Origin of the sequence: Streptomyces cylindrosporus (assembly GCF_022698165.1) — a bacterium.
In the GTDB taxonomy this organism is placed as follows: Bacteria; Actinomycetota; Actinomycetes; order Streptomycetales; family Streptomycetaceae; genus Streptomyces; species Streptomyces cylindrosporus.
Genome location: NZ_JALDAY010000003.1, coordinates 684,104 through 741,360, shown reverse-complemented (window position 1 = coordinate 741,360; position 57,257 = coordinate 684,104). Strand labels below are relative to the sequence as shown.

Below are 57,257 nucleotides of genomic sequence, written 5' to 3'. Positions count from 1 at the left end.
GGTCCAGGGCGGCGAGGAACGCGGCGAGGGTCTTGCCGGAGCCGGTGGGGGCCACGACCAGCACGTCCGAGCCCTGGTTGATGGCATTCCACGCGCCGGCCTGGGCGGCGGTGGGGGCGTCGAACGCGCCCGTGAACCAGCCGCGGGTGGCGGGGGAGAAGCCGGCTAGGGCCCGGTGTGCGGAACTGACCATGTGTCCATCCTGCACCTCGCCACTGACAATGGCCCTGACCTGCGGGTTCGCTGCGACGGCGGCTGCGGGTGGGCGCGGAGCGGGCGGGGTGTGGCGGAGAATGGGGTTATGGCGGGTTCCGGTAGGGAAGTGGCACGGCACTGGCGGTACGCCGAGCTGCCCGGCGTCGATCTGCTGCGGGCCCGGTATGTGCGCAAGGCGTTCGTGCGGCATACGCACGAGCACTTCGTGATCGCCGCGATCGCCCAGGGGGTGGAGGTCTTTCACCATCGCGGGGCCGATCAGTACGCGGGAGCCGGGACGCTGGCCCTGGTCAATCCCGACACCCCGCACACCGGGCGGGCCGGCGTGCCCGAGGGGTGGCGGTACGGCGCTGTCTATCCGTCGCCCGAGCTGGTGGCGGAGATCGCCGCCGAGACCACGACCATTCGAGGAACGCCCGGGTTCGTCAGCCCGGTGCTCGACGACCCGTACAGCGTGGAGCTGGTGCATCAGGTGCTGCGCGCCGCCGACGAGGGCAACGCGCTGGCCGCCGACACACTGCTGCGCGTCGCCGTGACCCGGCTGCTGCGACTGAACGGCGGGTCGCCGGCGCGCCGGGAGGTGCGGACGGCCGGTGCCAAGGTCGCCGCACGCGCGCGTGCCGTGCTGGAGGAGCGGATGGTCGAGCCGCCGACCCTGGAACGGCTCGCGGCCGATCTCGGGGTCAGCGCGTTCTCGTTGCTGCGGGCCTTCCGGGACGCCTACGGCATGCCCCCGCACGCCTGGCTGACGGACGCCCGGGTGCGACGGGCGCTGCGGTTGCTGGACGGCGGTACGTCGCCCGCCGAGGCGGCCGTGGCGGTCGGGTTCACCGATCAGCCACACCTCAACCGGCATTTCGCCCGGATCGTGGGCGTCCCGCCGGGGGCTTATCAGCGGGAGCGCAAGAACGTACAAGACGAGCGGCGGGGCCTGCTCCTACCGTCCGATCCGTGGCAGAACAGACAGCAGTCGCAGACATAGGTGCCGACGGAGAGAAGGCGGACTCCGCCGTCGTACGGGACGCCCTCGGAGTCGGTGTCGCCGTGGGACTCTCCGGATTCGCCTTCGGGGTGACCTCGGCCGGCAGCGGGCTCTCGCTGTTGCAGAGCTGCGCGCTCAGTCTGCTGGTGTTCACCGGGGCGTCCCAGTTCGCGCTGGTGGGGGCGCTCGCGGCCGGGGGGAATCCGCTCACGGCGGCTGCCGGGGCGTTCTTCCTGGGGGTGCGCAACGCCTTCTACGGGCTGCGGCTTTCGCAGGTACTGGCCCTCCCGCGCGTGCTGCGGCCGTTCGCGGCCCAGTGGGTCATCGACGAGACGACCGCGGTGACGTTGGCGCAGCCCTCACGGCGCAGTGCGCGGATCGGATTCGGGGTCACCGGGCTGAGTCTGTACGTGCTGTGGAACCTCACCACGCTGCTCGGTGCCCTGGGTGCCAAGGCCATCGGGGACACGGACGCGTGGGGGCTGGACGCCGCAGGGCCGGCTGTCTTTCTGGCGCTGCTCGCGCCGATGCTGAAGACCCCCGTCGAGCGGGCCGTCGCCGGTCTCGCCGTGGTCCTGGGGCTGGGCCTGCTGCCCGTACTGCCTGCCGGTGTGCCCGTGCTGGTGGCCGCGCTCGCCGCGCCCGCCGTCCTTTTCCTGGAGGGCCGCCGCAGGCAGGCGCCTCGTAACGACGCACTACGTAACGACGCACAAGAGGAAGACCGTTGAACACCTGGATCGCGATCGGTGCGACCGCTCTCGGCTGCTACGCCGTCAAGCTCGCCGGGCTGCTCGTGCCCGCAGGAGCTCTTGAGAAGCCCCTCGTCCGGCGGCTGGCCGCCCTGCTGCCGGTGGCCCTTCTCGCGGCGCTCACGGCACAGCAGACCTTTGCCGACGGGCGCGCCCTGGTGGTCGATGCACGGCTGGCGGGGGTGGCCGCGGCCGCTGTCGTACTGGTGTTGCGCGCGCCCTTTCTGCTCGTCGTGGCGGCGGCCGTGGTGGTGACCGCGGGAGTACGGGCCATGGGCGGGTGACCGGTGGGCCGGGCGTACGGCTCAGCCGATGGGGCGGCCGTGCGCCCTCAGGGTGCGCAGCGCCTCGATCGTCACCTTGGGGCGCGCTTCCAGGGCCGTGCCCGGTGCCCACTGGCGCCACCGGATCGGCCAGCCGCCGTCCTCGCGCTGCGAGGCTGCCAGGTGGTCCAGCGAGCGCGTCATCTCGTCGTCCGTGAACCACGCGCGTGCCAGCGAACTCGGGGTCTTCGCATAGTCGTGCGGGAAATGGTGCTCGCCCGGGGCGTAGCCGGCTGCGACCGGGTAGCTCGCGAGGTCGTCCGGGTCCAGCGCGGCCAGCCGGTGTCCGCGCACCAGACGGCCCAGACGGTCCGCGGCCGCCTCCGCGCGCGGGCGGTCGGGCGCGGAATCCAGGAAGGCCACGGCGGCCTCGATCTCGTAGGGGTGGGACTTCTCCAGGGACTCGATCGCCTGCCAGCAGAAGTCCGTGGCCCGGAACAGCCAGGCGTGCCACACCTCGTTGCGGTGCAGCAGGCCCACCACCGGACCGGTGGCCAACAGTTCGCTCGGCGGGTCGTCCACGACGGGGATGAACGGGGCCGCCGGGTAACCGCGCTGGCTGGGACTGATCGCCGGCAGCGCGCCGTCCGCCGTGGAGGCCGAGGTCAGGTAGCGGCACACGCGTTCCACGCGCTGTCCCCCGCAGCGCCCGATGGCGTCCAGGACGCGCAGTGCGTGCCCGGTGTGCAGGGGCTGGCTCACCGGGCCGCGCAGATCGGGCTCAAGGGCGTGGCCGTACCCACCGTCCTCGTTGCGGTAGGCGTCCAGCGCGGTCTCCACCGGGTCCGCGCTCCCGTTCAGGAAGTGATGCGCGAAGAGGCGCTGTTCCAGCACGCGCGCGGTGAGCCAGACGAAGTGCTCGGCGCGGAAGAGCGGGGAGCGCGCCGGGGGCGTGGCGGGGAGTGGGGAAGCTCCTGTTTCGGACATGCGACAGACCGTAGGGCGGAAAGCGGTCTCGGCAAGCGGTCCTGGCTCAGGCCCACCCTCAGGGGCGGGATACTGGAGTCATGCGGTTGACGGTCTTCTGGGAGCGGATGGCGGATCACTTCGGTCCGGGATACGCCGACACCTTCGCGCGCGATCACGTGATGACGGAGCTCGGCGGGCACACGGTGCACGAGGCGCTGGACGCGGGCTGGGAGGCCAAGGACGTGTGGCGCGTGGTGTGCACGGTCATGAACGTTCCGGGGGAGAAGCGCTGATCCGCCGGGAAGATCGCAGGACGACAGCTGAATGTCAGACCCGTACGCGAGACTTGATCCGTGGCACCCACTGACGAGACCGGGGAGACGACCCGGCAGGCATCTCCGTTCGGCACGACGCCGCCCGACCGGCCCCCGGCCGACGGCGCCGCCGCGTCGGGCGGCGGCATGCCGCGCTGGCTGCCGCGTGCCGTGGTGCTGGTGCTCGCGCTCTACGCCGCCTTCCAGCTGGGCACCTGGGCCTTCCACCAGCTGACCGGCCTGCTGATCAACATCCTCATCGCGTTCTTCCTGGCCCTCGCCGTCGAGCCCGCGGTGAGCTGGATGGCCGCGCGCGGCATGCGCCGGGGCCTGGCCACCGGTCTCGTCTTCCTCGCCGTGATGATCGTGGCGGCGGGCTTCGTCACCCTGCTCGGCTCCATGCTCGCGGGCCAGATCGTCAAGATCGTGGAGGATTTCCCGGACTACCTCGACTCCGTCATCAACTGGATCAACACGCACTTCAACACGGATCTGAAGCGGGTGGACGTCCAGGAGGGCCTGCTCAAGTCCGACTGGCTGCGCAACTACGTGCAGCACAGCGCCACGGGCGTCCTGGACGTGTCCGCCCAGGTCCTCGGTGGCCTCTTCCAGCTGCTGACCATCGCGCTGTTCTCGTTCTACTTCGCCGCCGACGGCCCGCGGCTGCGCCGTGCGCTCTGCTCCGTGCTGCCGCCCGCGCGACAGGCCGAGGTGCTGCGCGCATGGGAGATCGCCGTCAACAAGACCGGCGGTTACCTCTACTCCCGCGGTCTGATGGCGCTCATCTCCGGCATAGCGCACTACATCCTGCTGCAGATCCTGGGCGTGCCCTACGCGCCCGTGCTCGGCGTCTGGGTGGGGCTGGTCTCGCAGTTCATCCCGACGATCGGCACGTATCTCGCGGGCGCGCTGCCGATGCTGATCGCGTTCACCGTCGATCCCTGGTACGCGCTGTGGGTGCTGATCTTCGTCGTGGTCTACCAGCAGTTCGAGAACTACATGCTGCAACCCAAGCTGACCGCGAAGACCGTCGACATCCACCCCGCTGTCGCCTTCGGCTCGGTCATCGCCGGCACCGCGCTCCTGGGCGCCGTCGGCGCACTGATCGCCATCCCGGCGGTCGCCACGCTCCAGGCGTTCCTGGGGGCGTACGTGAAGCGGTACGCGGTCACCGACGACCCCCGTGTGCACGGACACCGGGGGCGGGGGACGGGGCCCGGCCTCGTCACGCGCGCGAGACGGCTGTGGGAACGACGGCCCGGGGCGGCACCGGGCGATACGGCACCGGTCGATGCGGGGGAGCCCGGGGAGAGCCGCTCGGGTGGGGGAGGCTCCTCCTCTGACGGGGAAGGCCCCTCGGACAAGGAAGGCCCCTCGGGCGGAGAAGGCTCCTCCTCCTGAGGCGTGCGATTCGATACGGCGGCGGGGCGAGTCGGTACGGCGCGGGGAGGGTCGGTACGGCGCGGGAAGGGCCGGTACCGGTACCGCGGCGGGGGCGGGCAGGCCGACAGGACACGGACCGGCGCGACACGGGCGGCCGGTTCAATACGTGAGCACCGCCCACACCCCGGCGCCGATGACGGCCACCACATAGCAGGTGGTCGCCGCCGCCACGATCCGCCGCCGGACGGCCTCGCTCCAGGGCGTGCGGGACAGCAGCCAGGCCAGTGCGGGCAGCACCAGGACCGCGTGCAGGCTGACGCCGTGCAGCGGCTTGAGCGGGGCCGTCGAGTGGTACGCCGCCTCCTGGTGACCGGTGCGGGCGAGCACGACACCGCGCGCGATCATCGCGGCGCCGGAGGCGAGCGCGACGAGCAGGATCGCGAACCCGGAGCGCACCGCGAGTGACATGCCGGCCGGGCCCGCGGGCGGATTCCGGAACGAGGCCAGTGCGAACACGGTGAGCAGCACCACCAGGACACCGCCGCCCACCGCCAGCGTCATCGACACCCCGGTGTCGAAGGGCGTCTCCATGTCGAGGTGCGAGGGCACCCGGCGCCACGCCTGAAGGGTGATGCCGCCGACCTCCACCACACAGTCGGCGGCGAATACGGCGAGCAGCACGGTGCGCAGGCGCGGGCCGACGCGCAGATACGACGTCACCCAGGTGATGGCGATCAGCGTCGCCCCGAAGGACAGCCCGAACGTCACGGGTTTGCGCCACGACACGGGGCCGTCCCAGGGGCCGCCGTCGACGGCGAACACCACCAGGTGCGCGAGGCCGGACAGGATCAGGAGGAGGCCGGTCGCGTGACAGAGGCGCTCCACCGGGCGGGCCTCGGCCCACCAGGTCACCGGGACCGGTGCCCCGCTGTTGTCCCGGCTGCTCGCCCGGCCGCTCTTCTCGATCTGCATGCCCAACAGGCTCGCGAGAGCGGCCGCTCAAGTCGTCGTCCGGACGAAGACACCCGCCGTACGCCACCGGAAGCAGCCCGGCTGTCGGAGCGCCGACATAGTCTCGGGAGTGCCGCGTGGTGCGCTTGACACGAAAATCGAACATCCATTCTTATGGAGGCTCCGGCGAGGCTCTCCATGGGTGATTCGGCAGGTTTTTGACGGAGAAGTACCCGAGTTATCCACAGGCCGGACGGGCGTCGGGGCGCATTGTCAGTGGCAGGCGTTAGCGTCTTTGACGTGAAGCGATCGACTCAAGCAAATCGGGTGGAACCCATGGCAGGAACCGACCGCGAGAAGGCCCTCGATGCCGCACTCGCACAGATTGAACGGCAATTCGGCAAGGGCGCGGTCATGCGCATGGGCGAGCGGTCGAAGGAGCCCATCGAGGTCATCCCGACCGGGTCGACCGCGCTCGACGTGGCGCTCGGCGTCGGCGGCCTGCCGCGCGGCCGCGTCGTCGAGATCTACGGCCCTGAGTCGTCCGGTAAGACGACCCTGACCCTGCACGCGGTGGCGAACGCGCAGAAGGCCGGCGGCCAGGTCGCCTTCGTGGACGCGGAGCACGCCCTCGACCCCGAGTACGCGCGCAAGCTCGGCGTCGACATCGACAACCTGATCCTCTCCCAGCCGGACAACGGCGAGCAGGCCCTGGAGATCGTGGACATGCTGGTCCGCTCCGGCGCCCTCGACCTCATCGTCATCGACTCCGTCGCCGCGCTCGTCCCGCGCGCGGAGATCGAGGGCGAGATGGGTGACAGCCACGTCGGTCTGCAGGCCCGTCTGATGAGCCAGGCGCTGCGGAAGATCACCAGTGCGCTCAACCAGTCCAAGACCACGGCGATCTTCATCAACCAGCTGCGCGAGAAGATCGGCGTGATGTTCGGCTCCCCGGAGACCACGACCGGTGGCCGGGCGCTGAAGTTCTACGCCTCGGTGCGTATCGACATCCGCCGCATCGAGACCCTGAAGGACGGCACGGAGGCGGTCGGCAACCGCACCCGCGTGAAGGTCGTCAAGAACAAGGTCGCGCCGCCCTTCAAGCAGGCCGAGTTCGACATCCTCTACGGCCAGGGCATCAGCCGCGAGGGCGGCCTGATCGACATGGGCGTGGAGCACGGCTTCGTCCGCAAGGCCGGCGCCTGGTACACGTACGAGGGCGACCAGCTGGGTCAGGGCAAGGAGAACGCGCGCAACTTCCTGAAGGACAACCCCGACCTGGCCAACGAGATCGAGAAGAAGATCAAGGAGAAGCTGGGCGTGGGCGTGCGGCCCGAGGAGCCGACCGCGGAGCCCGGTGCCGACGCCGCGGCCGTCACCGCTCCCGCGGACGACGCCGCGAAGGTGCCGGCTCCGGCGGCTGCCAAGGCGGCGAAGGCCAAGGCTCCGGCTGCCAAGAGCTGATCCGTGACACGACGAACCGACTGGGCCGAGTACGCCTACCCGGACGTTCCGCGGGAGCGGGACGGGGTGGGCGACGGGGGATCTGCCGGGTCGGACGGCGATGCGCACGGGGCCGCGGGGCACGGCGCGGACGGGGGATACGACCGCTCCGGGGCGTACGGCGCGGGGGGCTCGCGCGGTCGGTGGTCCGAGGACGGGGCGGCCGTTGGCGGGGAGTGGCCTGACGGCGACGCGGGGGACGACTCCGGTTCGCGGGGGCGAGGTTCGCGTCGGCGCGGTGGCGCGGGGCGTGACGGTGGTTTCCATGGCGCGGGCGGCTCCCGGCGGGGGCGGCAGCGGCGTCGTGGAGAGGCCGCCGACGAAGACGGGGGCTTCTCCTCCTCGTCGAGGGCCGAGCAGGAGGAGCCTCCGGGGGACCCGGTCGAGCGGGCGCGGGCGATCTGTCTGCGCCTGCTCACCGGGACCCCGCGGACGCGCAAGCAACTGGCCGACGCCCTGCGCAAGCGGGAGATCCCGGACGACGCCGCGGAGGAGGTGCTGTCCCGGTTCGAGGAGGTCGGGCTGATCAACGACAGCGCCTTCGCGGACGCCTGGGTGGAGTCCCGGCACCATGGCCGGGGGCTCGCCCGGCGGGCGCTCGCGCAGGAGTTGCGGACCAAGGGGGTCGACTCGACGCTGATCGACGCGGCCGTCTCCCAGCTGGACTCCGAGCAGGAGGAACAGACGGCACGCGAACTCGTCGCCCGCAAGCTGCGTGCCACGCGGGGCCTCGACCGGGACAAGCGACTGCGCCGCCTCGCGGGGATGCTGGCGCGCAAGGGCTACCCCGAGGGCATGGCCCTGCGAGTGGTTCGGCAGGCGCTGGAGGAGGAGGGCGAGGACACGGAGTTTCTTGGGGACGAGGGGGTCTGAGGCAGGGGCCTTGGGGAGGCCGGGGCGACCCCGGCGGGACGAGGGGGCTGAGGCGGGAGGCTGGGGGCGGCTGGGGATGATCCGCCGGAGGGCGGCGGGGCGTCGGGGCGACGGGTCCGGATCCCGGGGGTCCATAGGGGCGCACGCCGGTTCTCTGAGGCAATGAGCGCCGGGAGCGAAGGATTTCCGGAACTGGTGGGCCGTCGGAGCCGGCGCGCTGCGAACTCGCGGGTTTTCGGAGTCGACGCGCTGCGGGCTGGGCTCGCGGGCTACCGGAGGCGCTGCGCTGCGGGCTCGCGGGCTATCGGAAACGGCTGGCTCTGAGCCGGCGGGTGCGTCGGCGGCCTTCAGGGCGGCGTATGAGCCGGCGCCGGCGTGAGTTGGCGCACGGCCAGGGCCGACTGTTGTCAGCCGGAGTGGCTCAGGTGAGGCGTTGCCGATCGGCGAGGCGTTGGCGGTTGGCGGGGCTTCGCGGGTAGGCGGGGCTTTGCCGGTCGGCGGGGTTTTGCCGGCGAGGAGGCTGAGGCGCCGGGGCGCTCGGGTGTGCCGACGTTAAAGCCTTTCGCGTCGGTGGAGCCTTCCTGGATGCGCATCCTTACTTTGCGTTCCCGGAAGGGTGAGCCCGCCCCGGTCGTGGGTACTGTCTGCTGCCGTCGCGGAGCCGCCCGGCCCACTGCGGGCCCGCGCCGCGCAGCCACGCACCGGCCGGCTGCGACCGCATTCATGCCCCGCCGCTCCTCCCCATGCCTCTCCATGCCTCCCCGCTCCTCTCCGCTCCCGCCCTCGCCCTTCCGCACGCCGAAAGGCTCCCTGCCGTGTCCGACTCCGCCCAGCCCCGAAGAACGGCGTCCCGAAGGCCGCGGATCGGGAGACCGGCCCATCCCCTGGCCGCTGCCTCCGCAATGGCCACCACCATGGCCCTCCTGCTGAGCGGCTGCGGGTTGATGGCCGCCGACGACGACAAAGGGGCGACGGTCCAGGGCACCATCACCATCGGGTTCGTCAACGGCGGCACCACCGAGTTCCACACCTGTCTGCAGAAGGCCGTCGAAGATGTGGGGCACAGCAATTTCGCGCGGATCCGTACGGCCGAATCCCGTCAGGACGCCGCGACCGAGCTGTCCAACATCGAGGACATGATCGCCCGCAAGGTCGACGCGCTGATCGTGCAGACGGTCAACGCGCAGGCGCTGAAGGCGGACGTCGCCAAGGCTCGCAGCGCGGGCATCCCGATCTTCTTCACCTCGGTCGCACCGGACGACACCTCCCACATCCTGGGGGCGGTCGTCGTCGACCTGAAGAAGGTGGGGCGGCTGGACGCCGGCTGGATCCAGAAGGACGCGGCGGGCAGGCACGTACAGGTCGGTGTCGTCGCCGGTGCCCCCGGCGCCGCCTCCGACCTGCTGGTCGGCGGATTCACCACCGCGCTGCCCGGCAACGCACAGGTCGTGGCGAACCAGCCCGGCATGTTCGACCCCGCCAAGGCACGCACCGTCGCCGCGAACATGATCGAGGCCCACCCCGACCTGGACTACGCGTTCGTCGCCAACGAGGAGATGGCCTTCTCCGTACGCAAGGCCTTCGACGCGGCCGGCGCCAAGGACGTGAAGATCGTGACCGTCAACGGCACGGACGAGGGCCTGGCCGCCCTCAAGGACGGCCGTTTCTCGGCCACCGTCTCCAACTCGGCCGCGGACACCGGTGAGTTGGCGGTGACGAACGCCATCGATCTGCTGCGCGGCCGTAAGGCGGAGAAGATCGCGAAGACACCGGCCGAGCTGATCACCAAGGCCAACGCGGACACCGCCCCGCTGTACTGCCAGGCCGACGGCTACTGAGCCGGGGCCTCCGGCAGGAGCGGGAGCCCCGCTGCCTTCCACGCCTGAAAACCGCCGACCAGGTCGGTGGCCCGGTGCAGTCCCAACTGGTGGAGCGAGGCAGCCGCGAGGCTCGACGCGTAACCCTCGTTGCAGATCACCACGATGCGCAGGTCATGGCTCGTGGCCTCGGCCGCGCGATGGCTGCCCCGCGGATCGAGCCGCCACTCCAGTTCGTTGCGCTCGACGACGAGGGCGCCGGGGATCAGGCCGTCCCGTTCGCGCAGGGCCGCGTACCGGATGTCCACCAGCAAGGCCTCCCCGGCGAGGGCGGCTTCGTAGGCCTCCTTCGGCTCGACGCGCGCGTACCCCGCGCGCACCCGCTCCAGCAACTCGTCGATACCGACGGGCCGTTCACCCACGTCACCCACCCGGCCGCGCTCTGGTCCCGCCCCGCTCACTGCCAGTCCTCCGGCCGCTCCACCTGCTCCAGCCGCAGCACCTGTCCCACCCGGCTGTAGCGGCGGATCTGCGGCAGCGGCGGGTAGTACGCGTGGACCGACACCGCGTGTTCGTCGGTCGACTCGTTCAGGACCTCGTGGACATGGTGGCGGCCGAAGGCACGGCCCTTGCCGGCCGGCAGCCGGCGCTCCCGGTCCACCCCGTCCGTGAGTTCGAGGGTCTTCCAGCCGTCGGCGGGCAGCCGGGCGGCGAGCGAGTACTCCTTCAGCTCACCGGCGGCCGTGACGAAGGCGCCGACGGACTCGGCGTGGTCGTGCCAGCCGGTGCCCGTACCGGGCGGCCAGCCGATCAGCCAGGCCTCGCTGCCGCCGGGGCCCTCCAGGCGAACCCATGTGCGGCCCTCCGGGTCCAGCGGGAGCGAGGCGATGAGTTCGGCGTCGGCGGCGGTACGTCGTACGAAGTCGAGAAGTTCCGCCTGCGTCGGCGGCGCGGAAGCGGTCGTGGGCGCGGGGGCGGGAGCAGAGGCAGAGGGGGAGACAGACACGTGGCACCGTCCTGATGGGCGTTCGCGGAGGGCGCGCGGCAGCGAAGGGCGGCGCGCTGGAAAGGGGGATGCGAATTCAGCAGGACGGACGACACACGCAGCCCGCATAGCGGACGAGGTCCATATGGACCCTCCGCCACAGGCGCACACAGGTGTCGGTCACGATCCGGAGTACACCATGGAGGCCGGGACCGGTCAACTCACCGTCACTATGTGGACCACACAGTGACGGTGAGTACGGCATGCAGCGGTACGACGACGTCCACGCGCCGCTCGGCATCGGCGCGCTCCGGCCCCGCCGCTACCGCGCCCCCGCCCCACTCTCCGCCCTCGCCGGCCCGCCCAGCGCCGCCTCCGCCGCCGAGTACAGGTCCGCCGGTCGTACACCGCCCAGCGCCGCCACCAGGTGGCCGTCCGGGCGGGCCAGGAGGACCGTGTGGGCCGCCGCACCCGGGTAGCTCTCGGCGACCAGGAGTTCCGCGGGGTGCGGCAGTGCCGCCACCGCGGCCGCCAGGCGGGGCATGACGCCCGCCGTCACCCAGTGCTTGCGGTCCCACACGCCCGTGCCCGGGGCGACCAGCACGACCAGCAGCGCGCCTCGGCCCAGGCGGTCGCGCAGTCGTACGACGGAGCCGTCCTCCGCGGTCACCCGCACGTCGGCGATCGGCGCGCCCGGCGCCGTGTCCACCGGCACCTCGCCCTCGAGGTGCCGGGGCGCGAGCGGCGAGGCGGCGTACGCCGTCGGCCCGCCGAGCGCCCCGCGCCCCAGGTGACCGTCCGCGAGCAGCGCGTCATGGCCCCGGCTCGCCCCGGGCACGTACGCGCGCAGCCCTCCGCCGCCGCGCAGCAGCGGCAGCACCTGGTCGGCGGCGCGCAGCCGCGCGGAGACCGCGCCGCGCCGCTCCGCCTGGTAGCTGTCGAGCAGCGCCTCGTGCGGCCCGTGGTGCCAGGCCAGCGCCAGCTTCCAGGCGAGGTTGTCGGCGTCCCGCAGCCCCTCGTCCAGCCCCTGCGTACCGAGCACGCCGAGCAGGTGCGCCGCGTCCCCGGCGAGGAAGACCCGGCCGGACCGCCACCGGCGGGCGAGTCGGTGGTGGACCGTGTGGACTCCGGTGTCGAGGAGTTCGTACGACGGTGTGGAGCCCCCGGTCCAGCCGGACAGGGTCTCCCGGATGCGGGCAAGGAGCAGCTCGGGTGTGACCAGGTCCTTGCCCGGCGGCAGCAGCCAGTCGAGGCGCCACACCCCGTCCGGGAGCGGGCGTCCGGTGACCTCCCCGGCCGAAGGTCCGGACTTCCGCCACGGCGGCATCCGATGGAGCAACGCCTGACCGTCCCACGGAAGTTCCGCGCGCAGCGCCGCCACGGCGTGTCGCTCGACCGCCGTACGGCCGGGGAAGCGGATGTCCTGCAGTTTGCGGACCGTGGAGCGCGGGCCGTCGCAGCCGGCCAGGTAACTTCCGCGCCACCACGTTCCCTTGGGGCCGCGGGTGTGGGCGGTGACGCCGGAGGGCTCCTGCTCGATGGTGTCGACGCGGCTGTCGACGGCGACCTTGGCGAGCCGCTCGCCGGCCAGCGCCTCGCGCAGGGCGCCGGTCAGGACGTGCTGGGCGATGTGCAGGGGAGCGGGCTCGGCGGCGTCGTCGAAGGTGACCTCGCGCATCACCTGCTTGCGCCGCAACGACCGCCATCCGGCCCAGCGCGTACCGGCCTGCTCCACGTCCAGACCCGTCAGCCGGGCCATCAGATCGGCGGTGTCCTCGCGCAGCACGACCGTGCGCGCCGGGCGCGGTTCGTCCTTGCCGGGACCCTCGTCGAGCACGACGGAGGGGACCTCCTGACGCGCCAGCGACAGGGCGAGCGTGAGCCCCACGGGCCCCGCTCCGACGATGATCACCGGGTCCACGGCGCGGCGCCCCCTGCCCGCGACGGTGTCCTGACGGACGCATGTGAACAGGAAGTTGGAGCAGGGTGCACGATCACAGAACGTATGCAACCCATTGCCGGTGCTTGCGTCAAGTGACGGAGGCAGTGGCGATCATGCCACTGCCTCCGGGGGCCGGTCGTCTTTTCTGATCTGCCGTCAGTTCGCCTTCTGCAGGTCCTCGTGGTCGCCCGGAGCGGCCAGTTCGGCGACCGCGTCGGCGCCCAGCACCGCGCCGGTCGACTTCTTGCCGCGGCGCAGCCGGCCCTCCAGCCAGCTCGCGAAGCTGGTGAGCGAGAAGTTGACGGCGATGAAGATCACGGCGACCACCGTGAAGCTGGCGATGGTGTTGCCGTAGTAGCCGATCATCGTGTTCGCCGACGAGAGCAGCTCGGGGAAGGTGAGGACCGCGCCGCCCAGGGCGGTGTCCTTCACGATCACGACGAGCTGGCTGACGATGGCCGGGAGCATCGCGGTGACCGACTGCGGCAGCAGGACGAGCCGCATGACCTGGTTCTTGCGCAGACCGATCGCCACCGCGGCCTCGGCCTGACCCTTCGGCAGGGCCAGGATGCCGGCCCGGACGATCTCCGCGAGGACGGCCGCGTTGTAGAGCACGAGGCCGGTGACGACGGCGTACAGCGGGCGGTCGTCCGAGCTGATGTTCGTGTACTTCGCGTACAGGGCGACACCGAAGATCATCAGGACCAGCACGGGGATGGCCCGGAAGAACTCGACGACGACCGAGGCCGGGACCCGGATCCAGACGTGGTCGGAGAGCCGCGCGATGCCGAGGACCGCGCCGAGCGGCAGCGCGATGACCATGGCCAGCGCCGCGGCCTTCAGCGTGTTCTGCAGACCCGGCCAGATGTACGTGGACCAGGCCTCGGTGCCGGTGAAGAACGGCTTCCAGAGGCTCCACTCCAGCTGGCCCTTGTCGTCGAGGCTGGTGTACACCCACCACACCAGCGCCGCGAGGGCGGCCACGAAGACGGCCGTGAAGAGGACGTTGCGCCGCTTGGCGCGGGGCCCCTGGGCGTCGTAGAGAAGGGAACTCATCGCTTCACCGCCACCTTCTTGCCCACCCAGCCGAGGATCAGGCCGGTCGGCAGCGTCAGGATCACGAAGCCCAGGGCGAAGACCGCGGAGATGGGGATGAGCTGGGCCTCGTTCTCGACCATCGTCTTCATGAGGGTCGCCGCCTCGGCGACACCGATGGCGGCGGCCACCGTGGTGTTCTTGGTGAGGGCGATCAGTACGTTCGTCAGCGGGCCGACGGACGAACGGAACGCCTGTGGCAGGACCACGAGGCGCAGTACCTGGGAGAAGCTGAGGCCGATCGCGCGCGCCGCCTCCGCCTGTCCGACCGGCACCGTGTTGATGCCCGAGCGCAGCGCCTCGCACACGAACGCCGAGGTGTAGGCGACCAGGCCGAGCACGGCGAGCCGGAAGTTGATCGTGTCGATGACCGACGAGCCGAGGCTGATGCCCAGGGTGTTGTTGAGGCCCAGTGACGTGAACAGGATGATCACGGTGAGCGGAATGTTCCGCACGATGTTCACGTAGACGGTTCCGAAACCGCGCATCAGTGGCACCGGGCCGACCCGCATGGCGGCCAGCAGCGTGCCCCAGACCAGGGAGCCGACGGCGGCGAGCAGCGTCAGCTGCACCGTCGTCCAGAAGGCCCCCAGTACGTCGTAACCTTCAAGAAAGTCGAACACGATCTCCCGCGCTTCCGCGTGTAGGGATGCCCCCGGTGCGCCGCCCGGGAGGCGGCGCACCGGTCAGGCGTTGCCTCAGCTCTTGATGTCGCCGATCTTCGGCGCGGGCTCGTTCTTGTAGCCGGCCGGACCGAAGTTCTTGTCCACGGCCTTCTGCCACGAACCGTCCGAGACCATCGCCTCCAGGGCGGTGTTGATCTTCGCCTTGAGGTCGCTGCCCTTCTTGACGCCGATGCCGTAGTTCTCGTTGGTCATCTTGAAGCCGCCGAGCTTGAACTTGCCCTTGTACTGGGTCTGCGAGGCGTAGCCGGCGAGGATCGAGTCGTCCGTGGTGAGCGCGTCGATGGCGCCGTTCTGCACACCGGTCAGACACGCCGAGTACGTCGGGTACTGCTGCAGCTGGGCCTTGGGCGCCAGCTTGTCCTTGACGTTCTGCGCCGAGGTCGAACCGGTCACCGAGCACAGCTTCTTGCTGTTGAGGTCCGACGGCGACTTGATGGAGTTGTCGTTCGCGCGGATCAGCACGTCCTGGTGGGCCAGCAGGTACGGGCCGGCGAAGTCGACCTTCTGCTGGCGCTCCGGGGTGATCGAGTACGAGGCGGCGATGAAGTCGACGTCACCGCGCTGCAGCATGGTCTCGCGGTCGGCGCTCTTCGACTCCTTCCACTCGATCTGGTCCGCGCTGTAGCCGAGCTTCTTGGCGACATAGGTGGCGACGTCGACGTCGAAGCCGGAGTAGCCGTTCGGCGTCTTCTGGCCGATGCCGGGCTGGTCGAACTTGATGCCGACGGTGATCTTCTTGCCGCCGCCGGAGGAGGAACCGCTGTCCTTGTCGTTGTCGCTGGACCCGCACGCCGTGGCGGCCACGGCGAGGGCGAGCACGGCGGCCGAGGCGGCGGTGACCTTGCGGAGCTTCATGTTGGACATCCTTTGGCTGGTGAAGAGACGAGGGCCGTCGGTGGTGGGGGCTGGGCGGATCGTCAGTGGTGCAGGATCTTCGACAGGAAGTCCTTGGCACGGTCGCTGCGCGGGTTGCTGAAGAACTGGTCCGGCGCGGCCTCTTCGACGATCCGGCCGTCCGCCATGAACACCACGCGGTTCGCAGCCGATCGTGCGAAGCCCATCTCATGAGTGACGACGATCATGGTCATGCCGTCCCGGGCGAGCTGCTGCATGACCTCCAGGACCTCGTTGATCATCTCCGGGTCGAGGGCCGACGTCGGCTCGTCGAAGAGCATGACCTTGGGATCCATGGCCAGGGCGCGCGCGATGGCGACGCGCTGCTGCTGGCCGCCGGAGAGCTGTGCTGGGTACTTGTCGGCCTGCGTGGCCACGCCGACCCGGTCGAGCAGGGCACGCGCCTTCTCCTCGGCCTGCTTCCTGTCGGCCTTGCGGACCTTGATCTGCCCCAGCATCACGTTCTCGAGCACGGTCTTGTGCGCGAAGAGGTTGAAGGACTGGAAGACCATCCCGACGTCCGCCCGCAGCCGCGCCAGCTCCTTGCCCTCCTGGGGCAGCGGCCTGCCGTCGATCGCGATCGTGCCGGAGTCGACGGTCTCCAGGCGGTTGATGGTGCGGCACAGGGTGGACTTGCCGGACCCGGAGGGCCCGATGACCACGACGACCTCGCCGCGCGCGATCGTCAGGTCGATGTCCTGGAGTACGTGCAACGCGCCGAAGTGCTTGTTGACGCTCTTCAGGACGACCAGTTCTCCGGCCTCGGGTACCGCGTCTTCCTTGGCCACCGATACTTCGGTCATCGCTATCGGGCTCCGTCCTCCTCGGTTTCGGAGGACAGTAGTGAGCGCCCGCGACCAGCGTCATTACATCTGAGGGAGATCTGAGCATCACGATCCGATAGCAATCGGACACGTGTCGTAGCACTTGCGAGCGGGCCGCGTATCGGCCGCATAACGGTAGCGACGCGCGGCCGGAACCCGCTTGACTGCGTCCTCGTCCATCAGCGTGACTGCCATGATGCACACGCGCGCGTGGACGCGTTTCCACCGACGCCGATCGTACGGCCGATGAACCGAAGGGAGCCCGGATGAGACTGCTGCTCGTCGAGGACGACAACCATGTCGCCGCCGCTCTCTCGGCGGTTCTGGCACGTCACGGCTTCGACGTCACGCACGCGCGCAGCGGCGAGGAGGCACTCCAGGCGCTCGTCCCCGAGGGCGACGGCTTCGGTGTCGTCCTGCTCGACCTGGGCCTGCCCGACCAGGACGGCTACGAGGTCTGCGGCAAGATCCGCAAGCGCACCAGCACCCCGGTGATCATGGTCACCGCGCGCTCCGACGTCCGCTCCCGCATCCACGGCCTCAACCTCGGCGCCGACGACTACGTGGTGAAGCCGTACGACACCGGGGAACTGCTCGCCCGGATCCACGCCGTCAGCCGGCGCACCGTCCACGAGGACGCCGCGCACGGCGAGGACAGCTCGCTGCGGCTCGGCCCCGTGCTCATCGAACTGCCCACCCGGCAGGTCACCGTGGACGGTTCGGTAATCCAACTGACCCGCAAGGAGTTCGATCTGCTCGCCCTGCTCGCGCAGCGACCCGGGGTCGTCTTCCGGCGTGAGCAGATCATCAGCGAGGTGTGGCGCACCAGCTGGGAAGGGACCGGACGCACCCTGGAGGTGCACGTCGCGTCCCTGCGCGCCAAGCTGCGCATGCCGGCCCTGATCGAGACCGTACGCGGCGTCGGCTACCGGCTCGTCGCCCCCGCCTCGTAGCGTGCACGGGTGCGTACCCGACTCCTCCCGCTGCTGATCGTCCTGATGGCGGCCGTGCTGCTCGCCCTCGGCATCCCCCTCGCCGTGAGCGTCGCGGCGGCCCAGCAGCAGAAGGTCGTCGTCGACCGGATCGACGACACGGCGCGCTTCGCGGCCCTCGCCCAGTTCGTCACCGACGCCTGCAGCTCCACGCGCACCTCCACCGACGAACGCCTGGAGACCCTCAGCAGCGAACTCACCAGCTACTACGGCGTCTACGGCATCCGCGCGGGAGTGTTCTGCCGTACCGACATCCCCATGGCCAAGGCGCCGTCGACCTTCTTCCTGCCGAGCTCGGGCGAGGTGCGCGAGGCGTTCGACGAGGCGAAGCTCAGCCGCCGCAGCCACGACCCCAAGCAGGTGTGGCCCTGGCAGCGCAACCGCCTCGTCGTCGCCTCGCCGGTGATCCGGGACGGCGACGTCGTCGCCGTCGTCGTCACCGACTCGCCCACCGGGCCCATGCGTTCACGGATCCTGCACGGCTGGCTGATCGTCGGCCTCGGCGAGATCGCCGCGATGCTGCTCGCCGTCGGCGCCGCGCTCCGGCTCACCGGCTGGGTGCTCAGGCCCGTACGGGTCCTCGACGCGACCACGCACGCCATCGCCAGCGGGCGGCTGAAGTCCCGGGTCGCGGCCGCGGGCGGGCCGCCGGAACTCAGACGGCTGGCCCGGGCGTTCAACGAGATGGCGGACAACGTCGAGGACGTGCTGGAGCAGCAGCGCGCCTTCGTCGCCGACGCCTCGCACCAGCTGCGCAACCCCCTGTCGGCGCTGCTGCTGCGCATCGAACTGCTCGCGCTCGAACTGCCGGAGGACAATGAGGAGATCGCATCGGTCCGCACCGAGGGCAAGCGCCTCGCCGAGGTCCTGGACGACCTGCTCGACCTGGCCCTGGCCGAGCACACCGAGGCCGACCTCAGGATCACCGACATCGGCGCGCTGACCGCCGAGCGCGTGGCCGCCTGGACGCCGACCGCCGAGGCCAAGGGCGTACGGCTGCTGGGCGACTGCCCGCCGACCACCGCCTGGGCCGACCCGGTCACCCTCTCCAGCGCCCTGGACGCGGTGATCGACAACGCGGTCAAGTTCACGCCGAAGGACGAGTGCGTGCGGGTCACGGTGGCGGCCGACGGCGCCACCTCGACGGTCGTGGTGAGCGACAACGGCCCCGGCCTCACCGACGAGGAACTCGCCCGCGTCGGCGACCGTTTCTGGCGCAGCGGCCGCCACCAGAACATCAAGGGCTCCGGCCTGGGCCTGTCCATCACCCGCACCCTGCTCGCCGCGGGCGGCGGTTCCATCTCGTACGGTCATCACGAGCCGCACGGGCTGACGGTGACGGTGTCGGTGCCGAGGTCGCCGGCGCCGTAGCGCCGTCTCCTACGGCTTGACGGAGCGGTAGTAGCGCCGAGCGCCCTCGTGCAGGGCCAGCGGGTCGGTGTAGATCGCGGTGCGCAGGTCGACGAGCTGGGCGGAGTGGACGTGGGCGCCGATCTCGTCGCGGCTCTTGATCACGGCACGGGTCACCCACTCGGTGAGCCGGGGGTCGATGTCCGTGCGGGTCATCAGGAGGTTGGCCACCGCGATGGTGGGCACGGCGACGCCGTTCTGGATGCTGGGGTAGGCCGACTCCGGCATGTTGGTCGCCCGGTAGTAGCGGGTTGCCCCGCCCTGGGCGTGCAGCTTGGCGACGAGATCGGCGCCGATCGGCACGAACCGGAAGGTGAAGGAGTCCGCGAGGTTCTGGATGCCCTCCGTCGGCAGCCCGCCCGACCAGAAGAAGGCGTCGATCTTGCCCTCTTTGAGATGTCCAGGCCCGACGTCGATGCCGTCGGCCCTGGGAGTGATGTCCTTCTGCGCGTCGATTCCGGCTGCCTTCAGCACCCGCTCGGCCATCAGCCGCACACCGGAGCGCACCGGCCCTATCGCCACCCGCTTGCCCCGCAGGTCCGCGACCGACTTGATGTCCGAGTCGCGCGGGACGATCAGCTGCAGGTAGTCGTCGTAGAGTCGCGCGACACCGCGCAGCCGGTCGGCGCCCGGATGGTTCGCGGCGAGCTCGTACGTCTCCACCGCGTCCGCGGCGGCGATCGTGAAGTCGGTCCCGTCGGTCGCCAGGCGCTTGACGTTCTCCTGCGAACCGTCGCTGGTCAGCAGCTTGACCGACAGGTCGGGCATGTCCTTGCGGAACGCCTTGCGCAGCCGCTCGCCGTAGTCCTGGTACACCCCGGCCTTCGTCCCCGTGCTGAAGCGGATCGTCCCGCTCGGCGGAGCCTCGCCCAGCGGCAGCAGCCACCACACGAGCAGCCCGAGAACGACGAGACCGGCGGCCGCGCCCTGCAGGGCCCGGCGCCTGCCGATCCGGGCGAACACACTGGACATGCGGGCGATCCTGCCAGCCGGGACGCGGTGCTGACCAGGGCAGGCGTCACAGGAACGGGGACGGGACTGTCAGTGGTGATCGATACAGTCGCCGTATGAGCTCATCGCCCGCCGACCTGGTCCGTCAGTTCCACCTTGCCTTCGGGCTCGACGCCCGCACCACCCCCACCGAGGTCTCGCCCCGGCTGGCCGCCCACCGCGGTGAGCTGCTCGCCGAGGAGGCCGCGGAGGTCGCCGAGGTCTCCGTCACCGGCCCGCTCGACCGGCTCGCGCACGAACTGGCCGACGTGGTCTACGTGGCGTACGGCACGGCCCTGGTCCACGGCATAGACCTCGACGCCGTCATCGCGGAGATCCACCGCTCGAACATGACCAAGCTGGGCCCCGACGGCACCGTCGCCCGCCGCGAGGACGGCAAGGTGCTCAAGGGGGAGCACTACGAGGCGCCGGACGTGTCGGGGGTGCTGCGCCGCCAGGGCTGGGTCCCCGGCGGCGCATGAGCCCTACGGCCTGCCCGCCAGCTTCCACTCGCGGTGCAACGCGCCCAGCGGGACGTCCCGTCGCAACACCGGAGTGCCGAAGACCGACAGCTGGAGGCGGAGCGTGCCGGTGAGGTCGACGCCGCCGTAGACCGCCCAGGTCGCGGTGGCGGCCGGGAAGCCGGCCGAGGCCTCGCCGCGGATGTACGGGGCGAGGTCGGCGACGACGCCCACCGCGCCGTACAGACCGACGGAGGCCTCCGCGCCGAGGGCCGCCTTGACGTTCCCGGCGGTCGTCAGGGACGTACGGACCGGGGTGCTCGTCATGTCCGACGAGCTCACCGGCGTCCAGCCCTGGGCCGGGCCGAAGGTGCCGCCCGCCTTGAAGCCGCCCTTGACGTCCTGCGCGACGTCGACCGTGACGCTCCCGTCGCCGCTGATCTGGAAGTAGCAGGTCAGGTCGAGGTTGACGACGACGGGCACCGGGCCGACCTGCAGCACGGGGTCGGCGTGCAGTTTGGCGAACGGGATGCGGACCGGGGTGCCGGTGGAGGCGGCGGCGCGGCCCTTCAGGGACCAGCCCGAGGTCCAGTCGCCGGAGACGCCCAGGTAGGCGGAGGCGGGCGAGGCTCCGGCGCCCTCACCGCCGTACCTGAAGTCGACCTGCGGGGCGACCTGCACATAACCGGATACGGAGGCCTTGGCCGACACGGGCGTGCCGGCCGTGGTCGGCACCTCGGCCTTGACGTCCAGCCGCAGACTGCCGAGCGGCACAGCGGCCCCCTCCGGGCCCACATGGACGTCACCGGTCTTCGACCAGGAGACGCTCACGTCCGGCAGCAGCTTGTCGACGTCGAAGGCGGCGGGGTCGACCGGCACGGCGCCCTTCGCCGTGCTGTCGCCGAGCACGGAGTCGAGGGCGGCGGGCTCGGTCTGCACCTCCGTGCCCTCGCGGGTCTCGCCGAGCACCTCGGTGACCCTGGCCAGCAGGCCGTGCGGGGCGCCGGGCGCCGGGGCACTGGCGATCACGTCACCGACGGCGGCGGGGTCCGGGGTGGGGTCGGCGCCGGGGGAGGGCGACGAACTCGGCGCCTTCTTGGGGGAGATGACGGCGCGTCGGGTCTTGCTGTCGTACGAGCGGACGCTGAGCGTCGTGCTGTGGGCCGCCCGGGCGCCGGCACCGCTTCCCGGGTGGGCGGCGGCCGTGGCTGCTCCGGCTGGGGCGGCCGCGACGGCCCGTGAGCTGTCCGGGGTGGTGCTCGTGTCGGCGTCGCGGGCCTTGGCGCTCGCTCGGCCGGTGGTGTGGTCGGTGGCCTGCGGCGGAGGGGACGAGCAGCCCGCGGCGAGGAAGAGTGCGGCGATGGCCAGAGCAGGCATGAGGGCATGCGAAAGCCGCTTGCGTCTGCGCAAGGTCGGTCCTGAGGGTGGGGGGTGACAGGGAAGTACCCGCGAGTCCTACCGGCGGGTAACTGTGCATGAGCATGCCAGTACTCACCCACCGGAACTTCATAGTCCGCCCACATCTCGATGTGACCTGAGCCACTCTCAGTGTCAGTCCCCGACCGGCGCCCCCGCCTTCGCCGCCTCCGGTGACGTACTCGCCCGTGGCTCGCGCCGCTCCGCGAACCAGCGGGCCAGCGGCTCCGTGTAGCGCGCCGTGAGCGGGCCGAGGACGACCAGGATGAGGACGTACGCCGTGGCCAGCGGCCCGAGCGACGGTTCGATGCCGGCGCTCACCGCCAGTCCCGCGATGACGATCGAGAACTCGCCGCGCGCCACCAGCGCCCCGCCCGCGCGCCAGCGGCCCTTCACGGAGATGCCGGCCCGGCGCGCCGCCCAGTAGCCCGTGGCGATCTTCGTGACGGCCGTGACCACCGCCAGCGCGAGGGCGGGCAGCAGTACCGGCGGGATGCTCGCCGGGTCGGTGTGCAGCCCGAAGAAGACGAAGAACACCGCGGCGAAGAGATCGCGCAGCGGGCTCAACAGGGTGTGCGCGCCCTCCGCGACCTCGCCGGACAGCGCGATGCCGACCAGGAACGCGCCGACCGCGGCCGACACCTGGAGCTGCTGCGCGACGCCCGCGACCAGGATCGTCAGGCCCAGCACGACGAGCAGCAGCTTCTCCGGGTCGTCGTTGGAGACGAACCGCGAGATGACGCGCCCGTAGCGGACGGCCACGAACAGGACCAGTCCGGCCGCGCCCAGCGCCACCGCCAGCGTCACGCTCCCCGCCAGCAGCCCGGCCCCGGCCACCAGCGCGGTCACGATCGGCAGGTACACCGCCATCGCCAGGTCCTCCAGGACCAGCACGCTGAGGATCACCGGCGTCTCCCGGTTGCCGACCCGGCCCAGGTCGCCGAGGACCTTCGCGATGACGCCGGACGACGAGATCCAGGTGACGCCCGCCAGCACCACGGCCGCCACCGGACCCCAGCCCAGCAGCAGCGCCGCCAAGGCGCCCGGCAGGGCGTTGAGCGCGCAGTCGACCAGTCCGGAGGGGTAGTGCGCCTTGAGGTTGGTGACCAGGTCCCCTGCGGTGTACTCCAGGCCGAGCATCAGCAGCAGCAGGATGACGCCGATCTCGGCACCGATGGAGACGAACTCCTCGCTCGCCCCGAGCGGCAGCAGCCCGCCCTCGCCGAAGGCCAGCCCGGCGAGCAGATAGAGCGGGATCGGCGACAGCCGGAAGCGCCCGGCGAACCGGCCGAGCAGGCCGAGGCCGAGGAGGATGGAACCGAACTCGATCAACAGGACCGCGGAGTGCACGAATTCACTCCCGCCCGAGTATCGCCGCGGCGGCGTCGACGCCCTCGCGCGTGCCGACGACGATCAGGATGTCGCCGCCCGCCAGCCGGAAGTCGGGCGCCGGGGACGGAATCGCCTCCGCCCGGCGCAGCACCGCCACCACGGAGGCGCCGGTCTCGGTGCGCATCCGGGTCTCGCCGAGCACCCGGCCGTTGAAGCGCGAGGCGGCGGCCACCTCGATCCGCTCGGCGACCAGTCCCAGGTCGGAGGCGTAGAGCAGGCTCGCGCTGTGGTGGGACGGCTTCAGCGCGTCGATCAGCGCGCCCGCCTCGGAGCCGGTCAGCCGCAGCGACTGGGCGCAGGAGTCGGGGTCGTCGGCGCGGTACACGTTCACCGTGCGGGCGCCGTCCCGGTGCGCCACCACGGACAGCTGGCGCCCGTCCCGGGTCACCAGGTCGTACTGGACTCCGATGCCCGGCAGCGGTGTCGCCCTCAGACGTGGCGCAGACACGTTTCTCCCCTTTGTTCCGTTGGTGGGCCGTGATCACCCTCGGCCGCAACGCATGCTGCCATCCGCCCGTACGGTGGCGACATGGGTGACAGCACGGATATACGCGGCCGGGAGCGGACGGAGAGGGTGACCGAAGCGGTGGCGAAAGCCCAGGCCGCGAAGGAGAAGAGGATGGGGAGGAGAACCGTGTCGCTGTTCTGGCGGATCTTCTCCCTCAACGCCTTCGGCCTGGTGCTGGCCGCCGCCCTGCTGCTCGGCCCGGTCACCGTCTCCACGCCCGTGCTGCCCGCCGAGGCCCTGGTCGTCGTCGCGGGCCTCGCCGCGCTCCTGGCCGGCAACGCGGTCGTGCTGCGCGTCGGACTCGCCCCGCTGCGCCGCCTAGGCAGCGCCATGACCACGGCCGACCTGCTGCGCCCCGGCGCCCGCGCGGTCGTCGCCGGCCCCGCGGAGGCGGCCGAGCTGATCACGACGTACAACACGATGCTCGACCGTTTGGAAAGCGAACGCACTGCCGGAGCGGCCCGGGCGCTGTCCGCGCAGGAGCGTGAACGGCGCCGCATCGCGCGGGAGTTGCACGACGAGGTCGGCCAGACCCTGACCGCGGTCCTGCTCCAGCTCAAGCGCGTCGCCGACCGCGCCCCCGACGAGCTGCGCGAAGAGGTCACCCAGGCCCAGGAGGCCACCCGGGCCGGTCTCGACGAGATCCGCCGCATCGCGCGCCGGCTGCGCCCCGGCGTACTGGAGGAGCTCGGCCTGGCCAGCGCGGTGCGTTCGCTGGCGGCCGAGTTCACCACGCGCGGGCTGACGGTACGGCACCACGTCCCGGGCGATCTGCCCCCGCTGACCGAGGAGTCGGAACTGGTGGTCTACCGCGTCGCCCAGGAGGGCCTCACCAACACGGCCCGCCACGCGGGCGCAGACCGCGCGGAGATCAGCCTCGCCCGGGTCGCCGGCGGCGTCGAACTCCTCGTCAGGGACAACGGCAGGGGCCTCGGTACGGCCCCGGAGGGCGCCGGGATACGGGGGATGCGCGAACGGGCCCTGCTGGTCGGAGCCGAGCTCTCGCTGCTGCCGGGCCCCGAGGACGGCACGGACGTACGCCTGCGCGTACCGCTAGCCGCGGGGGCACGGCAGTGATCCGCATCCTTCTCGCCGACGACCACGCGCTCGTACGCCGCGGGGTCCGCCTCATCCTGGACGGCGAACCGGACCTCACGGTCGTCGCCGAGGCCGGGGACGGCGCGGAGGCGGTCGAGCTGGCACGCGCGCGTGAAGTCGATCTCGCCGTCCTGGACATCGCCATGCCCCGCCAGACCGGCCTCCAAGCGGCCCGCGAACTTTCCCGGCGGCTGCCCGGCCTGCGCACGCTGGTGCTGACCATGTACGACAACGAGCAGTACTTCTTCGAGGCCCTGAAGGCCGGGGCCAGCGGTTATGTCCTCAAGTCGGTCGCCGACCGCGACCTGGTGGAGGCGTGCCGGGCGGCGATGCGCGACGAGCCCTTCGTGTATCCGGGCGCCGAGCGCGCCCTGGTGCGCTCGTATCTGGAGCGGCTGCGCCGGGGCGACGACCTGCCGGCCCGGGCGGTCACCGAGCGCGAGGAGGAGATCCTCAAGCTGGTGGCCGAGGGCCACACCTCCAAGGAGATCGCCGACCTGCTCTTCATCAGCGCGAAGACGGTCGAGCGCCACCGCGCCAACCTGCTCCACAAGCTCGGCATGCGCGACCGCCTGGAGCTCACCCGCTACGCGATCCGTGCCGGTCTGATCGAACCCTGAGACCCCTGGCGGCCGCGGGGGAGGGGGTGTCGGTGGGACCGCCTACCCTTGACGCATGACCAGCAGCAGCGACCGGAGCCCGGCAGTGGACGTTCAGTCACCCAAGACCTACGAAGTGCGCACTTACGGGTGCCAGATGAACGTCCACGACTCCGAGCGATTGTCCGGACTGCTGGAGGACGCCGGTTACGTGCGCGCCCCCGAGGGCTCCGACGGCGACGCCGACGTCGTGGTCTTCAACACCTGCGCGGTGCGGGAGAACGCCGACAACCGGCTGTACGGCAACCTCGGCCGCCTCGCGCCCCGCAAGGCCTCGCGGCCGGGCATGCAGATCGCGGTCGGCGGCTGCCTCGCGCAGAAGGACCGCGACACCATCGTGAAGAAGGCGCCCTGGGTGGACGTCGTCTTCGGCACGCACAACATCGGCAAGCTCCCGGTGCTGCTGGAACGCGCGCGCGTGCAGGAGGAGGCGCAGGTCGAGATCGCCGAGTCGCTGGAGGCGTTCCCGTCCACCCTGCCGACCCGCCGCGAGAGCGCGTACGCCGCGTGGGTGTCGATCTCCGTCGGCTGCAACAACACCTGCACGTTCTGCATCGTCCCGGCCCTGCGCGGCAAGGAGAAGGACCGCCGCACCGGCGACATCCTGGCCGAGATCGAGGCCCTGGTCGCCGAGGGCGTCTCCGAGATCACCCTGCTCGGGCAGAACGTCAACGCGTACGGCTCCGACATCGGCGACCGCGAGGCCTTCAGCAAGCTGCTGCGGGCCTGCGGCACGATCGAGGGCCTGGAGCGCGTCCGCTTCACCTCCCCGCACCCGCGCGACTTCACGGACGACGTGATCGCGGCGATGGCGGAGACGCCGAACGTGATGCCGCAGCTGCACATGCCCCTGCAGTCCGGTTCGGACACGGTCCTGAAGGCGATGCGCCGCTCGTACCGGCAGGAGCGCTACCTCGGGATCATCGAGAAGGTCCGCGCCGCCATCCCGCACGCCGCGATCACCACCGACATCATCGTGGGCTTCCCCGGCGAGACCGAGGAGGACTTCGAGCAGACCCTGCACGTGGTCCGCGAGGCCCGCTTCGCCCAGGCCTTCACCTTCCAGTACTCCAAGCGCCCCGGAACCCCGGCCGCCACCATGGAGAACCAGATCCCCAAGGAGGTCGTCCAGGCGCGTTACGAGCGTCTTGTCGCCCTTCAGGAGGAGATCTCCTGGGAGGAGAACAAGAAGCAGGTCGGCCGCACCCTGGAGCTGATGGTCGCCGAGGGCGAGGGCCGCAAGGACGGCGCCACCCACCGCCTCTCCGGCCGCGCCCCCGACAACCGCCTGGTCCACTTCACCAAGCCCGACGAGGAGGTCCGCCCCGGCGACGTCGTCACGGTCGAGATCACCTACGCTGCCCCGCACCACCTCCTCGCGGAGGGTCCGGCCCTCGACGTGCGCCGCACGCGCGCGGGCGACGCCTGGGAGAAGCGCAACGCGGCGGAGGCCGCGAAGCCGGCGGGCGTCATGCTGGGCCTGCCGAAGATCGGCGTACCGGAGCCGCTGCCGGCGGCGACGGGAGGCTGCGCGGCGCACTGAGCGCCCGGGGCGCCCCGCACACTGAACTCCCGGGGCGCCCCGCACACTGAACGCCCTGGGCGCCCTCGACGGGGCCCGCGCCCGCCTCTACGGGGACGCGTACGACGCGCGCATCGAGGGCGCGACGACCACGTACCGGGTGATCCACCGCCTCGCCGGACCGGCCTGGAGCACCCGTCCGGAGCCCTGGCCGTGGGCGTGGAACCAGACGGGCCTCAACGCGGGCACGCCGGGAAGTAGGCTGCCGATCATGCTTGTCGCCGCCGCCGTCTGCCCCTGCCCACCCCTGCTCGTGCCCGCGGTCGCCGCGGGCGCCGCGCGCGAGCTGGACGCCGCGCATGCCGCCTGTACGGACGCGCTCGGCGTGCTTGCCGCCGCCCGCCCCGACCTGCTCGTGGTGCTCGGCCCCGCCGAGCAGAGCGGCCGCGGCACGCATCCGCAGGGCACGCGGGGCTCCTTCCGCGGCTTCGGCGTGGACCTGGACGTACGGCTGGGCCCGGGGGAGGGCCCGGCGTCCGGGCGCGAGCTTCCGCCGTCCCTCGCCGTCGCCGCGTGGCTGCTGGAGCGCACCGGCTGGTCCGACGCCCCGATCGAGGGACTCGGCGTGGGGGAACCTCTCGCCGCCGAGCGGTGTATTGAAGTCGGAAGGGAAATCGCCGCCCGGGCCGAGCGGGTGGCGCTGCTGGTGATGGGCGACGCCAGCGCCTGCCGCACGCTCAAGGCCCCCGGCTACCTCGACGAGCGCGCGGCACCCTTCGACGCGGAGGTCGCGCGTGCGCTGGGGACGGCGGACGTGGCGGCCCTCAAGGCGCTGGACACCGAGCTGGCGTACCAGCTGAAGGCCTCGGGCCGGGCCCCCTGGCAGGTCCTCGCGGGCGCGGCGGAGGGCGCGGACCTGGCCGGCGCGCTGCTGTACGAGGACGCGCCGTACGGGGTCGGGTACGTGGTCGCGACCTGGTCGTAGGGCCGACGCGCACGACCCCCTCGTACCGCCCGGAGACACGACCCCTTCGTACCGCCCGGAGAACCACTCGCGCCCGCGCGGGCGCGGAAAAGCGGAAAAAACGGCGGACGGCCGGGAGGCGGTGCTCCGCGGCCGTCCGTCGATGTGCCGTGCCGTTGCCGCTCAGGAAGCCGGCGGCGTCGGAGTGTCCGGCGGCACCGTGCCGCCGCCCGTGTCCGTGCCGCTCTTGTGCGCGAGCCGGTCCATGGCTCCCTTGGCCTTGCCGGTCCCGGTCTGGATCTTGTCGCTGTACTTGCCCTTGGTCTTCTCGTCCACGACCTTCGCGGCCCTGTCCAGACCGTGCGAGATCTTGTCCCCGTGCTGCTGCGCGAGGCCGGAGACCTTGTCCTTGGCCGGGGAGAGCTTGGCCTTCAAATTGTTCAGGAGACCCATGGTCCACCTTCCTGTAGCCCGGGCCCGCTCAGCTCCCGGGGGTACCCGCGCACGGCGCGGTCATGTGCGGGCGCCCTCGCCGGCCTCGCTGTCGGCCGCCTCCTCGGCGGACTGCTGCTTGGGGATCTCGACGCCGTCGCCGGACACGGTCCCGGCGGCCTCGTCCGCCGCCGTCTCGGCCTCGGTCCGCTCCTCGGCGGTGCTGCCCTCGGCCGCGGCCGACCCCTTCGCCTCTGCCGCCTCCTCCGCCACGGGCTCGGCCGTCGGTGTGCCGGCCCGCTCCTCGGCGGTTGACGCCTCCTCCGTAGCCTTCGACCTCCGGAGAAGTCGTGCCAAAACGCCCATATCCACTCCATACGTTACTCGTGCGGGCGAAATCCCGCGTCGTCCGGTGCGCCCATTTGCGTCGACCGGGTCGCCGCCTCCCGAAAACCGGCGGCGCGAACCTCGCAACGGGCAACGACCCCGCTCACGCCCCGTCACGTAACTCGTTCGAGGAGAGGCTCCGGGGTTTGCGAGACTGGTGCGGTGAGCAGCGCACCCCCCGCCCCCCGAGTCATCGCCGTCGTCGGACCGACCGCGGCCGGAAAGTCCGATCTGGGCGTCTTCCTCGCCCAGCGGCTGGGCGGCGAGGTCGTCAACGCCGACTCCATGCAGCTCTACCGAGGGATGGACATCGGCACCGCCAAGCTGACGCCCGAGGAGCGCGGCGGCGTCCCGCACCACCTCCTGGACATCTGGGACGTCACGGTCACGGCGTCCGTCGCCGAGTACCAGCGGCTCGCCCGGGAGCGCATCGACGCCCTGCTGGCCGAGGGCCGCTGGCCGGTCCTGGTCGGCGGCTCCGGGCTCTACGTCCGCGGGGCCGTCGACAACCTGGAGTTCCCCGGCACGGACCCCGAGGTCAGGGCCCGCCTGGAGGAGGAACTCACGCTGCGCGGCTCCGGCGCCCTGCACGCCCGCCTGGCCGCCGCGGACCCCGAGGCCGCGACCGCGATCCTGCCCAGCAACGGCCGCCGTATCGTCCGGGCCCTCGAAGTGATCGAGATCACCGGCAAGCCCTTCACCGCCAACCTCCCCGGCCACGACTCGGTCTACGACACCGTCCAGATCGGCGTCGACGTGGCCCGCCCCGAGCTCGACGAGCGCATCGCGCGCCGGGTCGACCGGATGTGGGACGCGGGGCTCGTGGACGAGGTGCGCGCGCTGGAGGCGCGGGGCCTGCGCGAGGGGGTCACGGCCTCGCGTGCGCTGGGCTACCAGCAGGTGCTCGCGGCGCTCTCCGGCGAGTGCACGCTCGAAGAGGCGCGCGCCGAGACCGTACGCGCCACCAAGCGCTTCGCGCGCCGCCAGGATTCATGGTTCAGGCGCGATCCCCGGGTGCACTGGCTGAGTGGGGCTGCGGCGGATCTCACAGAACTTCCGCACCTCGCGCTGGCGTTGGTGGAACGACCGGTTACAGCCTGATCACGTCATGGCATCGGGACGCTCAGGCCGTCATCCGGCCCTCCGGCGCCGTGCCATCATCGTGCTTCGATCGACCAAGTGGAGTCCTAGTTGGGAGGGCGCGTGGCGATGGAGGCCGGCCCTCGCGACACCGCACAAGGCACCGAGCCCCTCACTGCCGAGAGCGGTGAATCGGAGCAGGACGACGACCGTCTGAGCCCCGACGGGCCCGACGACACGCAGGGCGGGGTGACCGAGGACGGTCCCGAGCCTGAGGAGATGTTCGCGAGCGGGCCCGAGGTCGAGGTCGAGCTGCGCCCGCAGCGCCGACTGCGCATCTGGCAGCTCGCCCCCATCGTCGCCCTGGCCGCGGTCGGCTCCCTGATGTTCGCCTTCCCGCTCGCCTTCGACTTCGGCGACAGCGGCGCGGTCATCGCCATGCTGGGCCTCCTGATCTGCTCCTGCGCGGCGGGCTGGGGAATGATGGCCGCGCGCCGGGTGGGTTACACGTGGCCCGGGCTGCCCCAGAGGGGTTCCGGGTGCAGGCCGGACTGGCGGGTCGTCCTGGCGTACGTCGTCGTAGTGGCCGCGGTGGTCGTGCTGGCGGTGTGGCGCGTGGCCAGGCTGCGCTGAGGCCGTTCCTGCCTGTCAGCCGCTCTTGCCTCTCAGGGGCGCGGGGTCGGTCATCTACCATCGAGGAATGACCCGCATCGCCTTCCTCAAGGGCCACGGGACCGAGAACGACTTCGTCATCGTCCCGGACCCCGAGAACGCCATCGACCTGTCCCCGGCCGCCGTCGCCGCCCTGTGCGACCGCCGGGCGGGCATCGGCGGTGACGGCCTGCTCCACGTCGTGAAGTCGGCCGCCCACCCGGAGGCCGCGCACATGGCGCCCGAGGCGGAGTGGTTCATGGACTACCGCAACGGCGACGGCTCGATCGCGGAGATGTGCGGCAACGGCGTGCGCGTGTTCGCGCGCTACCTCCAGCGCGCCGGTCACGCCACCGAGGGCGACCTCGCCGTGGCCACGCGCGGGGGCGTGAAGACCGTGCACATCGCCAAGGAGGGCGACGTCACCGTCGGCATGGGCACGGCACGGCTGCCCGAAGGCGACGTCACGGTGAGCGTCGGCGAGCGCAGCTGGCCCGCGCTGAACGTGAACATGGGCAACCCGCACGCCGTCGCCTTCGTGGACGACCTGGCGCACGCGGGCGACCTGTACGCGGCCCCGCCCTTCAGCCCCGCCTCCGCCTACCCGGACGGCGTGAACGTCGAGTTCGTGGTCGACCGCGGCCCCCGGCACGTCGCCCTGCGTGTGTACGAGCGCGGCGCCGGCGAGACCCGCTCGTGCGGCACGGGCGCGTGCGCGGTCGCCGTGGCCACCGCCCGCCGCGACGGCCTCGACCCGGCCGCCACCGGAACGCCGGTGACGTACACGGTCGACCTGCCCGGCGGCACCCTGCTGATCACCGAAGATCCCGACGGCGAGATCGAGATGACCGGCCCCGCGGTGATCGTCGCCGAGGGTGAGATCGACGCCGAGTGGCTGGAAAGCGTCGCCCGCTGAGCGGGGTCGCGGCTGGGGATCGCAGGCGCGTGTGCTTGATGGTGCAGGCGTCAACTACCGGGGTCTCGGCCCTGGGTTCGAAACCACGGCCACTGTCATGTCACGTGGCGCGAAACCGTAAACCTACAAACCTTCGCTCGAATGGGTGATCCGTTTCACGCTCGGCGAGAGGCGGTCGGACGCACGTGATGGGCTCGGTAGCATCAAGCACCGGCCCGGACGGGGGACCGTTGCCGCCCCCTGAGCCGTGTCCGCCCTGGGGCACCCCGTCCGCCGGTCCAGCAGCCGGAGGTGCCCATGAGTGCGGAGGCCACTAATCCCGCGACCCCAGGTCCGGTGACAGGCCCGGCGGCGCGCTGGCGGGCCCGGATCGACCTGCGCCGTCTCGGGCGAGCCGCCCTGCTCGGCCCCGCCACCCGCGACCGGCTGCCCGACGCCATCGGCCATGTCGTCGACGCCCATCGCGCCCACCATCCCCAGGCCGACCTCGAACCCCTGCGCCGCGCCTACGTCCTGGCCGAGTCCTCGCACCGCGGCCAGATGCGCAAGAGCGGTGAGCCGTACATCACGCATCCCCTCGCCGTGACCCTGATCCTCGCCGAACTCGGCGCCGAGACAACGACCCTGACGGCCTCTCTGCTCCACGACACCGTCGAGGACACCGATGTGACCCTCGATCAGGTGCGCGAGCAGTTCGGCGAGGAGGTCCGGTATCTCGTCGACGGCGTCACCAAGTTGGAGAAGGTCGACTACGGCGCCGCGGCCGAGCCCGAGACCTTCCGCAAGATGCTCAAGGCCACCGGCAGCGACGTACGCGTGATGTCGATCAAACTCGCCGACCGGCTGCACAACATGCGCACCCTCGGCGTCATGCGCCCCGAGAAGCAGGCGCGCATCGCCAAGGTCACCCGGGACGTCCTCATCCCGCTCGCCGAACGGCTCGGCGTCCAGGCGCTCAAGACCGAGCTGGAGGACCTGGTCTTCGCGATCCTCCACCCCGAGGAGTACGAGCACACGCGCGAGTTGATCGTCGACAACGCCTCCCGCGCGGACGACCCGCTCGCCGAGATCGCCGACGAGGTGCGCGGGCATCTGCGGGGCGCCGACATCCAGGCCGAAGTGGTCATCCGGCCACGGCACTTCGTCTCCGTCCACCGCGTGGCCCGCAAGCGCGGCGAACTACGCGGCGCCGACTTCGGCCGCCTGCTGGTGCTGGTGAACGAGGACGCGGACTGTTACGGCGTCCTCGGCGAACTGCACACCTGTATGACGCCGGTCGTCTCGGAGTTCAAGGACTTCATCGCCGTACCGAAGTTCAACCTGTACCAGTCGCTGCACACCGCGGTCGCCCGCGAGGACGGCCAGGTCGCCGAAGTCCTCATCCGCACGCACCAGATGCACAAGGTCGCCGAGGCCGGCGTCATCGCCCTCGGCAACCCGTACGCCCCCGCGGCCGACGACCCGGCCGACGGCGAGCGCGTCGACCCCACCAAGCCCGGCTGGCTCTCCCGTCTGCTCGACTGGCAGGAGGGCGCGCCCGACCCCGACACCTTCTGGTCCACCCTCCGCGAGGACCTCGCCCAGGACCGCGAGATCACCGTCTTCCGCCCCGACGGCGGCACGCTCGGCCTGCCCGAGGGCGCCACGTGCGTCGACGCCGCGTACGCGCAGTACGGCGAGGACGCGCACGCGTGCATCGGCGCCCGCGTCAACGGCCGCCTGGCGACGCTGAGCACGGTTCTGCGGGACGGTGACACGGTCCAGCTCCTCATGGGCCAGGACCCCGCCTCCGAGCCCTCCAGGGAGTGGCTGGAGCACGCCCACACTGCCGCGGCCCGCATTGCCATCCAGCGGTGGCTGACGGCCCATCCCACGCACGCCGATACGCAGGACGGCGACGGGGAGGGCGTGCGGGAGCCGGCAGCGCGCGAGGGCGTGCGTGGGGGCGCGCTGGAGCGCGGGCGGACCTTGGGCGCGCAAGAACGGCAGCCTGCGGGCGGCGGCCAGCCGGTTGCGGCGGGGCCGGAGGCGCTCGAAGAGGCGATCACCGGGCGCCCCGCAGCGGACGCGTTCCCGCCCGCGCCCGACGAGTCCTCGCCGTCCGCTCCGTTCCGGCCCAGCCCGGAGACTCCGATCACCACCCCGCGCCCGGCCACCCCCGCCGTCACCGTCGACCAGCCCGGCGCGACCGTACGCCTCGCCGGCTGTTGCACGCCCGTGCCGCCCGACGAGGTGACCGGCTTCGCCGTCCGCGGTGGTGTGGTCACCGTGCACCGGGTCGAGTGCGCCGCGGTGGGGCGTATGAAGAACGGGGGGCGCGCGGAGGTCGGCGTGCGCTGGGGGGACACCACCGAGTGCCGGGTCACCCTGCTCGCCGAATCGTTCGTCCGCCCCCACCTGCTGGCGGACCTCACGGAGGCCATGGCCGTGGAAGGCGCCGAGATCGTCTCCGCGACGGTCGAGCCCCCGACCCAGCAACGCGTCCGCCACACCTACACGGTCCAACTCCCGGACGCCAGCCACCTGCCCGCCCTGATGCGTGCGATGCGCAATGTGCCGGGGGTGTACGACGTTAGCCGGGCGCAGACGCCTGGGGCGTGAGGGGTGGGTTGTGAACGGCGGTTGTGAACTGCGGGGCGTGGACGGCGGGGTGCGGTGGGGTGCGTGCGGTGGGGCGTGGACGGCGGGGTGCGCGCGGTGGAGCGTGAACCGGCGGGGTGAGTGCGTGGGGCGCGTGAAGTCGTGAAGTGGGGCGCGTGAGGTGGGGGAGGGGCGTGCGGGCTGCGGGGAGGAGCGTGGGCGTGGGACGTTTTGTGGGCGCGGGGTGTCGTAAGGCGCGCGGGGGTGATACGGGGCGCGCGGCGCGCGGTACGCGCCGGGCGTGTACGGCTGGGGCGCGCCGACGGGGTGTATTGCGCGCCCGCGTGAGCAGCTTGGAGTGCGCCGGTGCCGTATGGCTCGCGCCCGCGCGAAGCGGCGAGCGCGCGCTGGCGTACCTGGGGTCACGCCCGAGTGAAGCGGCACGCGCACGCCGGTGGCTGTCGATTCGCGCCCGCGTGAGCGGTGTGTCACGCGCTGGTTGAACCCGTTTCGCGCCCGCGTGAGTGGCGTACCGCACGCCGGCTGGACCTATTTCGCGCCCGCGCGAGCGGCACGCCCCCCCGCCGGCTGAACGCGTTTCACGCCCGCGCGAGTGGCATAACACGCGCCCGCCGGACCATCCCGCGCCCGCACGAATCGCTACGCGCCCGCGTGCCCCCTGACCCACGCGCCCCGCCCGACCTACCCGTTCGAGTGGGCCGATCGCGCGTCGTCGTCTTCACGCGCGCGTGCGCTGATAGCCGTGATGCATGCTGCTCACCCCTCGCATCACTCCCGGCATCGCGGGCTCCCGCATCCCGGCCCCGGCTCCCCGTATCGGCGCTGGCGCCGGGCGCCCCCGTCGGCTCAAGGCCACCGCGCTGCTCGCCTCCGCCGTCTCCGTCTGCCTCCTCGCCGCGAGCGCCCCGGCGGCCCCCCTGGGCGTCGGCGACCGCCTCTTCCCGTACCTCGGCAACCCCGGGTACGACGTGGCGTCGTACGACCTCTCCTTCACCTATCCCGGGAGCAACAGCAAGCCCCTCCAGGCGGTCACCACGATCGACGCCTGGACCACGGCCGACCTGGACCGCATCAACCTCGACTTCGCGCACGGCAAGGTCGAGTCGGTCGAGGTCGACGGGGAGCCCGCCTCGTACACCAGTGCCGGTGAGGACCTGGTGGTGACACCCGAGGACCCGTTGCCGGAGGGCAGCTGGACGCGGATCACCGTGCGGCACACCAGCGACCCCGTGTCGGCCGAGGGACAGGACGGCGGCTGGGTGCGCACCGCGGACGGCCTCGCTATGGCCAACCAGGCCGATGCCGCGCACCTGGTCTTCCCGTGCAACGACCATCCGTCCGACAAGGCGATGTTCACGATCAGGATCAAGGCGCCCAACGGCTACACCGCCGTCGCGAACGGTCTGCCCACCGGCGTCGACCGGGTCGGCAGGTCGACGACATGGACGTACCGCACCCAGCACCCCATGGCCACCGAGCTCGCCCAGGTCTCCATCGGCCGTTCCAGCGTGCTGCACCGCGAGGGCCCCCACGGCCTGCCCGTGCGCGACGTCGTGCCCACCAAGGACCGCAAGGTGCTCGAACCGTGGCTCGCCAAGACCCCCGACCAGATCGCCTGGATGGAGAGCAAGGTCGGCGCGTACCCCTTCGAGACGTACGGCCTGCTCATGGCGGAGGCCTCCACCGGATTCGAACTCGAGACACAGACGCTCTCTCTCTTCGAGAGAGAGCTGTTCACCCAGCCCGCCTACCCCAAGTGGTACGTCGAGTCGATCATGGTGCACGAGCTGTCCCACCAGTGGTTCGGCGACAGCGTCAGCCCCCGCACCTGGTCCGACCTGTGGCTCAACGAAGGACACGCCACCTGGTACGAGGAGCTCTACGCGCAGGAGAAGGGCGGCCACCCCATGGAGACGCGGATGAAGGCCGCGTACGACGCCTCCGACCGGTGGCGGGCGGCCGGGGGACCCCCCGCCGCTCCCAAGGCCCCCGCGCCAGGCCAGAAGATCAGCATCTTCCGGCCGAACGTCTACGACGGCGCCGCCCTCGCCCTCTACGCCCTGCGCCAGGAGATCGGCCGCGAGCACTTCGAGCGCCTGGAACGCGCGTGGGTGAACATGCATCGCGACGGCACGGCCACGACCGCGGACTTCGAGCACCTCGCCTCGGAGATCTCCGGACGCGACCTGAGCGGCTTCTTCAAGGCGTGGCTGTACGGCGAGAAGACCCCGCCGATGCCCGGCCACCCCGACTGGAAGTCGGCCGATCCGGGCAGGAAGGCCGTGAAATAAGGCGGTGACGAGACGGGCCGTACCGTGCGACCATCTTCAGGTCGGCGCGGCACGGGACACGGGAATCTCCCGGGGTACTCGTGCGTTGTGCTTCATGACCGCCGTTTCGGAATCCCCATCGACGTAAGGACCCAATGACCTCCTCTTCATCCCCTTCCCAGGACACGCAGCGCTTCGCGCACTCATACGCCGAAGGTCTTCGGGCCGATGCCCTGATGGAAGAGGACGTCGCCTGGAGCCACGAGATCGACGGAGAGCGGGACGGCGACCAGTTCGACCGCTCCGAGCGCGCGGCTCTGCGCCGCGTGGCCGGCCTTTCCACCGAGCTCGAGGACGTCACCGAGGTCGAGTACCGCCAGCTCCGCCTGGAGCGGGTCGTCCTCGTCGGCGTCTGGACCACGGGGACCGTGCAGGACGCGGAGAACTCCCTCGCGGAGCTCGCCGCCCTCGCGGAGACCGCCGGTGCGCTCGTGCTCGACGGCGTGATCCAGCGTCGCGACAAGCCCGACGCGGCCACCTACATCGGCTCCGGCAAGGCGTACGAACTGCGGGACATCGTCCTGGAGACCGGCGCCGACACCGTGATCTGCGACGGTGAGCTCAGCCCGGGCCAGCTCATCCACCTCGAAGACGTCGTCAAGGTCAAGGTCATCGACCGTACGGCCCTGATCCTCGACATCTTCGCCCAGCACGCCAAGTCCCGGGAGGGCAAGGCGCAGGTCGCGCTCGCGCAGATGCAGTACATGCTGCCGAGGCTGCGCGGCTGGGGTCAGTCGCTGTCCCGTCAGATGGGCGGCGGCAAGGGCGGCGGCCTCGCCACCCGTGGTCCCGGTGAGACCAAGATCGAGACCGACCGGCGTCGGATCCGCGAGAAGATGGCGAAGATGCGCCGGGAGATCGCGGAGATGAAGACCGGCCGCGAGATCAAGCGCCAGGAGCGCAAGCGCCACAAGGTGCCGTCCGTCGCCATCGCGGGCTACACCAATGCGGGCAAGTCCTCCCTGCTCAACCGGCTCACGGGCGCCGGCGTCCTGGTCGAGAACGCCCTGTTCGCGACCCTGGACCCGACCGTCCGCCGGGCCGAGACCCCGAGCGGCCGCCTGTACACCCTGGCCGACACGGTCGGCTTTGTGCGGCACCTCCCGCACCACCTGGTCGAGGCGTTCCGCTCCACCATGGAGGAGGTCGGCGAGTCCGACCTGATCCTGCACGTGGTGGACGGCTCGCATCCGAACCCGGAGGAGCAGCTGGCCGCCGTACGCGAGGTGATCAGGGACGTCGGCGCCACCGACGTACCCGAGATCGTCGTGATCAACAAGGCGGACGCGGCGGACCCGCTGACGCTCCAGCGGCTGATGCGCATCGAGAAGCGTTCGATCGCCGTCTCGGCGCGCACCGGCCAGGGCATCACGGAACTGCTCGCACTGATCGACAACGAACTGCCGCGGCCGTCCGTCGAGATCGAGGCGCTGGTGCCGTACACGCACGGCAAGCTGGTCGCGCGTGCGCACGACGAGGGCGAGGTGATCTCCGAGGAGCACACCCCGGAGGGCACGCTGCTCAAGGTGCGGGTGCACGAGGAGCTGGCGGCGGACCTCGCGCCGTACGTGCCGGCGCCGGTGGCCTGAGCCGCCGTACGACATGCCGAAGGCCCGCTCCCCGCCTGCCGCGGGGAGCGGGCCTTCGGCATGCCGCCGTCACCTGCCGCCGTACGTCCTGCTCATGTTCTGGTAGATCTCCTCGGCCGTGGCGCCCAGTTGCGGGCCGGCGAGCCAGGTGCGGGTCACCGGGCCGATCGAGGTGTTCGAGACCAGCTCGGTCCTGCCGTTGACCACGAGAAACCAGCCGCCGCCGGACGTGCCGCCGGTCATGGTGCAGCCGATGCGGTACATCGTCGGCAGGGACGCGCCGAGCGAGAGCCGCCCCGGCCGGTCGATGCACTTGAACATCTCCAGACCGTTGTACGGCGGCGCCGCCGGGTAGCCCCAGGCGCCCATCCTGGCGATCCCGGTCGCGGACGGCGCGGAGAAGTCGACGTCCAGGGCGCCGGCGCCGCCCGTCTCGGAGCTGCCCTGGATCCACTGGTTCGGACACCCAGTCCGCCCACCAGGTGCCGAAGGGCGCGACCTCCGAGGAGTTTGCGCTGCTCAGCTCCGACTCGGACTTGCCGAGGTCGTTGTAGGCCGGCACGAAGGCGATGTTGCGGTACCAGCCGTCGCCCCGGTCGGCGTGCACGCAGTGACCGGCCGTCCACACGAGGTTGGACCTACCCGGGTGGTTGACATCCTTGACGACCGTGCCCGAGCAGACCATCGAGCCCTCGGGGAGTCGAAGCACACCTTGCCGACGGGGGCCGCGGAGTCGTGGTACGGGGTCTTCTCGGGCGTGGCCCTGACCGGCGTCGGCTCGGGATCGCTGACGCCCAGGTCGGCGGCCGCGTCCTGCGTGGTGACGGTCTTGTCGGCCTCCTTCGCGGACTGCATCCGGTCCGGCTTCCACAGGCCCTCGATGACGGGTTGACGAAGTCCTCGGCCGCGCTGAGCCACTTGTCGCGGTCCCAGTCCTTCCAGCCGCCCTTCGTCCACTTGTCGACATCGATGCCGTGCTCCTTGAGCCAGCTCGCGATGTCCGAGGGGAGCGTGAAGTCGCTGGTGCTGGTGCTGGTGCTGGTGCCGGTGGTCCGGGAGGCGGTGGCGCCTGGCTTGTCGCCCGCGCTGTCGTCCGAGACGTCGCACCCGCGGTGGCGGTCAGGCGGTCAGCGCCAGGGCGGTGACGAGAGCGGTGGCGGCGAGTGCGGCGCGCCCGAGCGGCGCGCGGTCCTTGCCGTCCTGAGGGCGGGTCCGCACGGAGCCTCCTCGTCCGCGACACCCCACGGTGCCAGGGGAGTTGAGGGCGAGCAGGAACGGGGCGCCGAAGATCTCCGCGCGGCGCCCGCCCCCGCCTGTGGTCAGCGGCCGGTCACTGACCGGCGAACTTCTTGCTCACCGAGTCGTACACGCCCTTGGCCACGTCGCCGAGCCGTGGACCGGCCAGCCAGCCCGAGGACACCGGGCCGATCGAGGTGTTGGACACCAGCGCCGGCTTCCCGTCCGAGCCCGCCGCGACCCAGCCGCCGCCGGACGAGCCGCCGGTCATGGTGCAGCCGATGCGGTACATCGTCGGGTCCGAGGCGTTGATCGACAGCCGTCCCGGCCGGTCCGTGCACTGGTAGAGCAACTGGCCGTCGAAGGGCTTGGCGGCAGGGTAGCCGGTGGCGGTGATGCTGGGAACCTTCGGCACGGCAGGCGCGTTGAAATCGACAGGCAGTGCCGAACCGACCGTCTCCTCCAGTGACTTGCCGTTGCCGCCCTTCTCCGGCGTCACATGGATGACGGCGTAGTCGTACGAGGCACCGTCACCGCCCGTCTCGCCGCCCTGCTCGATCCACTGCTGGGAGGTCTGCGCCCAGTCACCCCACCAGACACCGTACGGAGCGACCTCGTCCCTAGAGGCGTTCTGCAACTGCCCTGCGCTCTTCCCGGAGTTGTTGTACGACGGCACGAACGCGATGTTGCGGTACCAGCCGCCGTTCTTGCCGGCGTGCACACAATGCCCGGCCGTCCACACGAGGTTGGACTTGCCCGGATGTGCGGGGTCCTCCACGACCGTCGCCGAGCAGACCATCGTGCCCTCGGGGGAGTCGAAGAACACCTTGCCGGCCGTCGCCGCGTTGGCGTGGTACGTAGCCGCCACGGCCTTCGCGTCCACCGGTGCCGGCTCCGGGTCGGTCACGCCCTGGTCACCGGAGAGGTCGTTGTCGTCGACGCCCTTGTCGGGATCGTTGGCGTCCCGCATCCGGTCCGGGTCCCACAGGCCCTTGATGATCGGGTTGATGAACTCGTCGGCCTCGCGCAGCCAGTCGTCCTTGTCCCAGTTCTTCCAGGCGCCGTGCTTCCACTTGTCGATGTCGATCCCGTGCTCTTTGAGCCGGTTCTTGATGTCGTCCGGAATCTTGATCTTGCCGTCACCGCTGCCTGTGTCGGCCGCGGAGGCGGAGGCCTGGCCGTCCGCCTTGTCGTCGCCGGACCCGCAGGCGGTGGCGGTGAGGGCGAGCACGGAGGCGAGGGCAACGGCGGTCAGTACGGGGGAGATTCTGCGGCGCCCACCCCTGTCTCGCCGGACGTGGAACGACGGCCGTGTGGATCGCATGGTCTGAACTCCCCCTGAGGTGAACGAACTGGGCCTTCCCTGGAACGGCATCACACACTATGCGCTCGCTGTGGGGGACTCCCGACGGAACGGCAACGGTTCCGTCACGGCAAGGATCTTGAAGCAACCCGTAACCCGGTCGGCGGAGCGCGGTTGGTAGCGGTGGGGGCTCTGCTGTCCGTGGGCGGTCCCCTGTGCCTGTGTGGGCGGAAGGACGGGGAGCCGTGACCGAGTCTGCGTGTGGGGGGAGTGCGTCCGGGGGAGCGGTGGGAGGCGAGGGGCTCGACGGGGGCTTCGGGTCCGACGGGTGCGGCGGTGGGGGACCGGCCGTTGGTGAGGTGGCGGGCGGTTCGGCCGTCGGCGGGGTGCCCGTGGTGGCGCGGGGCGCGCACGAGGGGATCCTGCGACGCCAGAAGGCGCGCGAGTCGGCGGCGCGCACCTACGCGCGTGCCCTGCCGATCGTCCCGGTGCGAGCGCGCGGACTGACCATCGAGGGCGCCGACGGCCGCCGCTACCTCGACTGCCTCTCCGGCGCCGGAACGCTCGCCCTCGGCCACAACCACCCCGTCGTCCTGGAGGCGATCCGCAAGGTCCTGGACAGCGGTGCTCCCCTGCACGTCCTCGACCTGGCGACACCCGTCAAGGACGCCTTCATCACCGAGCTGTTCCACACCCTGCCGTCCGGACTCGCCGACCACGCGCGCGTGCAGTTCTGCGGACCGGCGGGAACCGATGCGGTGGAGGCCGCGTTGAAACTGGTACGGGCCGCGACGGGACGCACCGGCCTCCTGGCCTTCACCGGCGCCTACCACGGCATGACGGCCGGAGCCCTGGCCGCGTCCGGCGACGCCACGGACGTACGGGTCGCCCGCCTGCCCTATCCGCAGGACTACCGCTGCCCCTTCGGCGTCGGCGGCCCGCGCGGCGCCGAACTCGCCGCCCGCTGGACCGAGTCCGTCCTCGACGATCCCAAGTCGGGCGTGCCGCACCCCGCGGGGATGATCCTCGAACCCGTGCAGGGAGAGGGCGGAGTGATCCCCGCGCCGGACGTCTGGATGCGGCGGATGCGGGAGATCACGGCTGCCCGTTCCATCCCCCTCATCGCCGACGAGGTCCAGACGGGCGTCGGCCGCACCGGCGCCTTCTGGGCCGTGGAGCACAGCGGCATCACCCCGGACGTGATGGTCCTCTCCAAGGCCATCGGCGGCAGCCTCCCGCTCGCGGTGGTGGTCTACCGCGACGACCTCGACGTCTGGGAACCCGGCGCCCACGCGGGCACGTTCCGAGGCAACCAACTCGCCATGGCCGCGGGCACGGCGACCCTCTCCTACGTCCGTGAGAACCGCCTGGCCGAACGGGCGGCGACCCTCGGCTCCCGCATGTTGGCCCAACTCCGGCAGCTGGCGAGGGAGTTGCCGTGCATCGGCGACGTGCGGGGACGGGGACTGATGCTCGGGTTGGAATTGGTGGACACCGAAACGGCCCCGGCCCCCGCGCCCGCCCGAATCGTCGGCGCCGGCCCACCAGACGGCGAACCGAGCGAGGCGGACGCACCGCCCGCCACCGCTCGTGCCCCGCACCCGGCCGATCCCGAACTGGCCGCCGCCGTCCAACGGGAGTGCCTGCGCCGCGGCCTGATCGTCGAACTGGGGGGCCGTGACACCAGCGTCGTACGCCTCCTCCCTCCCCTGACGATCACCGACGAACAGGCGACGGCAGTGCTCGACCGCCTGGCCGACGCGGTGGAGACGGCGGCGCGCGCTTACGTCGACCGACGCCCCCGCCGAAGCCGACCCCACGTGCCCGATCCCGGGCATCGACGGGATTCCCACCGTGCCGAGTACGTGACTCAGCACCACGACTGACGCACACGAAGGCGTACGCCGGGTCGCTGTCGGCGCCCGTACCGCCGCCGTCCGACCGAACCTCCAGGTTCGTCACCGCAGGATCCAGAACCACCGCCGAGGACCACCGTGAACACCACCCCCGCATCCGACAGCTCCGTGGACGCCGCAGACCGAGCCCTCGCCGACGCACCGCGTTCCGACCGGGCATCTGCGGAGGAGAGGGTCCCGGATCAGCGCAGGGTGCCGGTGCAGGAGCGAAGCGCCGAGCAGCACACCCCTTCCGGCACCGAGTATTTGCGCCGCACCGCCCCCGACCTCCTCACGCACCCAGACCCGAACGTCGCCGCCGAGGCCGCCGCCGTCGAGAACCTGTTGCGCTGCTGGGTCCGTGAGACCGGCCTCGGTGCCCCGAGCGACGGCATGCTCCGCATCCCCCTCCCTTCCAGCGGTACGGCCCTGCTCGTCCCTGTCCACTACTGGTCCCCGACGGGATGGCACCGCTTCGGCCTCCCGCACCTCGCCAACGCGCCCGCGCAATCCCCACCGGCCGACGCGGTCACCGTCGCCGCACTGCTGGCGCGGGAGACGCTGCCCAGGGGCGAGCCGGCCGACCGCGCGACCACACCTGCCGAGGGAATGACGGACACCCCGCCGCCGTCCACGCCCCTCACGCCGTCACCGTCCACGCCTCTCACGCCGTCGCCATCCACGCCCCTCACACCCGCCACCGACCTGGTCGCCCGCGTCGCCGACTCCCTTCGCCGTACCGGCACCTTCATCCGCGAGCGGCGCGAGCGCCCCGCCGACGGCCCCGACCGCTTCCTCGCCGCCGAACAGGCACTCCTGCTCGGCCACCCGCTGCACCCCACCCCGAAGAGCCGAGAAGGACTCTCCGAAGCCGAAGGGCAGCTGTACTCACCCGAGTTGCGAGGCTCCTTCCCCCTGCACTGGCTGGCTGTCGCCCCCTCCCTCCTCGCCACCGACTCCGCCTGGACCGAGCGCGGCCGTCAGGTCCCCGGACCCCGAATCACCGCACAGCTCGCCGAAGCGGACGACGGGCCGCTCGCCCTTCCCGACGGCTACGCGGCCCTCCCGCTTCACCCCTGGCAGATGCGCGACATCCGCCGGCGCACCGAGACCGCGCCCCTCTTCGACGCCGGACTGCTCCGTGACCTCGGCCCCCACGGCTCTCCGTGGCACCCCACCTCCTCCGTACGCACCGTCCACCGAACCGGCTCCCCCGCGATGCTCAAGCTGTCCCTGGGCCTGCGCATCACCAACTCCCATCGCGAAAACCTCCGCAAGGAACTGCACCGAGGCGTCGAGGTCCACCGCCTGCTGCGCACCGGTCTCTCCCAGCAGTGGCAGGCCGCGCACCCGGGGTTCGACATCGTCCGTGACCCTGCCTGGCTCGCCGTCGACACACCGGACGGCGAACCCGTGCCCGGAGTCGACCTGATGATCCGCCACAACCCCTTCGGCCCCGAGGACGATGTCTCCTGCATTGCCGGACTCGTCTCGCCCCGACCGCAGGCCCAGGCCGGCACCTCGTCGGCTTCGGACCGCCGTACCGATGCGGGCACCTCGGCCTCGGGCCGCCGGACGGAGCCGACCCCCGGAGCCGGGCGCTCGCGGCTCGCCGCAGTCGTCACTCGCCTCGCCGCCCGGACCGGCCGCCCTTGTGGTGCGGTCGCTGCCGAGTGGTTCCTGCGCTACCTGGAGCACATCGTCCGGCCCGTGCTGTGGCTGGACGCCGAAGCGGGTATCGCGCTGGAGGCCCACCAGCAGAACACGCTGCTTCTACTGGACGCCGACGGCTGGCCCATGGGCGGCCGCTACCGCGACAACCAGGGCTACTACTTCCGCGAGTCCCGCCGCACGGAACTCGACGCCCGGCTGCCCGGCATCGGCGAGCACAGCGACACCTTCGTCTCCGACGAGGTCACCGACGAGCGCTTCGCGTACTACCTCGCGATCAACAACGTTCTCGGCCTCATCGGTGCGTTCGGCTCGCAACGGCTGGCCGACGAACGGCTGCTGCTCGCCGCCTTCCGCCGCTTCCTCGGCGACGTCGCCTCCGGCCCCGCCCGCCTGCGTACCTCACTACCGGCGCACCTGCTCGACTCACCCGTCCTGCGCTGCAAGGCCAACTTGCTGACCCGGCTGAACGGCCTCGACGAACTCGTCGGCCCGGTCGACACCCAGTCCGTCTACGTCACCATCGCCAACCCCCTCCAGCTCTGACAACCCCGCCGACCATCGCCCGTCTGCCTCATCGCTGAGCACCACCTGCCCTGTCCCTGACCACTGTCTGTCCGTCCCTGAGCACCATCCGCCTCGTCTTCGAACACCGCCTGCTTCATCCCTGAGCACCAACTCCCTTCATTCCTGAGGAACATGCCCCACCCCGTCTTCTGAGAGGAGCGTCGTCGTGCCTTCCACCGACGCCGGCGCAGACGCAGCCGCCGCGCCCACCCCCAGCACCGGCATCGGCGCCGAGACAGGCCTCCGTACCGCCGCGAGCGACACCGGCGCGGGCACGGACAGCGAGGACACGCTGGACCTGCGTCTGCCCGACGAGCTGATCGCCCTCTTCGCGCAGGAGGCCGAAGGCGACGGGGGCCGGAGCCGGAGTGAAGGCCAGGCTCGTCAGGCTCCGCCCGATGCCGACGCCTTCTCCGAGTCCAGTGCCTTCTCCGATTCCAGCGCCTTCTCGGATGCCAACGCCCTCGCCGCTGCCGACGACGGCCTTCTCGACCACGTCTCCGGCTGGGGGCCCGTCATCACCACCATCGGCGAGTTCCATCTCACCCCCGTACACATCGACCGGGACCTGCCCCTGATCACCCGCTGGATGAACGACCCCGCCGTCGCGGAATTCTGGGAGCTGGCCGGTTCCCAGACCGTGACCGAGGGGCACCTGCGGGCCCAGCTCGCCGGGGACGGACGCAGCGTTCCGTGCCTCGGTGTGCTGGAGGGCACGCCGATGAGCTACTGGGAGATCTACCGGGCGGACCTCGACCCACTGGCCCGCCACTATCCCGCTCGACCTCATGACACCGGTATCCACCTCCTGATCGGATCCGTCGCCGACCGTGGGCGAGGCCTGGGCAGCACGCTGCTGCGGGCTGTCGCCGACCTCGCGCTCGACAAACGTCCTGCCTGCGCACGCGTCATCGCGGAACCGGACCTTCGCAACACCCCCTCCATCGCCGCCTTCCTGAGCGCCGGCTTCCGGTTCTCGGCCGAGGTCGACCTGCCCGCCAAGCGAGCCGCCCTCATGGTCCGAGACCGGTCCCTGCGCGATCTGTTGTGACGCCATGCCACCGCGTCATCACTTTTGGTACACCGCTCGCGCCGACCCGGTTCCCACTCCCACCGACCCGATTTCCGCCCGCCACGCCGCGACCCCGAACCAACCCCGAAGCGACCCGGGCGGTCCCGGCACCGACCGGGCCCGAGCCGACCGCGGCCGGGCCCGGGCCCGAGCCGACCACGCCAATCCCCGCTCACCCCCACCCCGACCAAGGAACACCCGATCTTGATCCCACCCCTCGCCCCCGCCTTGATCACCCGTTTGTCAGTGCCGGGTCGTAGGGTGGTCGCCCTATGACGAAGCCCTCACTCCCCGAACTCCTGCATGCTGCCGTCACTGCTGTCGGCGGCACGGAGCGCCCCGGCCAGGTGACCATGGCCGAAGCCGTCGCGGAGGCGATCGACGGCGGCTCCCATCTGCTGGTCCAGGCTGGCACCGGCACCGGTAAGTCGTTGGGCTACCTCGTGCCCGCGCTCGCGCACGGGGAGCGTGTGGTCGTGGCGACCGCCACGCTCGCCCTGCAGCGTCAGCTCGTCGAGCGCGACCTGCCGCGCACGGTCGATGCCCTGCATCCGCTGCTGCGCCGCCGCCCGGAGTTCGCGATGCTCAAGGGGAGATCGAACTACCTGTGCCTGCACCGCCTCCACGAGGGCGTTCCGCAGGACGAGGAGGAGGGCCTCTTCGACCAGTTCGAGGCGGCCGCACCCACCAGCAAACTCGGCCAGGACCTGCTGCGCCTGCGGGACTGGTCGGACGACACCGAGTCGGGCGACCGCGACGACCTGACTCCCGGCGTCTCCGACCGTGCCTGGGCCCAGGTGTCGGTCTCGTCCCGCGAGTGCCTGGGCGCGTCGAAGTGCGCGTACGGCGCCGAATGCTTCGCGGAGATGGCCCGCGAGCGGGCCAAGCTGGCCGAGGTCGTCGTCACCAACCACGCGCTGCTCGCGATCGACGCCATCGAGGGCGCCCCGGTCCTGCCGCAGCACGAGGTGCTGATCGTCGACGAGGCGCACGAGCTGGTCTCGAGGGTGACGGGCGTCGCCACCGGCGAGCTCACCCCCGGCCAGGTAAACCGAGCGGTGCGTCGCGCCGCGAAGCTGGTCAACGAGAAGGCCGCCGACCAGCTCCAGACTGCCGCCGAGGGCTTCGAGCGGCTCATGGAACTGGCCCTGCCAGGCCGATTGGAGGAGATCCCGGAGGACCTCGGCTACGCGCTCATGGCACTGCGCGACGCCTGCCGTACGGTGATCTCCGCGATCGGCGCGACCCGCGACAAGTCCGTCCAGGACGAGGACGCGGTGCGCAAGCAGGCGCTGGCGTCGGTGGAGTCGGTGCACGACGTGGCGGAGCGGGTCACCAACGGCTCCGAGTGGGACGTCGTCTGGTACGAACGGCACGACCGCTTCGGAGCCTCCCTGCGGGTCGCCCCCATGTCGGTGTCGGGTCTCCTGAGGGAGAAGCTCTTCGCCGACCGCTCGGTCGTCCTGACCTCCGCGACACTCAAGCTCGGCGGCGACTTCAACGGCGTGGGTGCCTCACTGGGCCTCGCGCCCGAGGGCACGGAGGGCGAGGACCTCCCGAGTTGGAAGGGCGTCGACGTGGGCTCGCCCTTCGACTACCCCAAGCAGGGCATCCTGTACGTCGCCAAGCACCTGTCGCGCCCCGCGCGGGACGGCGACCGCGCGGACATGCTGGACGAGCTGACGGAGCTGATCCAGGCGGCCGGCGGCCGTACGCTCGGCCTCTTCTCGTCCATGCGGGGCGCCCAGCTGGCCGCCGAGGAACTGCGCACCCGTATCCCGGAGTTCCCGATCCTGCTGCAGGGCGAGGAGACCCTCGGCGAACTGATCAAGAACTTCGCGGCCGACCCGAGGACCTGCCTGTTCGGCACGCTGTCGCTCTGGCAGGGCGTCGACGTCCCCGGCGCTAGCTGCCAGCTGGTGGTCATGGACAAGATCCCGTTCCCGCGTCCCGACGACCCGCTGATGAGCGCCCGCCAGAAGGCGGTTGAGGACGCGGGGGGCAACGGCTTCATGGCGGTCGCCGCCACGCACGCCGCGCTCCTCATGGCCCAGGGCGCCGGCCGCCTCGTAAGGGCGTCGGGGGACCGCGGTGTGGTCGCCGTACTGGATCAGCGGCTGGCGACGGCGCGGTACGGCAGCTATCTGAAGGCGTCGCTGCCGGACTTCTGGTACACCACGGACCGTAACCAGGTCCGGAAGTCGCTCGCGGCGATCGACGCGGCGGCGAAGGCCGCGGAAGCGGCGGCCGCGGTGGAGAGCGCCGAAGCGGCGGAGGCGGAGGCAGAGGCCGAATGATCGGGGGTTAGCCTGTCGCGGCGCCGCGACAGGCTAACCCCCGATCCCGGACCGGCCGGCAGCGGGGTCCGGACAGCACAGGGCCCCGGAACCGGCGCAGGGGTCCCGGGGCCCGGTCATGGGGCGGTACCCACGAGGAACCGCCCGGCCGCAGCCGTCACACGCGCCGCAGTACGGCCACCACCTTGCCGAGGATCGTCGCGTCGTCGCCCGGGATCGGCTCGTAGGCCGCGTTGTGCGGCAGGAGCCAGACGTGGCCGTCCTCGCGCTTGAAGCGCTTGACGGTGGCCTCGCCGTCGAGCATCGCGGCGACGATGTCGCCGTTCTCGGCGACGGGCTGGCGGCGGACGGTGACCCAGTCGCCGTCGCAGATCGCGGCCTCGATCATGGAGTCGCCGACGACCTTCAGGACGAACAGCTCGCCGTCACCGACCAGTTGCCGGGGGAGGGGGAAGACGTCCTCGACCGACTCCTCGGCGAGGATCGGGCCACCGGCGGCGATCCGGCCGACCAGCGGGACGTACGACGCGGCGGGCTTGCCGGCGGTGTCGGTGGGCTGCACGGTGGCGCCCTGGTCGGAGCCGCGCACCTCGTACGCGCGCGGGCGGTGCGGGTCGCGGCGCAGGAAGCCCTTGCGCTCCAGTGCCATCAGCTGGTGCGCGACCGAGGAGGTGCTGGACAGGCCGACCGCCTGGCCGATCTCCCGCATCGACGGCGGGTAGCCGCGCCGCTGCACCGAGTCCCGGATGACCTCGATCACCCGGCGCTGCCGGTCGGTCAGTCCGGAGCTGTCCGCCCGGATGCCTGGAGGTCGGCCCGGCAGGGAGCGCTTGTGCCCCTCCGGATTCACGGCTTCGTTCATCGCATGCACCGGCTCGAGTCGGCCCTGGGAGCGGTCCTGGGCAGTGATGGTGGCACTGTCTGCGGTGGTGGTCACGTCGGCCCCTCTCGATGGTCTCCCTGCTGGACAACGGTAGTTGCTTTCGAAAGGTTGCGCCAAACACACGTTCGAGTGAAAAACCGTGGATCGCCTGACTTGATCACGTGTCTGGGTGTATGGCTAACGCGGCACCTGGCGGACAAAAGGGCCCATTGTTGTACTCTTCACCGCCGGGGTGCTGACCTCGTGGGTTGTCGCCCCAGTCTGCCATCCGGCATCCCGTCAACCGGGAACCGGCCTCCATCTGCGCTGGAGTCGCACGCCCCCTCCTTGCGGCACCCACGGTATCTCCGCATGTGCCGTAACGGTACGGCTGTGCGTGTGCGCGTTCCGTGCGCCCTCGCGGTCGCGTGGCACATGCCAATACGCGCGCTACGCACGCGTACGGCGTGTCTCTATGGGCCAATCCCTACATGTAGTGCTTGGATTGCAGCAGCAGCCCAGAAGTTGTGGTCCCCCGGGTCTCCGGACCCCTGGCCATCGCCTATGCTTGGGGCTGCTTCGAGGGGTCCGTGGGGCTCAACGAGGCTATTGAGTCTGCTGTGAGGAGGGTTGGGAGTTCATGCACTGCCCCTTCTGCAGGCACCCCGACAGCCGCGTCGTCGACAGTCGTACGACCGACGACGGCACGTCGATCCGCAGGCGCCGCCAGTGTCCGGACTGCTCCCGTCGTTTCACGACCGTGGAGACGTGTTCGCTCATGGTGGTCAAGCGGTCCGGAGTCACCGAGCCTTTCAGTCGTACCAAGGTCATCAATGGCGTGCGCAAGGCATGCCAGGGGCGGCCTGTCACCGAGGACGCACTCGCCCAACTCGGCCAGCGGGTCGAGGAGGCGGTGCGGGCCACCGGAAGCGCCGAGCTGACCACCCACGACGTGGGGCTGGCCATACTCGGCCCGTTGCAGGAGCTCGACCTCGTCGCGTATCTGCGATTCGCCTCCGTCTACCGGGCGTTCGACTCGCTCGAGGACTTCGAGGCCGCGATCGCGGAACTCAGGGAGGAGACGCGACGCGCCGCCGCGGACGACGAAGACCGCCCGGACGCTGTCGTGGGGAGCCAGGAAGACGACGCGGGGTCCGGAGAGGCCGTCCAGGTCCCCGAACCCGCGCACGCCGCCGACTGATCGGCGGGTCGGAGACCGGGCGGAGAGCCCGGATCCGGCCGTACGGCGGCGATCCGAAGACCTGTCGGGGGCAGCGTGAGGGTGCCTCCGACACAAGACAGAACACCGTGCCTCGGGAACATCGTGGCACTTCAGGGCGTTTTAGCCCGTACAGGGAGGCGGCATGACAGAGACGGCGAGCGGTCCGGCACGGAGTTCCCGCGCCAAGGGCACCAAGGCGGCAGCGAACAAGGGCCTGCGTATCGAGCGCATCCACACCACCCCCGGCGTGCACCCGTACGACGAGGTCCAGTGGGAGCGCCGTGACGTCGTCATGACCAACTGGCGCGACGGCTCGGTCAACTTCGAGCAGCGCGGCGTCGAGTTCCCCGACTTCTGGTCGGTGAACGCGGTCAACATCGTCACCAGCAAGTACTTCCGGGGCGCCGTCGGCACCCCCCAGCGCGAGACCGGCCTCAAGCAGCTGATCGACCGCATCGTGAAGACGTACCGGAAGGCCGGCGAGGACCACAAGTACTTCGCCTCGCCCGCCGACGCCGAGATCTTCGAGCACGAGCTGGCGTACGCCCTCCTGCACCAGATCTTCAGCTTCAACAGCCCCGTCTGGTTCAACGTGGGCACCCCGCAGCCCCAGCAGGTCTCCGCCTGCTTCATCCTTGCCGTCGACGACTCCATGGAGTCGATCCTCGACTGGTACAAGGAAGAGGGCATGATCTTCAAGGGCGGCTCCGGCGCCGGCCTGAACCTCTCCCGGATCCGCTCCTCCAAGGAGCTCCTGTCCTCCGGTGGCAACGCCTCCGGTCCGGTCTCCTTCATGCGCGGCGCCGACGCCTCCGCCGGCACCATCAAGTCCGGTGGCGCCACCCGCCGCGCCGCCAAGATGGTCATCCTGGACGTCGACCACCCCGACATCGAGGACTTCATCGAGACCAAGGTGAAGGAGGAGGAGAAGATCCGCGCCCTGCGTGACGCGGGCTTCGACATGGACCTGGGCGGCGAGGACATCACCTCCGTCCAGTACCAGAACGCCAACAACTCGGTCCGTGTGAACGACGAGTTCATGAAGGCGGTCGAGCAGGGCGGCAAGTTCGGTCTGCGCGCCCGGATGACCGGCGAGGTCATCGAAGAGGTCGACGCCAAGGCGCTGTTCCGCAAGATGGCCGAGGCCGCGTGGGCCTGCGCCGACCCGGGCATCCAGTACGACGACACCATCAACCACTGGCACACCTGCCCGGAGTCCGGCCGTATCAACGGCTCGAACCCCTGCAGCGAGTACATGCACCTGGACAACACGTCCTGCAACCTCGCCTCGCTGAACCTGATGAAGTTCCTGAAGGACGACGGCAAGGGCAACCAGTCCTTCGAGGTCGAGCGCTTCGCGAAGGTCGTCGAGCTCGTCATCACCGCGATGGACATCTCCATCTGCTTCGCGGACTTCCCGACGCAGAAGATCGGCGAGAACACGCGCGCGTTCCGCCAGCTCGGCATCGGCTACGCCAACCTCGGCGCCCTGCTGATGGCGACCGGCCACGCCTACGACTCCGACGGCGGCCGCGCCCTCGCCGGCGCCATCACCTCCCTGATGACGGGTACGTCGTACAAGCGCTCCGCCGAACTCGCCGCGGTCGTCGGCCCGTACGACGGCTACGCGCGCAACGCGAGCGCCCACAACCGCGTCATGAAGCAGCACTCGGACGAGAACACCAAGGCCGTCCGCATGGACGACCTGGACACGCCGATCTGGGCCGCCGCGACCGAGGCCTGGCAGGACGTGCTCCGCCTCGGCGAGAAGAACGGTTTCCGTAACGCCCAGGCGTCCGTCATCGCCCCGACCGGCACCATCGGTCTCGCGATGTCCTGCGACACCACCGGCCTCGAGCCCGACCTCGCCCTGGTCAAGTTCAAGAAGCTGGTCGGCGGCGGCTCGATGCAGATCGTCAACGGCACGGTCCCGCAGGCCCTGCGCCGCCTGGGCTACCAGGAGGAGCAGATCGAGGCGATCGTCGCCCACATCGCCGAGCACGGCAATGTCGTCGACGCCCCCGGCCTCAAGCACGAGCACTACGAGGTCTTCGACTGCGCCATGGGCGAGCGCTCCATCTCCGCGATGGGCCACGTCCGCATGATGGCCGCGATCCAGCCGTGGATCTCCGGCGCCCTGTCCAAGACGGTCAACATGCCGGAGTCGGCGACCGTCGAGGAGGTCGAGGAGATCTACTTCGAGGCCTGGAAGATGGGCGTCAAGGCGCTCGCCATCTACCGCGACAACTGCAAGGTCGGCCAGCCCCTCTCCGCCAAGACCAAGGAGAAGGAGAAGGCCGAGGTCACGGAGAAGGCCGAGGCGACCATCCGCGAGGCGGTCGAGAAGGTCATCGAGTATCGCCCGGTCCGCAAGCGCCTCCCCAAGGGCCGTCCCGGCATCACGACGTCCTTCACGGTCGGCGGCGCCGAGGGCTACATGACCGCCAACTCCTACCCGGACGACGGTCTCGGCGAGGTCTTCCTGAAGATGTCCAAGCAGGGCTCCACCCTCGCGGGCATGATGGACGCCTTCTCGATCGCGGTCTCGGTCGGCCTCCAGTACGGCGTGCCGCTGGAGACGTACGTCTCGAAGTTCACCAACATGCGCTTCGAGCCGGCGGGCATGACGGACGACCCGGACGTGCGGATGGCGCAGTCGATCGTCGACTACATCTTCCGCCGCCTGGCGCTCGACTTCCTGCCCTTCGAGACGCGTTCCGCGCTCGGCATCCACTCCGCCGAGGAGCGTCAGCGTCACCTGGAGACCGGCTCGTACGAGCCCTCCGAGGACGAGGTGGACGTCGAGGGCCTGGCCCAGTCGGCGCCGCGCGCCCAGGAGCTGAAGGCCGTCGCCACGCCGCGTGCCGAGGTCGAGGCGGCCAAGCCCGCCCCGAAGCAGGCCCACACCAGCGCCGAGCTGGTGGAGATGCAGCTGGGCATCCAGGCCGACGCCCCGCTGTGCTTCTCCTGCGGTACGAAGATGCAGCGGGCCGGTTCCTGCTACATCTGCGAGGGCTGCGGCTCGACCAGCGGTTGCAGCTGACCCGGAGCGCCCGCAGGGCGTGAATCAACCGGTCAGGGCGGTGGCGTTCCCACGGGAGCGCCACCGCCCTCGGCGTTTTCGGCTGCCGCCTCGGGGGCCTTCTGCATGCACGGGACAATTTCATTTCCTCCGCGAAACGATCACCCACTAGGCTCCCCGGGGCACAGCAAGCGCACAGCACAACAGGGGGCGGGGGACATGACCGAGGCTGTTCCGGAACCGGAGAAGGGCTGGAGCCCGGCGTCGCAGGCGGTCGCCGCGGTCGTGGTCGTCGGCGGCCTAGCGGCGCTCGTATGGGCGCTGGGCGGAAGCTTTCTGCAACAGGCCGAGGACCGTAAGCCGGCCGTGTGCGAGAAGTCGGACAGTAAGCAGGGGGCGAAGCACATATCGGGAGTGCAGCTGTGCACCGCGCTGAACCGCCCGGACCTGCCCACGCTGCTCGGCACGCCGGACGAGTTCGCGCGGACCGCCTACGGCAGTGACGCCACGATCACCTCGGCCGACGGCAGCAAGACGCCCGCACCCGAGGGCAACGTCGACCTGGACACGTACTCCCTGAAGCTCTCGGTGTCCGACGACGACGTACCGGTCTCCGACATGGCGGCCTTCCTGGGCGGCGGCGCGCAGACGCGGACCGTCCTCGGGCATCCCGCGGTCCTCTACTCGGACCGGACCATCGCCCTCAGCCTCAACCTGGGCGGTGGCAAGGTCGACACCGGTCCTGGTGGCATCGCGCGCAGCCTGGTGGTCGCGCGGGACGCCAAGGACGGCGGCGGGTTCTTCGAGGTCTCCATCTGGCGTCAGGACGACGTGACGCCCGACGACGCGGCGCTGTTCCGCGTCGCCGAGGAGGTGCTGCCGGAGGTCCCGGGCTGGACCGCCGGCTGAGCGGCTGTCAGGGCTGGTGTGCCCGGCCCATGACCCGCGTGAAGGTCGCAGGATCGTCCTCGAAGCCGTGTATTCCGGCCCTGAAGGTCCACGTACCGGACTCGTCGCGCACGAACTCCCCGACGGTCGCCGCAGCGGCTCCCAGGACGTCCCCGAAGTCGTCCTCGGCGAGCACGGTGTAGCCCTCGCGGATACGCAGACCGGGGTTGATCACGCTGACGAAGGTCCGGTGTGCCTCGCGCTGCTGGATGACGACTCCGACCACCACGCGCGCGTACCGGTCGCTGAGCCGGTCGAGCTCCAGGGTCATGACCTCGTCCCAGCCGAAGCCCTTGCCGTCCTTGCTGTCACGGTTGAGATAGATGGTGCCGTCGGGGGAGCGGCTGTCGAAGTGCACCACATAGGCGGGATCGCCGTAGGGATCGCTCGAGGCATAGGTGGCGGCGACGATGTCCAGATCGGTGGGTGGCTGTCCTGTCGGACTCGGGTCCCACTTCAGTGCGACCTCCGCTTTCCGGATCCCCTTGCTGAGGGCGTTCACCAGACTTCCCCTTCCCCGTTCCCCGTGTGCCCCTCGTGGCCCGAACTGCTGGACAGACAAGGCTCGTTGTCCATCCTGCCACGCGCGCGCGTGGCCGTGCGCCGGTGATGTCCGCCGGAGCGTGACCGGCGCCACGCTCCGTGGCCTTACCATGGCGCGGTGCTGGTCAAGTGGATTCGCTGCACCGTGGTGGACCGCCGCGGCTTCGAGCGGGGGCAGCGAAAGTGGGCGGGGCTTCTGGGGGAGCCGGGGTTTCGGGGACAAGGTGGTGGCTGGAGCCGGGGGCGACCCGGAGTGGCGCACATCTTCGCCTTCTGGGAGAGCCGCGCCTTTTACGACTCCTTCATGGCCCGTTCCCATGACCGGCTCGCCGCGTCCCAGGCGGGCACCTTCAAGGACTCCCAGGTCAAGCTCTTCGACTACCGCTTCGACGTGAAGACGGGCTTCGAGCCCCGGTTCACCGACGCCGACCTGCTGCGGGTCGCCCTGTGCCGTGTCCACGAGGAGCGCGCGGAGCACTTCACCCTGATGCAGGAGAAGGTCTGGAACCCCGCGATGGCCGGCTCGCCCGGCATGATCCGCGGTCTGTTCGGCGAGGCGCCCGGACACGAGTTCCTGGTGCTGTCGATGTGGCGATCGGCGGCCGAACACGGCAAGTACCGCACGGAGCGCGTGGAGCGGCTCGCCCTGCGCGCGCAGATCGAGGCCGACGTGGCGGCCCTCACGGGTGACATCGTGGAGTTGGAACCGACCTGGACGGTCTGACGGGTCGGTTTGAACACCGTCGGTCAGTTTGAAAGCCGTCGGTCAGTTTGGAAACCGTCAGTTAGTTTGGAAACTGGACCCGCTAATCGTGCACTCTCATGTGGCCTGTGGTGCGAAAACCGTGTGACCTACGCCGTATGGAGCCCGTACGAGTGCTCGATCGGCCGTCACTCGATCTAGGGTTTTGGCATGGCACGACCACGGCGCATCGTCCTTGTCCGGCACGGAGAGTCAACGGGCAATGTTGATGACACCGTGTACGAGCGTGAACCCGACCACGCCCTCGCACTGACCGACCGCGGCTGGCAGCAGGCCGAGGAGACCGGCAAACGGCTGCGCGAGGTGTTCGGCCGCGAGCGTGTCAGCGTGTACGTGTCCCCGTACCGCCGCACGCACGAGACCCTCCGGGCCTTCCACCTCGACCCCGACCTCATACGGGTGCGCGAGGAACCCAGGCTCCGGGAGCAGGACTGGGGCAACTGGCAGGACCGCGACGACGTACGCCTGCAGAAGGCCTACCGGGACGCGTACGGCCACTTCTTCTACCGCTTCGCCCAGGGCGAGTCCGGCGCCGACGTCTACGACCGCGTCGGCGGCTTCCTGGAGAGCCTGTTCCGCAGTTTCGAGGCCCCAGACCACCCGCCGAACGTGCTGCTGGTGACCCATGGTCTGGCGATGCGCCTGTTCTGCATGCGCTGGTTCCACTGGACGGTCGCGGAGTTCGAGTCGCTGTCGAACCCGGGGAACGCGGAGATGCGGATGCTCGTTCTCGGGGACGACGGCAGGTATGCGCTGGACCGGCCTTTCGAACGCTGGCGGGATCCGGAGCCGTACGGGATCACTGGATAGAGCGGCGGAGCGATGACCTTTGACCTGTCACCCGGCGGGCGCCTGGACCGCGCCCTGGCGAGCCTGCGCGGGCTGGCCGTGGGGGACGCGCTGGGCTCGCAGTTCTTCGTGCCGGGGAACCACCCGCTGCTGAAGCGTCGCGAGCTGCCGTCCGGCCCCTGGCAGTGGACCGACGACACGGAGATGGCCTGCTCCGTGGTCGCCGTCCTCGCCGCCCACCACCGCATCGACCAGGACGCGCTGGCGCACTCCTTCGCCGAGCACCACGACTTCGACCGGGGGTACAGCCCCGCGGTCAACCGTCTGCTGCGACTGGTCCGGGAGGGCGGCGACTGGCGCGAGCTGGCTGCCGCGCTCTTCAACGGGCAGGGGTCCTGGGGAAATGGCGCGGCCATGCGGGTCGCCCCGCTGGGCGCCTGGTACGCGGACGATCCGGCCCAGGCGACCCACCAGGCGGAGATCTCCGCCTACCCCACCCACCAGCACCGCGAGGCCGTCGTCGGCGCCATGGCCGTCGCGGCCGCCGCCGCCCTCGTCGCCTCGCCGGACGGTCCGCCGAGCCCCGGGGCGTTGCTCGACGAGGTCGTCGCGCTCGTGCCGAAGAGCGCCGTCGGCGCCGGACTGCGCCGTGCCCGGGACATGCTCGACTACGGCGACGCGGGCACCGTGGCGGCCGTGCTGGGCTGTGGACGGCGTACGTCGGCGCACGACACGGTGCCCTTCGCGCTGTGGTCGGCGGCGCGGTCGCTCGGCGACTACGAGCGGGCGTTCTGGACGACCGCTCAGGTCGGCGGCGACGTCGACACCACCTGCGCCATCGTGGGCGGGGTGATCGCCGCCGGGAAGGCGGGGACGCCGCCGGCGGAGTGGGTGGCCCGGACGGAGGCGCTGCCGAAGTGGGTGCCGGATGTCCGGGTGACGCCTTCCTGAGCGCCCTGGCGCGGGGAGGAGCGGGGGAGGGGCGGTGAAGCCCTGTCGCCCGGGAGGCTGGTCAATCCCCCGGCCGCTGGCGGGGGCTGTGAAGGCACAGCTGCCGGGGAGGGGCCATGAAGGGACGGCCGTTTCAAAACTCTCCGTGTCGAGTGGGAACTCTGCGTGATCGGACGTGCGTTGTCGTGGTGTCGGCTCGTGTTCCGTACGTGTCGATGGCTACGGACGGCACGTGAGAGGTGGGGGTGGTCATGCGGTTCATTTCGCTTTGG

General features: G+C 71.0%; 52 protein-coding genes and 1 pseudogene (1 of these 53 cut by a window edge). 31 read left to right on the top strand and 22 right to left on the bottom strand.

The features are described 5' to 3' along the window. Positions 1-193 carry the beginning of an ATP-dependent helicase gene (locus MQP27_RS12655; protein WP_242765020.1) on the bottom strand. Its footprint begins 4,928 nt before the window's first position, so the window shows 193 of its 5,121 coding nt (coding positions 1-193); it begins with the start codon at positions 191-193; its stop codon lies beyond the left edge, outside the window. A 108-nt stretch (positions 194-301) separates the two neighbouring features. Here MQP27_RS12655 and MQP27_RS12650 point away from each other — a divergent pair, with 108 nt between their 5' ends. Genes MQP27_RS12650 through MQP27_RS12640 form a run of 3 tightly spaced genes read left to right on the top strand, consistent with a single transcriptional unit; the run spans position 302 to position 2,231 of the window. Next, a complete protein-coding gene (locus MQP27_RS12650; protein ID WP_242765018.1) occupies positions 302-1,198 on the top strand; it encodes an AraC family transcriptional regulator in 897 nt (298 codons plus the stop codon). Then, positions 1,168-1,926: an AzlC family ABC transporter permease gene (locus MQP27_RS12645; RefSeq protein ID WP_242765016.1), complete on the top strand. Its 759-nt coding sequence runs from the start codon at positions 1,168-1,170 to the stop codon at positions 1,924-1,926. Before MQP27_RS12650 ends, MQP27_RS12645 begins: the two co-directional genes overlap by 31 nt. Next, positions 1,923-2,231 (top strand): AzlD domain-containing protein, encoded by a 309-nt coding sequence (locus MQP27_RS12640; RefSeq protein WP_242765013.1) that lies wholly within the window; start codon positions 1,923-1,925, stop codon positions 2,229-2,231. Before MQP27_RS12645 ends, MQP27_RS12640 begins: the two co-directional genes overlap by 4 nt. A 21-nt stretch (positions 2,232-2,252) precedes the next feature. Here MQP27_RS12640 and MQP27_RS12635 read toward each other — a convergent pair whose 3' ends face one another. Beyond that, entirely contained in the window at positions 2,253-3,197 is a 945-nt protein-coding gene (locus MQP27_RS12635; protein WP_242765011.1) for a hypothetical protein, read from the bottom strand. 80 nt (positions 3,198-3,277) lie between these two features. On the opposite strand from MQP27_RS12635, the gene MQP27_RS12630 reads away from it, so the two are divergent. Both MQP27_RS12630 and MQP27_RS12625 read left to right on the top strand, forming a co-directional pair. Next, positions 3,278-3,472, top strand: a complete 195-nt coding sequence (locus tag MQP27_RS12630) for a DUF3046 domain-containing protein (protein ID WP_242765009.1) — start codon at positions 3,278-3,280, stop codon at positions 3,470-3,472. A gap of 60 nt (positions 3,473-3,532) precedes the next feature. Beyond that, positions 3,533-4,894: an AI-2E family transporter gene (locus MQP27_RS12625; RefSeq protein ID WP_242765007.1), complete on the top strand. Its 1,362-nt coding sequence runs from the start codon at positions 3,533-3,535 to the stop codon at positions 4,892-4,894. Between the two features lie 141 nt (positions 4,895-5,035). On the opposite strand, the gene MQP27_RS12620 is transcribed toward MQP27_RS12625, so the two are convergent. After that, positions 5,036-5,848 carry a hypothetical protein gene (locus MQP27_RS12620; protein WP_242765005.1) on the bottom strand — a complete coding sequence of 271 codons (813 nt, stop codon included), beginning with the start codon at positions 5,846-5,848 and terminating at the stop codon, positions 5,036-5,038. Between the two features lie 315 nt (positions 5,849-6,163). Between MQP27_RS12620 and recA the strand changes: the two genes are divergently transcribed. The 3 genes from recA to MQP27_RS12605 all read left to right on the top strand — a co-directional run bounded on the left by recA (position 6,164) and on the right by MQP27_RS12605 (position 10,041). Next, positions 6,164-7,291, top strand: coding sequence for a recombinase RecA (recA, locus tag MQP27_RS12615; protein ID WP_242765003.1), 1,128 nt, complete (start codon positions 6,164-6,166; stop codon positions 7,289-7,291). Between the two features lie 3 nt (positions 7,292-7,294). Continuing rightward, complete coding sequence (gene recX, locus MQP27_RS12610) at positions 7,295-8,203, top strand: recombination regulator RecX (RefSeq protein ID WP_242765001.1); 909 nt, start codon at positions 7,295-7,297, stop codon at positions 8,201-8,203. A 902-nt stretch (positions 8,204-9,105) separates the two neighbouring features. Beyond that, on the top strand, positions 9,106-10,041 hold the full coding sequence (locus tag MQP27_RS12605) for a sugar ABC transporter substrate-binding protein (RefSeq protein ID WP_242764999.1): 936 nt from the start codon (positions 9,106-9,108) through the stop codon (positions 10,039-10,041). Here the strand turns inward: MQP27_RS12605 and MQP27_RS12600 are convergent. The 8 genes from MQP27_RS12600 to MQP27_RS12570 all read right to left on the bottom strand — a co-directional run bounded on the left by MQP27_RS12600 (position 10,035) and on the right by MQP27_RS12570 (position 16,425). Then, entirely contained in the window at positions 10,035-10,481 is a 447-nt protein-coding gene (locus MQP27_RS12600; RefSeq protein WP_242764997.1) for a rhodanese-like domain-containing protein, read from the bottom strand. The genes MQP27_RS12605 and MQP27_RS12600 overlap by 7 nt on opposite strands. Continuing rightward, positions 10,478-11,026 (bottom strand): cupin domain-containing protein, encoded by a 549-nt coding sequence (locus MQP27_RS12595; RefSeq protein WP_242764995.1) that lies wholly within the window; start codon positions 11,024-11,026, stop codon positions 10,478-10,480. The genes MQP27_RS12600 and MQP27_RS12595 overlap by 4 nt, the downstream gene beginning before the upstream one ends. A 76-nt stretch (positions 11,027-11,102) precedes the next feature. Beyond that, positions 11,103-11,270, bottom strand: a complete 168-nt coding sequence (locus MQP27_RS51620; protein WP_372511174.1) for a putative leader peptide — start codon at positions 11,268-11,270, stop codon at positions 11,103-11,105. A 57-nt stretch (positions 11,271-11,327) separates the two neighbouring features. Continuing rightward, on the bottom strand, positions 11,328-12,926 hold the full coding sequence (locus MQP27_RS12590; RefSeq protein ID WP_242764993.1) for an FAD-dependent monooxygenase: 1,599 nt from the start codon (positions 12,924-12,926) through the stop codon (positions 11,328-11,330). A 177-nt stretch (positions 12,927-13,103) separates the two neighbouring features. Further along, a complete protein-coding gene (locus MQP27_RS12585; protein WP_242764991.1) occupies positions 13,104-14,003 on the bottom strand; it encodes an amino acid ABC transporter permease in 900 nt (299 codons plus the stop codon). After that, on the bottom strand, positions 14,000-14,665 hold the full coding sequence (locus MQP27_RS12580; RefSeq protein ID WP_242764989.1) for an amino acid ABC transporter permease: 666 nt from the start codon (positions 14,663-14,665) through the stop codon (positions 14,000-14,002). The genes MQP27_RS12585 and MQP27_RS12580 overlap by 4 nt, the downstream gene beginning before the upstream one ends. A 75-nt stretch (positions 14,666-14,740) precedes the next feature. Further along, the gene (locus MQP27_RS12575) at positions 14,741-15,583 is read right to left on the bottom strand and encodes a glutamate ABC transporter substrate-binding protein (protein WP_242764987.1); all 843 of its coding nucleotides are present in this window, start codon (positions 15,581-15,583) and stop codon (positions 14,741-14,743) included. Positions 15,584-15,645: 62 nt separating this feature from the next. Next, entirely contained in the window at positions 15,646-16,425 is a 780-nt protein-coding gene (locus tag MQP27_RS12570) for an amino acid ABC transporter ATP-binding protein (RefSeq protein WP_242764985.1), read from the bottom strand. Between the two features lie 287 nt (positions 16,426-16,712). Here MQP27_RS12570 and MQP27_RS12565 point away from each other — a divergent pair, with 287 nt between their 5' ends. Together MQP27_RS12565 and MQP27_RS12560 are read left to right on the top strand one after the other, a co-directional pair. Continuing rightward, entirely contained in the window at positions 16,713-17,399 is a 687-nt protein-coding gene (locus MQP27_RS12565; RefSeq protein WP_242764983.1) for a response regulator transcription factor, read from the top strand. A 9-nt stretch (positions 17,400-17,408) separates the two neighbouring features. Beyond that, entirely contained in the window at positions 17,409-18,809 is a 1,401-nt protein-coding gene (locus MQP27_RS12560) for a sensor histidine kinase (protein ID WP_242764981.1), read from the top strand. 9 nt (positions 18,810-18,818) lie between these two features. Here MQP27_RS12560 and MQP27_RS12555 read toward each other — a convergent pair whose 3' ends face one another. Then, entirely contained in the window at positions 18,819-19,820 is a 1,002-nt protein-coding gene (locus MQP27_RS12555; RefSeq protein ID WP_242764979.1) for a TAXI family TRAP transporter solute-binding subunit, read from the bottom strand. 95 nt (positions 19,821-19,915) lie between these two features. On the opposite strand from MQP27_RS12555, the gene MQP27_RS12550 reads away from it, so the two are divergent. Continuing rightward, complete coding sequence (locus MQP27_RS12550; RefSeq protein WP_242764977.1) at positions 19,916-20,320, top strand: pyrophosphohydrolase domain-containing protein; 405 nt, start codon at positions 19,916-19,918, stop codon at positions 20,318-20,320. A gap of 3 nt (positions 20,321-20,323) precedes the next feature. Here MQP27_RS12550 and MQP27_RS12545 read toward each other — a convergent pair whose 3' ends face one another. The 3 genes from MQP27_RS12545 to MQP27_RS12535 all read right to left on the bottom strand — a co-directional run bounded on the left by MQP27_RS12545 (position 20,324) and on the right by MQP27_RS12535 (position 23,555). Beyond that, positions 20,324-21,676 (bottom strand): hypothetical protein, encoded by a 1,353-nt coding sequence (locus tag MQP27_RS12545; protein WP_242764975.1) that lies wholly within the window; start codon positions 21,674-21,676, stop codon positions 20,324-20,326. Positions 21,677-21,850: 174 nt separating this feature from the next. After that, complete coding sequence (locus MQP27_RS12540) at positions 21,851-23,065, bottom strand: cation:proton antiporter (protein WP_242764973.1); 1,215 nt, start codon at positions 23,063-23,065, stop codon at positions 21,851-21,853. A gap of 4 nt (positions 23,066-23,069) precedes the next feature. Continuing rightward, the gene (locus MQP27_RS12535) at positions 23,070-23,555 is read right to left on the bottom strand and encodes a cation:proton antiporter regulatory subunit (protein ID WP_242764971.1); all 486 of its coding nucleotides are present in this window, start codon (positions 23,553-23,555) and stop codon (positions 23,070-23,072) included. A gap of 81 nt (positions 23,556-23,636) precedes the next feature. Here MQP27_RS12535 and MQP27_RS12530 point away from each other — a divergent pair, with 81 nt between their 5' ends. Genes MQP27_RS12530 through miaB form a run of 3 tightly spaced genes read left to right on the top strand, consistent with a single transcriptional unit; the run spans position 23,637 to position 26,915 of the window. Next, entirely contained in the window at positions 23,637-24,692 is a 1,056-nt protein-coding gene (locus MQP27_RS12530) for a sensor histidine kinase (RefSeq protein WP_242764969.1), read from the top strand. Then, entirely contained in the window at positions 24,689-25,333 is a 645-nt protein-coding gene (locus MQP27_RS12525; protein ID WP_242764967.1) for a response regulator, read from the top strand. Before MQP27_RS12530 ends, MQP27_RS12525 begins: the two co-directional genes overlap by 4 nt. 55 nt (positions 25,334-25,388) lie before the next feature. Further along, positions 25,389-26,915, top strand: coding sequence for a tRNA (N6-isopentenyl adenosine(37)-C2)-methylthiotransferase MiaB (miaB, locus tag MQP27_RS12520; protein ID WP_242764965.1), 1,527 nt, complete (start codon positions 25,389-25,391; stop codon positions 26,913-26,915). Positions 26,916-27,002: 87 nt separating this feature from the next. Here the strand turns inward: miaB and MQP27_RS12515 are convergent, their stop codons facing one another. Then, positions 27,003-27,167: a hypothetical protein gene (locus MQP27_RS12515; RefSeq protein WP_242764963.1), complete on the bottom strand. Its 165-nt coding sequence runs from the start codon at positions 27,165-27,167 to the stop codon at positions 27,003-27,005. Between MQP27_RS12515 and MQP27_RS12510 the strand changes: the two genes are divergently transcribed. Continuing rightward, complete coding sequence (locus MQP27_RS12510) at positions 27,166-27,879, top strand: class III extradiol dioxygenase subunit B-like domain-containing protein (RefSeq protein WP_242764960.1); 714 nt, start codon at positions 27,166-27,168, stop codon at positions 27,877-27,879. The genes MQP27_RS12515 and MQP27_RS12510 overlap by 2 nt on opposite strands. A 162-nt stretch (positions 27,880-28,041) precedes the next feature. On the opposite strand, the gene MQP27_RS12505 is transcribed toward MQP27_RS12510, so the two are convergent. Both MQP27_RS12505 and MQP27_RS12500 read right to left on the bottom strand, forming a co-directional pair. After that, a complete protein-coding gene (locus MQP27_RS12505; RefSeq protein WP_242764958.1) occupies positions 28,042-28,311 on the bottom strand; it encodes an antitoxin in 270 nt (89 codons plus the stop codon). A 60-nt stretch (positions 28,312-28,371) separates the two neighbouring features. Beyond that, positions 28,372-28,656: a hypothetical protein gene (locus tag MQP27_RS12500; RefSeq protein WP_242764956.1), complete on the bottom strand. Its 285-nt coding sequence runs from the start codon at positions 28,654-28,656 to the stop codon at positions 28,372-28,374. Between the two features lie 183 nt (positions 28,657-28,839). Between MQP27_RS12500 and miaA the strand changes: the two genes are divergently transcribed. From miaA to hflX, 6 genes are all read left to right on the top strand, one after another. Further along, positions 28,840-29,778: a tRNA (adenosine(37)-N6)-dimethylallyltransferase MiaA gene (miaA, locus tag MQP27_RS12495; RefSeq protein ID WP_242764954.1), complete on the top strand. Its 939-nt coding sequence runs from the start codon at positions 28,840-28,842 to the stop codon at positions 29,776-29,778. 108 nt (positions 29,779-29,886) lie between these two features. Next, the gene (locus MQP27_RS12490) at positions 29,887-30,390 is read left to right on the top strand and encodes a hypothetical protein (RefSeq protein ID WP_242765093.1); all 504 of its coding nucleotides are present in this window, start codon (positions 29,887-29,889) and stop codon (positions 30,388-30,390) included. Between the two features lie 67 nt (positions 30,391-30,457). After that, entirely contained in the window at positions 30,458-31,324 is an 867-nt protein-coding gene (gene dapF / locus MQP27_RS12485; RefSeq protein WP_242764952.1) for a diaminopimelate epimerase, read from the top strand. Between the two features lie 297 nt (positions 31,325-31,621). Next, the gene (locus tag MQP27_RS12480; RefSeq protein WP_242764950.1) at positions 31,622-33,925 is read left to right on the top strand and encodes a RelA/SpoT family protein; all 2,304 of its coding nucleotides are present in this window, start codon (positions 31,622-31,624) and stop codon (positions 33,923-33,925) included. A 749-nt stretch (positions 33,926-34,674) separates the two neighbouring features. After that, positions 34,675-36,216 (top strand): M1 family metallopeptidase, encoded by a 1,542-nt coding sequence (locus MQP27_RS12475; protein WP_242764948.1) that lies wholly within the window; start codon positions 34,675-34,677, stop codon positions 36,214-36,216. 134 nt (positions 36,217-36,350) lie between these two features. Continuing rightward, on the top strand, positions 36,351-37,844 hold the full coding sequence (gene hflX / locus MQP27_RS12470) for a GTPase HflX (RefSeq protein WP_242764946.1): 1,494 nt from the start codon (positions 36,351-36,353) through the stop codon (positions 37,842-37,844). A 69-nt stretch (positions 37,845-37,913) separates the two neighbouring features. Here hflX and MQP27_RS12465 read toward each other — a convergent pair. Together MQP27_RS12465 and MQP27_RS12460 are read right to left on the bottom strand one after the other, a co-directional pair. Beyond that, a pseudogene (locus MQP27_RS12465) lies at positions 37,914-39,062 on the bottom strand (trypsin-like serine peptidase). A 112-nt stretch (positions 39,063-39,174) separates the two neighbouring features. After that, entirely contained in the window at positions 39,175-40,404 is a 1,230-nt protein-coding gene (locus tag MQP27_RS12460) for a trypsin-like serine peptidase (protein ID WP_242764944.1), read from the bottom strand. Between the two features lie 338 nt (positions 40,405-40,742). Here MQP27_RS12460 and MQP27_RS12455 point away from each other — a divergent pair, with 338 nt between their 5' ends. From MQP27_RS12455 to MQP27_RS12440, 4 genes are all read left to right on the top strand, one after another. Continuing rightward, on the top strand, positions 40,743-42,269 hold the full coding sequence (locus tag MQP27_RS12455; protein WP_242765091.1) for a diaminobutyrate--2-oxoglutarate transaminase family protein: 1,527 nt from the start codon (positions 40,743-40,745) through the stop codon (positions 42,267-42,269). Between the two features lie 108 nt (positions 42,270-42,377). Further along, positions 42,378-44,495 (top strand): IucA/IucC family protein, encoded by a 2,118-nt coding sequence (locus MQP27_RS12450; RefSeq protein WP_372511166.1) that lies wholly within the window; start codon positions 42,378-42,380, stop codon positions 44,493-44,495. A gap of 187 nt (positions 44,496-44,682) precedes the next feature. Continuing rightward, positions 44,683-45,567 carry a GNAT family N-acetyltransferase gene (locus MQP27_RS12445; RefSeq protein ID WP_242764942.1) on the top strand — a complete coding sequence of 295 codons (885 nt, stop codon included), beginning with the start codon at positions 44,683-44,685 and terminating at the stop codon, positions 45,565-45,567. A gap of 293 nt (positions 45,568-45,860) precedes the next feature. Beyond that, a complete protein-coding gene (locus MQP27_RS12440) occupies positions 45,861-47,885 on the top strand; it encodes an ATP-dependent DNA helicase (RefSeq protein WP_242764940.1) in 2,025 nt (674 codons plus the stop codon). 157 nt (positions 47,886-48,042) lie between these two features. Here MQP27_RS12440 and lexA read toward each other — a convergent pair whose 3' ends face one another. Beyond that, entirely contained in the window at positions 48,043-48,822 is a 780-nt protein-coding gene (gene lexA / locus MQP27_RS12435; RefSeq protein WP_242764938.1) for a transcriptional repressor LexA, read from the bottom strand. A 565-nt stretch (positions 48,823-49,387) separates the two neighbouring features. On the opposite strand from lexA, the gene nrdR reads away from it, so the two are divergent. The 3 genes from nrdR (at position 49,388) to MQP27_RS12420 (ending at position 53,900) form a co-directional block, all read left to right on the top strand. Then, the gene (gene nrdR, locus MQP27_RS12430; protein ID WP_242764936.1) at positions 49,388-49,948 is read left to right on the top strand and encodes a transcriptional regulator NrdR; all 561 of its coding nucleotides are present in this window, start codon (positions 49,388-49,390) and stop codon (positions 49,946-49,948) included. A gap of 163 nt (positions 49,949-50,111) precedes the next feature. Continuing rightward, on the top strand, positions 50,112-53,012 hold the full coding sequence (locus MQP27_RS12425; protein ID WP_242764934.1) for a vitamin B12-dependent ribonucleotide reductase: 2,901 nt from the start codon (positions 50,112-50,114) through the stop codon (positions 53,010-53,012). A gap of 198 nt (positions 53,013-53,210) precedes the next feature. Next, positions 53,211-53,900 carry a DUF6215 domain-containing protein gene (locus MQP27_RS12420; RefSeq protein WP_242764932.1) on the top strand — a complete coding sequence of 230 codons (690 nt, stop codon included), beginning with the start codon at positions 53,211-53,213 and terminating at the stop codon, positions 53,898-53,900. A gap of 7 nt (positions 53,901-53,907) precedes the next feature. Here MQP27_RS12420 and MQP27_RS12415 read toward each other — a convergent pair whose 3' ends face one another. After that, positions 53,908-54,441 carry a TerD family protein gene (locus MQP27_RS12415; RefSeq protein ID WP_242764930.1) on the bottom strand — a complete coding sequence of 178 codons (534 nt, stop codon included), beginning with the start codon at positions 54,439-54,441 and terminating at the stop codon, positions 53,908-53,910. A 159-nt stretch (positions 54,442-54,600) separates the two neighbouring features. On the opposite strand from MQP27_RS12415, the gene MQP27_RS12410 reads away from it, so the two are divergent. From MQP27_RS12410 to MQP27_RS12400, 3 genes are all read left to right on the top strand, one after another. Then, entirely contained in the window at positions 54,601-55,206 is a 606-nt protein-coding gene (locus MQP27_RS12410) for a YdbC family protein (protein WP_242764928.1), read from the top strand. Between the two features lie 189 nt (positions 55,207-55,395). Next, positions 55,396-56,055: a histidine phosphatase family protein gene (locus MQP27_RS12405; RefSeq protein WP_242764926.1), complete on the top strand. Its 660-nt coding sequence runs from the start codon at positions 55,396-55,398 to the stop codon at positions 56,053-56,055. Positions 56,056-56,067: 12 nt separating this feature from the next. Continuing rightward, positions 56,068-56,985, top strand: a complete 918-nt coding sequence (locus MQP27_RS12400; RefSeq protein ID WP_242764924.1) for an ADP-ribosylglycohydrolase family protein — start codon at positions 56,068-56,070, stop codon at positions 56,983-56,985. Positions 56,986-57,257 lie beyond the last annotated feature (272 nt).

Coding starts and splice junctions, on each gene's coding strand:
- MQP27_RS12650 (WP_242765018.1), top strand. CDS start 302: ATGGCGGGTTCCGGTAGGGAAGTGGCACGGCACTGGCGGTACGCCGAG.
- MQP27_RS12635 (WP_242765011.1), bottom strand. CDS start 3,197: ATGTCCGAAACAGGAGCTTCCCCACTCCCCGCCACGCCCCCGGCGCGC.
- MQP27_RS12630 (WP_242765009.1), top strand. CDS start 3,278: ATGCGGTTGACGGTCTTCTGGGAGCGGATGGCGGATCACTTCGGTCCG.
- MQP27_RS12620 (WP_242765005.1), bottom strand. CDS start 5,848: ATGCAGATCGAGAAGAGCGGCCGGGCGAGCAGCCGGGACAACAGCGGG.
- recA (WP_242765003.1), top strand. CDS start 6,164: ATGGCAGGAACCGACCGCGAGAAGGCCCTCGATGCCGCACTCGCACAG.
- MQP27_RS12605 (WP_242764999.1), top strand. CDS start 9,106: ATGGCCACCACCATGGCCCTCCTGCTGAGCGGCTGCGGGTTGATGGCC.
- MQP27_RS51620 (WP_372511174.1), bottom strand. CDS start 11,270: ATGCCGTACTCACCGTCACTGTGTGGTCCACATAGTGACGGTGAGTTG.
- MQP27_RS12585 (WP_242764991.1), bottom strand. CDS start 14,003: ATGAGTTCCCTTCTCTACGACGCCCAGGGGCCCCGCGCCAAGCGGCGC.
- MQP27_RS12575 (WP_242764987.1), bottom strand. CDS start 15,583: ATGAAGCTCCGCAAGGTCACCGCCGCCTCGGCCGCCGTGCTCGCCCTC.
- MQP27_RS12570 (WP_242764985.1), bottom strand. CDS start 16,425: ATGACCGAAGTATCGGTGGCCAAGGAAGACGCGGTACCCGAGGCCGGA.
- MQP27_RS12565 (WP_242764983.1), top strand. CDS start 16,713: ATGAGACTGCTGCTCGTCGAGGACGACAACCATGTCGCCGCCGCTCTC.
- MQP27_RS12555 (WP_242764979.1), bottom strand. CDS start 19,820: ATGTCCAGTGTGTTCGCCCGGATCGGCAGGCGCCGGGCCCTGCAGGGC.
- MQP27_RS12550 (WP_242764977.1), top strand. CDS start 19,916: ATGAGCTCATCGCCCGCCGACCTGGTCCGTCAGTTCCACCTTGCCTTC.
- MQP27_RS12545 (WP_242764975.1), bottom strand. CDS start 21,676: ATGCCTGCTCTGGCCATCGCCGCACTCTTCCTCGCCGCGGGCTGCTCG.
- MQP27_RS12530 (WP_242764969.1), top strand. CDS start 23,637: ATGGGTGACAGCACGGATATACGCGGCCGGGAGCGGACGGAGAGGGTG.
- miaB (WP_242764965.1), top strand. CDS start 25,389: ATGACCAGCAGCAGCGACCGGAGCCCGGCAGTGGACGTTCAGTCACCC.
- MQP27_RS12510 (WP_242764960.1), top strand. CDS start 27,166: ATGCTTGTCGCCGCCGCCGTCTGCCCCTGCCCACCCCTGCTCGTGCCC.
- MQP27_RS12515 (WP_242764963.1), bottom strand. CDS start 27,167: ATGATCGGCAGCCTACTTCCCGGCGTGCCCGCGTTGAGGCCCGTCTGG.
- MQP27_RS12505 (WP_242764958.1), bottom strand. CDS start 28,311: ATGGGTCTCCTGAACAATTTGAAGGCCAAGCTCTCCCCGGCCAAGGAC.
- MQP27_RS12500 (WP_242764956.1), bottom strand. CDS start 28,656: ATGGGCGTTTTGGCACGACTTCTCCGGAGGTCGAAGGCTACGGAGGAG.
- MQP27_RS12490 (WP_242765093.1), top strand. CDS start 29,887: ATGGAGGCCGGCCCTCGCGACACCGCACAAGGCACCGAGCCCCTCACT.
- dapF (WP_242764952.1), top strand. CDS start 30,458: ATGACCCGCATCGCCTTCCTCAAGGGCCACGGGACCGAGAACGACTTC.
- MQP27_RS12480 (WP_242764950.1), top strand. CDS start 31,622: ATGAGTGCGGAGGCCACTAATCCCGCGACCCCAGGTCCGGTGACAGGC.
- MQP27_RS12475 (WP_242764948.1), top strand. CDS start 34,675: ATGCTGCTCACCCCTCGCATCACTCCCGGCATCGCGGGCTCCCGCATC.
- hflX (WP_242764946.1), top strand. CDS start 36,351: ATGACCTCCTCTTCATCCCCTTCCCAGGACACGCAGCGCTTCGCGCAC.
- MQP27_RS12460 (WP_242764944.1), bottom strand. CDS start 40,404: ATGCGATCCACACGGCCGTCGTTCCACGTCCGGCGAGACAGGGGTGGG.
- MQP27_RS12440 (WP_242764940.1), top strand. CDS start 45,861: ATGACGAAGCCCTCACTCCCCGAACTCCTGCATGCTGCCGTCACTGCT.
- nrdR (WP_242764936.1), top strand. CDS start 49,388: ATGCACTGCCCCTTCTGCAGGCACCCCGACAGCCGCGTCGTCGACAGT.
- MQP27_RS12425 (WP_242764934.1), top strand. CDS start 50,112: ATGACAGAGACGGCGAGCGGTCCGGCACGGAGTTCCCGCGCCAAGGGC.
- MQP27_RS12420 (WP_242764932.1), top strand. CDS start 53,211: ATGACCGAGGCTGTTCCGGAACCGGAGAAGGGCTGGAGCCCGGCGTCG.
- MQP27_RS12405 (WP_242764926.1), top strand. CDS start 55,396: ATGGCACGACCACGGCGCATCGTCCTTGTCCGGCACGGAGAGTCAACG.
- MQP27_RS12400 (WP_242764924.1), top strand. CDS start 56,068: ATGACCTTTGACCTGTCACCCGGCGGGCGCCTGGACCGCGCCCTGGCG.